The sequence below is a fragment of the Buchnera aphidicola (Cinara pseudotaxifoliae) genome (genome assembly GCF_900128595.1).
GTDB classification, from domain to species: domain Bacteria; phylum Pseudomonadota; class Gammaproteobacteria; order Enterobacterales; family Enterobacteriaceae; genus Buchnera_F; species Buchnera_F aphidicola_J.
Genome location: NZ_LT635893.1, coordinates 1 through 57,671 on the forward strand (window position 1 = coordinate 1; position 57,671 = coordinate 57,671).

Below are 57,671 nucleotides of genomic sequence, written 5' to 3' on the forward strand. Positions count from 1 at the left end.
GTATGAATATATGAATATATAAATAAATAAGTTTTTAAGAAAAAAATGCATAATAGTACGAATATGTAAACAAATAAATTTGTAGATATATAAAATATTAATTAAATATTTTAGGAAAAAGAAATGGTTTTTTATAAAAAATTTGATATTATTGTAATTGGAGCAGGGCATGCTGGTACAGAAGCTGCTTCTGCTTCGTCAAGAATGGGTCATAAAACTTTGTTGTTAACACATAAAATTAATACTATTGGAGTACTTTCATGTAATCCAGCAATTGGAGGGCTAGGAAAAAGTCAATTAGTAAAAGAAATTGATGCAATGGGTGGTTTAATGGCTAAAGCAACTGATTTTTCAGGCATTCAATTTAGAATTTTAAATTCAAGAAAAGGTTCTGCTGTACAGTCTACACGTGCGCAAACAGATAGACTTTTATATCAAAAAAAGATACAGTATTTTTTAAATAATCATGATAATCTGACAATTTTAGAAGCAGAAGTATCAGATTTAATTATTAAAAATTATCAGGTTTATGGTGTTTTAACGTGTGATGGAAATTATTTTAGTAGTTCTGCTGTTATATTAACTGCTGGAACTTTTTTAAATGGAAAAATGTATATTGGTTCTAAGACTATATCTGGAGGTAGACGAGGTGATTTAAATTCATCAATGTTAGCTGAAAACTTAAAAAAATATTTCTTTAGAACAGGACGTTTAAAGACAGGTACTCCACCTCGTTTACATGCTAAAACAATTAATTTTAATAATTTGGAAAAACAAAAAGGAGACATTCCTACTCCTGTGTTTTCTTTTACAGGATGTATTTCAGATCACCCCAAACAAGTTTCATGTTATATTACGTATACAAATATAAGTACACATAATATAATTAAAGATAACTTACTCTACAGTCCTATGTATAGTGGTTCTATTCAGGGAGTTGGTCCTCGTTATTGTCCCTCCATTGAAGATAAAATAGTTCGATTTCCTGATAAATCTCGTCATCAAATATTTTTAGAACCTGAGGGTATTAATAGCGATATAATTTATCCAAACGGAATTTCTACTAGTCTTCCTTTTTCAATACAAAAAAAAATGATTCATTCAATTTCAGGATTAGAAAAATCAGAAATTGTTCATCCTGGATACGCTGTAGAATATGATTATTTTGATCCTAGAGATTTAAAAATAACATTAGAATCTAAAATTATTAAAAATTTTTTTTTGGCTGGCCAGATTAATGGAACTACTGGTTATGAAGAAGCTGGTGCTCAAGGTTTAATTGCAGGCATTAATGCTGGACTATTAGTTCAAAATAAGGACCCTTGGTTTCCTAAGAGGAATGAAGCGTATATTGGTGTGTTAATAGACGACTTATGTAATAAAGGTACTTCCGAACCTTATCGTATGTTTACTTCACGAGCAGAGTATCGATTGTTGTTACGAGAAAGTAATGCTGATGATCGCTTAACAAAAATTGGTTATAAACTTGGTTTGGTTACTTATGAACAATGGATGCTTTTTTCTAAAAAAAGAGATAAAATTTTACAAGAATGCGAACGATTAAAAAACATTAAAATTACACCTCAGGCAATTTTTTCTTTTTTTAAAAACAAAGATTTAGATGTTACTTTAAAAAAAGATTGTTCTGCTTTTGATTTTTTACGTAGACCACAAGTTACATATGATATTTTAATGGATTATCTTGATCAAAATATATCTAATAATCATGTTGTTAAAAGCAGGACAGTTATACAAGAAATTGAAACACAGAGTAAATATTATGGATACATTAAACGTCAAAAAAGAGAAGCAAAAAGAAATATACGATATGAAAATGTAAAATTATCATCTATAAAAGATTATAAAAATATTATAGGTTTATCAAATGAAGTAGTTATGAAATTAAATGAATATCGTCCCTATTCTCTAGGACAAGCTTCGCGTATTCCCGGTGTTACTCCAGTAGCAATTTCTATATTGCTTGTTTTTTTGAAAAAATATAATTTTGGTATGTAATTTTTTTAATATGAAATTTTTGAATATGTATTTATGATATATTTTGGCAGGTTTTATTTGCTTTATTTCCTGCCGAAAATTGATGAATATATGAATTTTAAAATTTATATGTATAATGTGTATGATGTACTTTTATACATCAATATTTTTTGCATATAAAGCATTTTTTTTAATAAATTCTTTTCTAGGTTGTACTGTATCTCCCATTAAGGTACTAAATAATTGATTAGCTATTTTGGCATCTTGTATAGTTATTTGTAACATTTTTCTGGTTTTAGGGTTCATTGTAGTAGTCCATAGTTGTTCGGGATTCATTTCTCCTAATCCTTTGTATCGTTGGATATTGATGAATTTTTTTGTTTCTTTTATTAATATGTTAATTGCATCATCTAAACTTGTAAATACAAAGAATTTTTTATAAAATTTTATATGTGCACAATTTTTAATCATGTGATTAATTTTTTTTATAAATTTAACAAGCATTGTATATTCTTTTGTTAAAAAGAAATTATATTTTAAATGATATAAATGAAAAAATTTTTTATTACTAATGTTTAATATTGGTTCATATTTTTTTTGATTTTTCTTTATATAATAAGAATATATGTTTTTGTTATTAGAATATATTTTTTTTTGTAATTGTTTTATTAGTTTTTTAATCCACAGTTTTACATGTTTTTTATTATTTAAATTTTTTAACGGAATGATATAAATCATAGCTTTATATATAAATGATGGTATTTTTTCATTTATAGAAAGAAAATGTTTATTAAGTTTTTGATATTCAAGCATGATCTGGGAAAATTTTTTTTGATGGTATGTTTTTTTGTTTTTCGGTTTATATATAATATAACTATTTTTTTGTATAAATTGATATTGATAAGAATACAGTGCTTTTGAATTTTTTAAATATTTTTCTTGTTTTCCGTGTTGTACTTTGTACAGTGGTGGTTGAGCAATGTATATATGTCCTTTTTCTATTATTTCTGGCATTTGTCGAAAGAAGAATGTTAGTAGTAGTGTTCTAATATGTAATCCGTCTACATCTGCATCTGTCATGATAATAATAGAATGATATCTTAATTTTTTGAGATTATATTCTTCTTTTCCAAAACCACATCCTAAAGCAGTAATCAATGTGATTAATTCTGAAGATGTTACTATTTTTTCAAAACGAGCTTTTTCTACATTTAAAATTTTTCCTTTTAATGGTAAAATGGCCTGGTTTTTTCTATTTCTTCCTTGTTTTGCAGAACCCCCAGCAGAATCACCTTCTACTAAATATATTTCCGATAAAAAAGGATCTTTTTCTTGACAATCAGATAATTTTCCAGGCAAGTGAGATGTTTCTAATGATCCTGTGCGACGAGTTATTTCTCGAGCTTTTTTTGCTGCTTCTCTGGATCGTGCTGATTGTACAATTTTTGTAACAATAATTTTTGCATCTCTGGGATGTTCTAATAAAAAATTCATTAAGTGTTCGTTTAATAATTTTTCAACTATAGATTTTACTTCTGAAGATACTAATTTTTCTTTTGTTTGAGAGGAAAATTTTGGGTTAAACATTTTAATTGCAATTAAAGCTGTTAGTCCTTCCCTTGTATCTTCTCCAGTAACTGTGATTTTATTTTTTTTGTTTGATTTTTCTTTTTCAGAAAAACAATTTAATGTTCGTGTTAATGCAGCTCGAAATCCTGATAAATGGCTGCCTCCGTCTTGTTGTGGTACATTATTAGTAAAGCATAATATTTTTTCTTGAAATGTTGTATTCCATTGCATAGCAATATTTACTTCAATGTTTTTTCTTTGTTTTTTAAATATAAAAATTTTTTTGTGTATTGGTTTTTTTTTTCTGTTGATTTTTTTAATAAATGATTTAATTCCTCCTTTGTGAAAATATTGAAATTTTTTTTGATTCTTAACATCTTTTAGTTTTATTAATAGATTAGCATTTAAAAATGATAATTCTTGTAATCTTTTTTGTAAAATTTCATATTGAAAAGTATTGTGGTTAGTAAAGATATTTTTATTAGGCCAAAATCGGATTTTTGTTCCTTTTCTTTTTGTAGTTCCTATACATGATAATGATTTTTTTGGATTTCCATTAAAATATTTTTGATGATATTTTTTTTTATCGCGATAAATGTATAATTCTAATTTTTCAGATAAAGCGTTTACTACCGAAATACCAACACCATGCAAACCGCCAGAAACTTTATATGAGTTATCATCAAATTTTCCTCCGGCATGTAACATAGTCATAATAACTTCAGCCGCAGATATTCCTGCTTCTGGATGAATATCTACAGGTATGCCTCTTCCATCATCTCTTACGGAGACAGAATTATCGTAATGTATGATTACCTCGATTAAATTACAATGTCCTGCTAAAGCTTCATCTATCGAGTTGTCTACCACTTCAAATACCATATGATGTAATCCTGTACCATCGTCGGTATCTCCAATATACATACCCGGGCGTTTTCTAACTGCATCCAATCCTTTTAATATTTTTATATTAGATGAAGTGTATAAATTTGACATAGATCATCCTTTTTTTAGTAATAACTGATATATTGATTTATATGAAAATTTTATTTTTAATTAAAAATTATAGTTTTAAAGGCATAATTATATACTTAGTTTCTTTTTGTGTTTTTGATTGAATTTGAATACTTGAAACCGGAGTATTAAAAATAATATTGATTGTAGGAGTGTTTAATGCATTTAAAACATCCAATAAATAAAAAACGTTTATAGAAAATGAAACTTTTTTTTGTTGATAATTGATGTGAAAGGAATCATATGATTCTTCATCATCTTGATTATTTGATGTTATCTTTAACAAGTTTTTTGAAAAATTTAAAAAAACACCTTTAAAAGTAGTATTACATAAAATGGATGTTTTTAATAATGATTCTTTTAATTGCTCTGTAGGTAGTAAGATAGAGTGTGTATTTTTTTTTAGTATTACATCATGATAATTAGGAAAATTACCATTTAATAATTTTGCTATTAATAAGATTGTATTAAATTGAAATGAGATGTAATGGTAGTCTATTGTTATGGATATTAAATCAGTCGAATAGGTCAATAATCTGTTTAATTCTAATATAGCTTGTTTATTAATGATGACGGAAAAAGTAGATATGTCTGTGTTTAAGAAAATTGAATACATAGACAATCTATGTCCGTCAGTTGTAACGTTATTTAAATAAGATTTTTTATATTCAAGTAGCATGCCGTTTAAAGGGTTTCTTACATCATTATGTGCTATAGAAAAATAAATTGATGAAATGATTTTTTTTAATATTTTTTGTGAAATAAAAAATTTTTTTGTGTTTTGAATTTTTTTGAATTTTGGAAATTTTTTTTGTGACAAAGTATTTAATTTAAACAAACTATTAAATATTTTAATATGCATTTTTTTGTTAATTAATTGAAAATGTAATTCTGCGTTGCTTTTAATGTTACGGCAAATATTAAGTATTTTTTTTCCAGATATTGTAATACATCCTGATGTATAACAAGTAAAATATTTTTTATGTATATAAGTATGTAATTCGATTTCTAATGTAGAGCTAGTTAATTGTAATATATTTTCGTTAATTTTGATAACTACGTTTTCTAATATTGGAAATACGGTGTTTTTAGTGATAATTCTATTAATTATTTTAAAAGAATTTAAAAAATCATTATTTTTAATTTTGAATTCCATATTTTACGTTTTTAATTGATTAAATAAGTATAAAAAATCGCAATAAATTTTAGTTTTTTTTTTTTTGAGTAGTTAATTTTTTTGCAAGCATGTAATACAGTAGTATGATTTTTTTTACCAAATATAATTCCTATTTTAGAATAGCTACAGTGAGTTAATTTTTTTATTAAAACCATAGCGATTTGTCTTGGTTCTACAATAAATTTTAGTCTTTTAGAAGAAATCATATCTGATATTTTAATGTTAAAATAAGTAGCAACTTTTTTTTGAATTAAATGAATGTTTATATGTTTTTTTTTTTTTTTTATTAATTGATTTATTTGTTTTTTTATTAAAGTTTTTGTCATTTTTTTTTTATTAAACATTAATTGAAAATGTATTTTTTTTAAAAAAAATACTAGTATTTTCATATTAGAACATTTTTTTTCTGCAATATATTTTGCTATTTTATATGTTAATTTAATATTGTTTTTGTGAGCTTTATTTAATAAAATATGCATTTTAGTTGTTAATTCAGGTGGATTAATTGATATAATTAATCCTAATTGAAACTGAGATGGAAAATTTTGTAGTATTTTATTTGTTTGATCTATATAAAAATTTGCAGTTAATACAATTTTTTGATTTTTTTGTAAAAATTTATTTAATATCTTAAACAAGATTTTTTTTATTTTTCCTTTATAGAAAAAATACTGAATATCATCTATTAATAATATTTCTACAGAATTATAGTAATTTTTTAAATGGTTTATAGATTTGTTTTTTAATGAGTATAGTATATTACGAATAAAATTTTTTGCATGTATGTAAATTACTTTATGATTGTGATTTTCTATTAAAATTTTGTTTCCTATAGCATGAAGTAAATGTGTTTTTCCACATCCAGTATTTCCAGATAAAAACAATATATTGTAAATATTTTTTGAACTTTTAGTGAATTTGTATGCTGAATAACGAGCTAATTGATTTGATGTGCCTTCAATAAAATTATTAAATTGATATTTAAGTTTAATACCGTTTTTTAAGAGTAATTTTTTTGATATTTTTTTTTTTTTGATAGTTTTGATAATCTTTTTAATTTTTAATTGTTTAGTTATATCAATTTATTATTTTTTGATGTTAAAATTTTTATATAAATATACTTTATTTTGCTAAATAGCTATTAGTGATATATTTAGTATAATGATTTTTATATTTTCTGATATTTTATATTGTAATTAATATATATAAATGATGTTTTAAATTGTATATGCATAATTGTATTTTTTTAATTCATTTTTTAAAAAGTATCAATTTTCTGAATTTTAGTAGTAAATACTGTTTTTGTAGATATATTAAAAATGTATATAGATAGTAGATAAATTGTATTATTATTTATAATATAGTTTAATGATTTAAATATCTTAATTATATTTAAAAATAAGATGAGTGATCATGATTTTAGTTTTTTTTGATATTAATGATATGTTGATTTTTTTTAGATTGTTTATTTTTATATATTTTTATAAAAATATTATTATAATAATATTTTAATTTGTATTAAAATATTTATTAGTAAATCTAATTTAATCAAATGAAACACGTTATTATTTATCATGATATAATTATTACATAGTATACAGATATTTTATTGTTTAGCTAATACATACTTACATGTATTATTTTTATAAAAAAGGAATGTTTATATGAAACGTACGTATCAACCATCTAATATTAAACGTAATCGTACACACGGATTTCGTGCTCGTATGTCATCTAGAAGTGGTCGAGATATTCTATCACATAGACGTTCAAAATTACGTTCAGTTTTATGTGTATAAAACAAGTTTACAAAATTAGTAAATATGTCACAATTTTCTTTAAAAAAAAAATCACGTTTATTATTAAACGCTCAATTTCAATATATTTATAGTAAAAATTATAAAATTCATACAAAGAATTTTTTAATGTTTATGTACATAAATTATTTACAATTTCCTAGATTAGGGATTTCTATTCCTAAAAAAAATGTTGCGCGATCACATGATCGTAATCGAGTTAAACGTCTTATTCGAGAAAGTTTTCGATTAGTACAACATAACTTATTATTTATGGATTTTATTATAATTGCAAAAAAAAATATTCATTTATTAAATAACGAAACAATATTTTACTTTTTAAAACAGTTGTGGTCTTATAAAAATAAAGATAATATTTTGAATATAAATAGATTATAACATAAATTTATATATCATCAATTTATGATATTTTATTTTTAATTTTAAATAATGAGAAAATTTTATGATATATTTGAAACGTATTTTTTTTATAATATCTTGTGTTTTTTTCTCTTTTTTAATATGGAACTTTTGGAATACACATGCTTTTATAAATCAAAATAATTTAAAGATAAATAATCTTATGCATAAAATTTATGATATTACTAATGTTAGTAATATTTAATTTTTTAATATACTAAATTATTTAATCTTGTCGGATATTAGTTTATTTAAAATTAAAGCAGTATTGTTAGATACATTCAAATATAGCGATTTTGTAAATAAAAAATATTAATAAATATTTTTTAAAAATACAAAAATTTTTTATAAGGTTGTTGGAGAAATATTAAATAAAAATGATTTTAATATTATAAAAATATACAATTGTTGTAGTATGTAGTAAATTATTTTTTTATGTAAAACTGTTGTTTGATTTTCAAAAAATATTAAAACAGAAAATTTTTTTATGATTTTTTTCTTTCATGTAAATTAATTGTTTAGCGTGCTGTTTGTACAGCATTAGAATAGATTAAAATGTCTTAAATAATAATCTGTATTTAATATATAATTTTTTATGGAATATATTATAAGAAATTTTTAAACAAGTATTTTTTTTAAATTTTTTCATACATAAAGAATTATTATAAAGATATTTTTTTAATAATTATAGGCATTATCATGGATATCATGGTAATAATATTTAGTGTAGAAAAATACATATATCGCAATTAATACTAACTGGATAAGCATAATGCACAGAAAATTTTTAACAATTTGGATTCCTCATATTTATAATCAGTTTGTTATTTATTTTAATAAAATTAATAACAGTATTACATTAATTAGGTTATTATCAAAAATATATCATTTTCAATTTTATTATCTTTATAAAATTTTTAGTAATACATGGTTTAGCGCTAATATAAAAAATATTATGCTATTTTTTTCAAAAAATTTACAATTTATAGCAAAATATGGTAATTTAAAGATAATTTCTTATCCTATTTTTAAACTACTGATCTTTTTTTATGGTTTCTTTCATAATTGGGGTATAACTATTATTTTTGTGACTATTTTGATAAAGACGATTATGTATCCATTAATTAGATTACAATATATATCTATGTTGCACATGCAAGCCTTACAACCCGAAATACAAAAAATAAAAAATCAATTTTGTGATGATTCTCGTGTAATAAATAAAAAAATTTTATTTTTATATAAATCCAAAAAAATTAATCCTTTTTTTAGTTTTTTATCTATGATGTTGCAGGTACCTATATTTTTATCATTTTATTATATATTGATTTCTGCAACAGAATTACAGCATGCACCGTTTTTTTTATGGATTAATGATTTATCTAGTTATGATCCACATTATGTATTACCGATTTGTGTAATTTTCAGTGTTTTATTAACTCAATATCATGAATTAAGCTATGATAATATCGTGAAACAGAAAAATTTTTTATGTATTATGCCAATTTTATGTACTTTTTTTTTATTTTGGCTTCCATCTGGTTTAATTTTATACTATATAACTAATAATTTAATGACTTTTTTACAACAATGGATTATACGTAGGAATTTTTTTAAAGATAATAAATATAATTAATAATATTTATATAAATAAAAGTTAATTTCTAAATTAAAAAGAATAACTTTTTGTTTTTGTAGAGCATAAAAAAAGTATGATATTTAATGAAACTATTGTGGCCCCAGCCACTGCATTTGGTCGTTCAGGTATTGGAATTATAAGAATTTCTGGTTCTTCTGTCTTAAAAATAATAAAAAAATTTTTAAAAATTTCAATGAGAGAACGTTTTGCACATAATGTATCATTTTTAGATTTTCGTGGAAATATTATTGATTACGGTATTGCTTTGTTTTTTCCTGCTCCTAATTCATTTACTGGAGAAGATATTTTAGAATTTCAAGGTCATGGAAATCCAGTTTTATTAGATATAATTGTAAAAAATGTAGTTCGTATGAATAATGTCCGTATAGCACGTCCCGGTGAATTTTCAGAAAGAGCTTTTTTAAATAAAAAAATAGATTTAATTCAAGCAGAAGCAATTAGTGATTTAATACATGCAGAATCTAAATTATCAATACAAGCTGCTTTACGTTCTTTATCTGGTAGTTTTTCAAAAAAATTATGTTTTATTATTGATTTATTAAAAATTTTTTATTCTAAAATAGAAGCTATTATCAACTTTTCTGACGAAATTGATAGTTCTGATGAGCGTTTAGATTTTAAATCTGATTTAATCAAAATTATTATGTTGTTGAAAAATTTAATGTATACAGCGCGAAAAAGTTATTCTCTACAGAAAGATATAAAAATTGTAATTACTGGGCCTCCTAATGTAGGTAAGTCCAGTTTATTTAATTTTTTATCTGATCGAAGAGTTTCTATTGTTACAGATATTCCGGGTACTACACGTGATTTAATTTGTCAAAATATATGGTCTAATGGAGTATGTTATGAACTCATTGATACTGCTGGTTTGCGTAAAAGTCAAGATTTGATTGAAAATATAGGTATACGGTTAGCTAAAAAAAGTGTTCGTAGTTGCGATCATATTTTTTTTATTTTAGATATTACCTATAATCAAAAAGAAAACAATGAAATTATATTAAAAAGTATTAAAAATTTACGTATTAATCAAAATATTACATTTATTTTTAATAAAATAGATCTTATTAAACAAAAACCGCGATTAGAAATCATACATCAGAAGTTTCAGTGTATTTATTTATCAGTTAAAAAACGGTCAGGATTAAGTAGATTAAAAAAAATAATTAATGTAATTTTATGTTCTAAAAATAATATTGAAAATGTTTTTTTGGCACGACGTAGACATGTTTTGGGATTGGAAGAGTCTTTAAAATATTTACTAGAGGGAAAAAAAGAGTGGTATAAAAACAATAATATCGAATTTTTTTCAGATAATATACGTTTATCAATGAATTGTTTGTTAAGTATCACAGGTCAGTTTAGTAATGATGATTTATTAAATAAAATTTTTTCTGATTTTTGTATTGGAAAGTAAAATATTTGTTATAAATAAATATGTCTATATAAATATGCCCGGAGGCGGAATTGAACCACCGACACGGGGATTTTCAGTCCCCTGCTCTACCGACTGAGCTATCCGGGCATTAAAATGATTAAACATCAAAACGTTTGTTTTGTCAATATTTTTATAAAATAAAATTTTTAATCTTTTTAAGTGGTACTGTTATGATATTATGTTTTCGAGAATATATAGGTTGAATTATTAGTAGACTATTATATGAGATACGATTTGTTTTCTTAAAAATATATTAAATAATTATGTTTTTAATACCATTTATATATTAGATGTAAACTTAATATTTTTTTGATTATCTGATATTTTTTATTGAAAAAACTAAATAAAAATTAAATACACCCCTTGAAATTCAAGACATAGGTCCATATATTCTTAAAACATAAGAGTATATTAAGAAAATATTGATTGCTCATTGGTTATGTAACACGATAACAAGCATTTTACTAGAGAGGATCATATTATGAAGCTTCGTCCATTGCACGATAAAGTGATTGTTAAACGTAATGAAGCTGAATCAAAATCTGCAGGTGGTATTGTTTTAACTGGATCTGCAGCTGGAAAATCTACTCGAGGAGTAGTTTTATCAGTAGGTAAAGGTCGACTTTTAGATAATGGAATTATTAAAAAACTAGATGTAAAAGTTGGTGATGTTGTTATATTTAATGAAGGTTATGGTGCAAAAACTGAAACTATTGATAATGAAGAAATATTAATTCTAACTGAAAGTGATATTCTAGCTGTTGTAGAAGAATAATAATTTCATAATCATATTAACTGATAATTTTAAATTTTGAGGACATTTTAAATGGCAGCAAAAGATGTAAAATTTGGTAACGAAGCTCGAATTAAAATGCTTCGAGGTGTTAATGTTTTAGCTGATGCAGTAAAAGTTACGTTAGGTCCTAAAGGTAGAAATGTTGTATTAGATAAATCTTTTGGCCCACCAAGTATTACTAAAGATGGTGTATCTGTAGCACGAGAAATTGAATTAGAAGATAAATTTGAAAATATGGGTGCTCAGATGGTCAAAGAAGTTGCTTCTAAAGCAAATGATGCAGCTGGTGATGGAACTACAACTGCAACTTTATTAGCGCAATCTATAGTAAATGAAGGTTTAAAAGCGGTAGCTGCAGGAATGAATCCCATGGATTTAAAACGAGGTATTGATAAAGCAGTTATTCATGCTGTTGATGAACTAAAAAAAATATCAGTTCCTTGTGCTGACTCAAAAGCAATTACTCAAGTAGGTACTATTTCTGCTAATGCAGATGAAAAAGTTGGTAGTTTAATTGCTGAAGCTATGGAAAAAGTTGGTAATGATGGAGTAATCACTGTTGAAGAAGGTACAGGTTTACAAAATGAATTAGAAGTAGTAAAAGGAATGCAATTTGATAGAGGATATTTATCACCTTATTTTATCAATAAACCTGATACTGGATTAGTAGAGTTAGATAATCCATATATTCTAATGGCAGACAAAAAAATTTCTAATATTCGCGAATTATTACCTATTTTAGAATCAGTAGCTAAATCTAGTAAACCATTGTTAATTATTGCAGAGGATTTAGAAGGAGAAGCTTTAGCAACTTTAGTAGTAAACTCTATGAGAGGAATTGTTAAGGTTTCTGCAGTAAAAGCGCCTGGTTTTGGTGATCGCAGAAAAGCAATGTTACAAGATATTTCGATTCTTACCGGTGGTTCTGTTATATCTGAAGAATTAGCTATGGAATTAGAAAAATCTTCTTTAGAAGATTTAGGTCAAGCAAAACGTGTAGTCATTAGTAAAGATGCAACTACTATTATTGGTGGTAACGGAGATAAAAATAGCATTAAAGGTCGTATTAATCAAATTCGACAAGAAATACATGAAGCTACTTCTGATTATGATAAAGAAAAACTAAATGAACGTTTAGCAAAATTATCTGGCGGTGTAGCGGTATTAAAAGTTGGAGCTGCAACCGAAGTAGAAATGAAAGAGAAAAAAGCTCGTGTAGAAGACGCTTTACATGCAACTAGAGCAGCAGTAGAAGAAGGTGTTGTACCAGGAGGAGGAGTTGCTTTAGTAAGAGTAGCAGAAAAAATTTCTCGTATTAATGGTCAAAACGAAGATCAAAACGTAGGAATAAGAGTTGCTTTACGTGCTATGGAAGCTCCTTTACGTCAAATTGTTGCAAATTCTGGCGAAGAACCATCAGTGGTCACTAATAATGTAAAAGATGGACGCGGCAATTATGGTTACAATGCAGCTACTGACGAGTACGGAGACATGATAACCTTTGGTATTTTAGATCCTACAAAAGTTACTAGATCTGCACTACAATATGCAGCTTCAGTTGCTGGATTAATGATTACTACAGAATGTATGGTTACGGATCTTCCTAAAGATGAAAAATCTTCATCTGATTTAAGTACTCCTCCAGGTAATGGTATGGGTGGTGGTATGGGTGGTATGATGTAGATTTTTTGATTTTATAGTAATTAAAAACGTTACTACGGTAAAAATAACAATAATTTAATTATATTATTTATTATTGCACGTATACCGATAGTCTCCTTGTTCTCTTTAATATTTAATTATGAGAACAAGGGATTATATTTCTATATTTTGAGATATATGATATGACAACTTATAGCGGTACTTCTTTAAAGTCAGGATTAAAAATTTTAATAAAAAATCAACCATATGAAATTCAATATAGTGAATTTATAAAGCCAGGAAAAGGACAAGCGTTTGTTAGAATTAAGTTAAAACAACTATTAACTGGAAAAATTTTAAGCAAAACCGTTAAAGCAACAGATGTTTTTTATTCTACTGATGTTACAGAAATTTCTACATTGTATTTATATAATAATGGATTTATTTGGACATTTATGAATAAAAAAAATTTTGAACATATTCATGTTTTAAAAAAATTTTTGTGTGGATGTGAAAAATGGTTAATAAATTCTTCTGTTTGTAAAATTATGTTATGGAATAATTCTCCTATTTCCGTTCAAATTAATACATTTATAACTTTAAGAGTTCAAGATATTGATATTGCAATAAAAGGAGATACGATTAATTCCGTTAGTAAACGAGTTGTCGTAGAAACAGGTGCTTCTATTCAAGTGCCTTTGTTTATTAAAAAAGGTGATTTTATTAAAATAAATACTCGTCTTGGAAAATATATATCTCGTATAAATTATTAATTTGATAGTTGTGATTTTTTTATCGATAACTAATTTAGTTTCTCTGTATATTTTTTCTATAACTATCCCATTCAAATGTTAACCATAGACTATTTCCTAAACTCATCCTGTCAAGAACTCTATCTCCCAATAAACCATTTAATCTTTCATGATTTAAATTAGATAATATTCCGGTAGATTTTTTAGAGGATGATCTCCTATCTATAATCTGATTAATAATCATTTTTTCATATCTAGATTCTGTTTGCATTCCTATTTCATCAATTATAAGTAAATCTACTGTACTTAAGTTATATAATAATTTTTCTTCAGTCATTTCTGCAGAAGACTGATTGAAAGTACTTTTAAGGGTTGACATAAGATCTGCAACTGTAATTATTAATATATTTTTTCCTCGTAAAATTAAATGATTTCCAATAGCTGAAGCTAAATGATTTTTTCCAGTTCCTGGTCGACCTGAGAATATAAAGTTAGCAATATTGTTTTTAAAATTTTCTGCATATCTACGAGCAGCGCATAGGACTTTTTTATGTCCTTCATGATGTACTTGGTAATTTTCAAAAGAACAATTTTTATATAATTCTCGTATTCCGGATCGACCTAATGTTCTTTTTATTTTCATAGCTTTATTTTTTTGAATAATGGATTCAGAATATTTTTTTCCTTGTTCTTGATTCCAGAATAATAATTCTTTATCATTACAGAATTTTGGTTCTATGTAAGCAGGCATAATTTTTTTTAGTTTTTTTAAAAAATTATTCATGTTATGTTATTTATTTCTCCAGATTTTATTAGTAACTATATTTTTAGCAATTTTAAAAATTAGTTTTACTTGAAAAATAATTTTTTCTGTGATTTTTATGATAAAATAATTTTTAATTGACGATCGTTTTATGTAATTTTTATTAATTATATGTTATTATAAACATAAATATAAGATTTTTATAAAATAGATAGTGATATTTATGAAGTTATATATTTTATTTTTTTTAAAACATTAATTTTTATTTTTTTTATAAAATAATAAAAATGATACTATTCCTATTTTTTTTTTTTTAATTAATTTCCATGTATCAGGTATATAGATATTATTATCTATATGTTCAATATATATAAAGGAATTTTTATGAATCCAATTATATTTTTCTAGATATTGAACAGATTGGTTAAGCAACGTTTTATTATAAAAAGGTGGGTCTAAATAAATAATATCGTATGGTGTACCATTTTTTTTTAACCATTGTAGGGTATTAGTATGAAAAACTGATATATTAGTAATAGAAAAATTTTTTATAGTTTTTCTTAATTTATTAACTAAAGTATAGTTTTTTTCTAATGAAGTAACTGATTTAGCTAATCGAGAAACTGATTCTATACTTAAGTTTCCGCTTCCAGAAAAACAATCTAAACATGTGGAGTTTTTTATATATTTTTGTAACCAACTAAATACTACTTGTTTAACACGATTTCTGGTAGGCCTTATATTTATTTTGTTAACTGAATGCAATACTCTATTTTTTAAAAATCCACCAGTAATACGAATTTTTTTTTGTTTTTTTGTTTTTTTTTTCATTTTCATAACTTTATTATGGAATCTTTTAAATAAAATATAATGAATATTTGTAATAATAAAAAATGAGGGTTATATGTGTGATAAAAAAAAATTTTTTTTCTAATTTAAAATCCTTTTTTAAAAAAAAAATTCAGAATAATACTCCTAAACATAAAATAAAAACCGATTTAACAAATTCTTCTTTAAATTCATCTAATAATAAAATTAATTCTTTTTTTAATAATTATATACATAATACCAAAAAATTTTTTATTAACAAAATAAATAATATTTTTTGTACACAAAAGTTAGATGAACATATGTTTAAAAAATTAAAAAATTTATTATTATCTTCTGATTTTGGAGTAACCGCTACTGAAAAAATTTTACATACATTTAAAATATATATTAAAAAAAACAATTCAATAAGTTCTAACAAAGCTATTATATATTTCAAAAATTTATTATTAAATATGTTGATTATATCGAAAGAAAAAAGTTGTAGTATTTCTAAGGCTAAAATGCCGTTTATAATTTTAATAGTTGGAGTAAACGGTGTAGGAAAAACAACTATTGTTACAAAACTAGCATACTATTATAAAAACCTCGGTTATTCTACTATGGTAGCTGCAGGTGATACGTATAGATCTGCTGCAATTGATCAGTTAATAGATTTAGGGAGAATCAATAGTATTCCTGTTTTTTCTAAACCTCTAGATTCAGATCCTGCTTCAGTGATATTTGATGCAATTAAAGAATCCATCAAAAAAAAAAAGGATATTTTAATTATTGATACAGCGGGTCGCTTACATAATAAAAATCATTTAATTCAGGAATTACAAAAAATTAACCGAGTAATTCATAAATGTCACCCAACGGCGCCTCATGAAATATTTCTAGTTTTAGATGCTGGGATTGGTCAAAATTCTATAGAACAAGCTAGAGTTTTTTCTTCTAATCTTCCAGTCACTGGGTCTATTATTACTAAGTTAGATGGTACAGCTAAAGGAGGAATTATTTTTTCAGTTGCTAATGAATTAATTATCCCAATTCGTTTTGTTGGTACAGGAGAAAAAATAACAGATTTTTCATCTTTTGATAGCAAAAAATTTGTTGATAGTTTTTTTAATGTTAGTTAAATCTGTACTAATGGATCTATTTATCGATAGATTAACAATTTAATGAGAATGCACAGTGTGCATATTGTGCACTTTTAGGATAAAATGAAAAAAATAAAAAATCAGGTTCGTACAATTAGTTTTTTAAATATTGGTAGTTTAGATGCCTATATTCGTATGGCAAATTCTTTTTCTATATTATCTCCTGAAAAAGAAAAATTACTTGCAGAAAAATTGTTTTTTTATAGAGATATAGAGTCAGCAAAATTATTAATTTTATCAAATTTACGATTTGTAATTCATGTTGCTAAAAATTATTCTGGATATGGTTTACCGCAAGCTGATTTAATTCAAGAAGGAAATATTGGTTTAATGAAAGCAATTAGACGTTTTAATCCCAATATTAATGTTCGTTTAGTTTCTTTTGCTGTGCATTGGATAAAATCTGAAATTCATGAATATGTTTTAAAAAATTGGCGTATAGTAAAAGTTGCTACTACTAAAGCACAACGAAAATTATTTTTTAATTTAAGAAAATCTAAAAAAAGATTAGGTTGGTTTAATCTTCATGAAATAGATATTGTTGCACGTGAATTAGGTGTTAGTAGACAAGAAGTAAAAGAAATGGAAGCAAGAATGTCTGCTCAAGATATAACTTTAGACGTCACACCATCAGATTCTCAATCTGATTATCCAATGAGTAATATGCGTTCCTCCCTCCATCTAGAAGACAAAAAATCAAATTTTGCAACAAAAGTAGAGCAAGATAACTGGGCTTTACATGCTGTTAATAAATTAAGTAATGCATTGTTAGTATTAGATGAAAGGAGTCAGCAAATTATTAAAAGGCGTTGGTTAAATAAAAATAGTTCTAAGATTACTTTGCAGACTATTGCTCAAGACTACGGAATTTCAGCTGAACGAGTTCGTCAATTAGAAAAAAATGCTATGAAAAAATTAAAAATAGCGATTGAAGCATAATTATTATTTATAATATATTTTTTTAGGTTTTAGTATTTATTCTTGAATTTCTATTTATTTTTTTTAAAAATTATTTAATATATAGTATTTTTTTAATATGTGTATTTATTTTTTACAGATATTAGTAATTTTTCGTACTATAAATATTTTATTTTTCTGTAGAAAAGTATTGATTGCTTATTTTTACGATGTTAGTATATTTTTTTTCTACAAATACATTTACGATTTTATATCGTTATAGACAATAGATATTTCTTATAATATTAAATATCTTATTTTAAAATATTTTGACATATATATTATATAGAATTTTTTAATATATTGATGATTAACAACAATTTTGAAAATTTTTAAAAAATATTTATAGTATTTTTATTATGAAAATTTATTTAATGAATTAAATTTTAGAGGTTAAAATAAACGTTTTTTTAAATTAAAAATTAATATTTATGTAATTAATATGTTTATGAATACTAATTAATTTTAAATGATAGAGGTGTATGTTATATGTTTTAATATACAATAATGATATTAATTAAGAAATATTTAAAACGAATGATCTATATTAAGAATTTTTATAAAAGTTTTTTGTACACATATATAACTGACAGTTATTTATTGTAGATAACTTATAAAGTTAATTATTTTTGGTATTTTTTATTTTTGTATTAATAACAAAATAGGAAAAACATGTATGGCTATAAAAAATCATATACTAGGATTTCCTAGAATTGGTGCGCGTCGTGAATTAAAATTTGCTTTAGAAAATTATTGGTCAAAAAAAATTACTTTGCATGATTTATTAGTTGTTGGTAAAACTATTAGACATAATAACTGGAAATATCAAGTTGATTGTGGTTTAGATTATGTAACGGTAGGTGATTTTGCATGGTACGATCATGTATTAAATGTTAGTATGATGATTAATAATGTTCCTAAAAGACATCAAATAGAAGATGAATCTAAGTTAAATTTAGATACTTTGTTTAGAATTGCTAGAGGATCAATAGTAATCGATAAAAATTGCTCTGCATCTGAGATGACTAAGTGGTTTGATACAAATTATCATTATATTGTACCTGAGTTATCTTGCGATCAAAATTTTTATTTTGCTTGGAAAGCAATTCTAGAAGAAACCGATGAAGCATTATCATTAGGGTATACGGTAAAACCAGTTTTGTTAGGTCCATTGACGTATTTGTGGTTAGGTAAAGTTAAAGGAATTAGTTTTAATAAATTAGATCTTTTGGAAAAAATATTACCTATTTATAAAGAAGTATTAACAAAATTATCTCGTAGAAATATTGAGTGGATTCAAATTGACGAACCTATTTTAGTTTTAGACATTCCTACACAATGGAAAAAAGCTTTTTTGGGTGTGTATAAAGAATTGAAAAATAACAAAATAAAAATTTTGTTATCTACATATTTTGGTGACATACATAGTAATATTGACATAATTAATAAATTATCAATTGATGGGTTACATATTGATTTGGTTGCAGGAAAATATGATATATGTCAATTACATAATTATTTTAATGAAAAATTTTTATTATCATTAGGTATAGTTAACGGACGTAATATTTGGAAAACAGATTTATTAAAATGGTATACAAAATTAAAGTTATTTTCTAAAGTGAAGCGTATTTTTTGGATCAGTACATCGTGTTCACTATTACATGTTCCATTAGATATATCTTTAGAAGAAAATTTAACAGATTTTGTAAAATCTTGGTTTTCATTTGGTATGCAAAAATGTTTAGAAATATCCATTTTGTCTCGTGTATTAAATAAAAAATTAAACATAAAAGAAATACATCGTTGGATCAAACCTATTGATGCATATAAATCATCTAATATAGTTAATAATATTGTAGTGCAAAAACGTGTTTTACAAATTTCTTCTGATCATATGCAAAGAAAAAATGATTTTACTATACGTTCAGCTATTCAAAAGAAAAAATTAAACTTACCAATATTACCTACTACTACAATTGGTTCATTTCCACAAACCATAGAAATTAGACAATTACGGTTAGATTATAAAAATAAAAAAATTAGTCAATCAGATTATGAAAATAGTTTAAAAATACACATTAAAAATAATATTATTCAACAGGAAAAATTAGGATTAGATGTTCTGGTGCATGGAGAACCTGAAAGAAATGATATGGTTGAATATTTTAGTGAATATTTAGAAGGTTTTGTATTTACACAGTACGGTTGGGTGCAAAGTTATGGTTCTCGATGTGTGAAACCTCCAATTATTGTAGGAGATATTAGTCGGATTACTCCTATTACAGTTATGTGGTCAAAATTTGCTCAATCATTAACAAATAAGCCTGTTAAAGCTATGTTAACAGGACCGGTTACAATTCTGTGTTGGTCTTTTCCTCGTGAAGACATTCCTAAAGAGCGCATAGCTCAACAAATTGCTTTAGCTTTGAGAGATGAAGTATCAGATTTAGAAAATTCTGGCATTGATGTTATTCAAATTGATGAGCCTGCTTTACGAGAAGGATTACCTTTACGGAAATTTTATTGGGATAATTATTTATCATGGGCAGTTAAAGCATTTAAGCTATGTTCATCAGGTGTAAAAGATAGCACACAAATTCATACGCATATGTGTTATTGCGAATTTAATGATATTATGCCTGCAATAGTAGATTTAGATGCTGATGTGATCACTATTGAAACATCTCGTTCAGACATGGATTTGTTAGAATTTTTTAAAACGTTTAAATATCCTAATGATATTGGTCCAGGGGTATATGATATTCATTCTCCAAATATTCCTACAATTAATTGGATTGAAAAATTATTAATTAAAGCGGTAGAATATATTCCTGTACAACAATTATGGGTGAATCCAGATTGTGGTTTAAAAACTCGTAATTGGATGGAAACATTGTTAGCTTTACAAAACATGATACAAGCTACTAAAAATATTCGAAAAAAAATTTTAAAAAAATAAGTTTTAATTATATATGCATTCCACTTAATGCGATTTTATTAAATATTGATTGTGTTTAGTGGTTTGTTTATGGAAAGTGTATAACATTCTTATTAAGGTTTTTGTATTGCAAGAAAAATAATAATTAGTTGTAATATATATTTTTTTATTTTTTTAATAATCTAAATATTATTTTAGATTTTAATGTGATTTAAGATATCGAGCTGTTAATACAATCAGCTCGAATTATTTTTTATAAATTATTATTAATTTTTTCGGTAGAATTTAACAGTTCAGATAAGTTTGCTGCTGCTTCTTCAGGACTAACAGAAGTAGATTTTGTTTGTTGTTTAGACGAATTTTTAATTTTTGTTTTTAATCTTTGTTTATGATATTTATATCCTGTTCCAGCTGGAATTAATCTACCAACAATCACATTTTCTTTTAATCCGCGTAGTTTATCTTTTTTTCCAGCTACAGCAGATTCTGTTAATACACGTGTAGTTTCTTGAAATGATGCTGCAGAGATAAATGATTCAGTTGCTAATGATGCTTTAGTGATACCTAGTAAATCACGAGAAAATCTTGCTATTTTTCTTTTTTTGATTTTGAGTTTTTTGTTTTCTAGCATGACGCTTGAATATTCCGTTTGTTCACCTTGTAAAAAATCAGAATCACCAGAATTTGTTATGGTAGCTTTTCGTAACATTTGTCTAATTATAACTTCAATATGTTTATTATTTATTTTCACACCTTGTAGTCGATATACTTCTTGTACTTCATTTACTATATGGCTAGTAACAGCTTGTACACCCCTTAATCTTAAAATATCATGTGGAGATTCAGGTCCATCAGAAATAGTATCCCCTTTTTCTACTCTTTCTCCTTCAAAAACATTTAGTTGTCTCCATTTTGGTATCATTTCTTCATAAGTATTATTTCCATCTGGAGGAGTAAGAATTAATCTTCTTTTTCCTTTTGTTTCTTTTCCAAAAGAAACAATTCCGTTAATTTCAGCTAAAATAGCTAATTCTTTAGGTTTTCTAGCTTCAAATAAATCTGCTACTCGAGGTAAACCTCCTGTAATATCTTTGGTTCCTGCTGATTCCTGAGGAACTCGAGCCAATGTATCTCCTGAAGATATCTTCATTCCGTTATCTAATTGTACAATTGATTTTCCAGGTAAAAAGTATTGAGCAGGCATATCAGTACCGGGTATAAATATATCAGATCCTGTTTTATCAACAATTTTCAAAGAAGGTTTTAAATCTTTTCCTTGTATATTTCTTTCTGAAGTGTCAAGAATTACAATAGAAGATAAACCTGTTAATTCATCGGTTTGTTTGGAAACGCTTTGCCCTTCAACAACATCAATAAATTGAATATATCCGCTTACTTCAGTAATTACAGGGATAGTATGTGGATCCCATCGTGCAATTATTTCTCCAGCCTTAACTTTTTCACCTTCTCCTTTTGTTAGCAATGATCCATAAGGTATTTTATAACTTTCTTGTGTTTTTCCGGTTTTATCTATCATTTTTAACTCAACATTTCTAGAGATTATAACTATTTTTCCTTCTGAGTTAATCACAGATTTTGCTCGATTTAAATGAATTAGTCCGTTTTTACGAATTTGAATACTGGATTCAGAGGCTACTTTTGAAGCAGCTCCTCCAATGTGAAATGTACGCATAGTTAATTGTGTTCCTGGCTCACCAATAGACTGAGCTGCAATAACACCTATGGCTTCTCCTTTATGGACTAGCTTTCCTCTAGCGAGGTCGCGTCCATAGCAATACGCGCATACTCCAAAATTTGTTTCGCAATGCACTACTGATCTCACCTTAACAGCATCTATAGAATTTTTTTCTAAAATATTACACCATTCTTCGTTTAATAAAGTATTTTGCGGTATCATAATTTTTGTAGAATCTAGATAATAAATATCTTCTACAGTTATACGCCCTAAAACTCTTTCTCTAAGTGGTTCTTTTATCTCTCCTCCCTCAATTAAAGTACTCATTAAAATTCCTTTTCGGGTTTTACAGTCAGTTTTTGTAACTACTAAATCTTGTGCTACATCTACTAATCTTCTAGTTAAATAACCTGAATTAGCAGTTTTTAATGCAGTATCAGCTAACCCTTTTCTTGCTCCATGAGTAGAAATAAAATATTGTAGTACGTTTAATCCTTCTCTAAAATTTGCTGTTATTGGTGTCTCTATAATGGAACCATCAGGTTTTGCCATTAATCCACGCATGCCAGCTAATTGTCTAATTTGAGCTGCAGAACCTCTTGCTCCAGAATCAGCCATTATAAAAATATTGTTAAAGGACTTTTGTTTTATTTTTTTTTGATCTTTATTATAAATAATATCATGTGATAAATTTTTCATCATAGCATTTGCAATATTTTCATTTGCATCCGCCCATATATCTATTACTTTGTTATATCGTTCACTTGCTGTAACTAATCCGGTTTGAAACTGTTTGTGTATTTCAGATACTTCTTTTTCTGCTTCTAATAAAATATTTGTTTTTTTTGTCGGTATTATAATATCGTCAATTCCAACAGAAACACCAGATTTTGCTGCATATGAAAATCCTGTATACATGATTTGATCAGCTAAATTAACTGTTTCTTTTAATCCTAATATTCGATAACAAATATTTAAAATATTTGATATGTCTGATTTTTTTAGTGTTTTATTGATTATTTTAAATGGTAATCCTTGAGGTATAATAGTCCAAAAAATTGCTCTTCCTATGGTAGTTTTGATGATTTTTTTTTGCTCTATTAAATTGTTTTTGTCATCTTTAATATATTCAGAGATACGGATATTAACGATAGAATGTAAATCAACCGATCCTAAAGCATACATACGTTCGGCCTCTTTTGAAGAAGAGAGCAACATTTCGGATCCTTTTCCATTGATTTTTTTTCGTGTCATATAATATATACCTAAAATTACATCTTGAGATGGAACGATAATAGGTTCTCCATTAGCCGGGGAAAGTATATTTCTAGTCGACATCATTAATAATCGCGCTTCTTTTTGAGCAGATTTTGTTAATGGAATATGAATCGCCATTTGATCTCCATCAAAATCTGCGTTATATGCAGCACATACTAATGGATGTAATTGTATTGCTTTTCCTTCAATTAAAATAGGTTCAAATGCTTGTATGCCCAATCTATGTAATGTAGGCGCTCGATTTAGTAAGATCGGATGTTTACAAATAATTTCATCTAATATATCCCAAACAATTGGTTCTTCTTGCTCTACCATTTTTTTTGCAGATTTAATAGTTGTGGCGAGATTTCTTTGTTCTAATTTTCCATATATGAATGGTTTAAACAATTCTAGAGCCATTTTTTTAGGTATACCGCATTGATTTAAATGTAAATACGGACCTACGGTAATTACTGAACGACCTGAATAATCTACTCTTTTTCCTAATAAGTTCTGTCTGAATCTACCTTGTTTTCCTTTAATCATATCAGCTAAAGATTTTAAAGGTCTTTTGTTTGAACCGGTAATGGATCTACCGCGTCTTCCGTTATCTAATAGAGCATCGATTGCTTCTTGTAACATTCTTTTTTCGTTTTTTATTATTATATCTGGAGCTGACAATTCTAATAAGCGTTTTAATCTATTGTTTCGGTTAATAACTCGTCTATACAAATCATTTAAATCGGAAGTTGCAAATCTACCACCATCTAGAGGGACTAAAGGTCTGAGATCCGGAGGTAATATTGGAAGTACAGTTAAAATCATCCATTCAGGTTTATTTTTAGAAATCAATAAGGATTCAATGAGTTTGATTCTTTTTGTAACTTTTTTCCTTTTTGTGTCAGAATTAGTTTTACATAGTTCTTTTTTTAAGTTTAAACAAATATTTTTCAAGTTCATTTTTTTTAAAATTTTTTGTATAGCTTCTGCACCCATTTTGGCTTCAAAATCATTTCCAAATTCATCTATTGCTTGTATATACTGGTCTTCTGTTAGTACTTGGTATTTTTCTAAGCTAGTCATTCCAGATTTAATTACAATATATGATTCAAAGTATAATACTCGTTCTATATCTCGAAGAGGTATATCTATTAGTAAACCAATTCTAGAAGGTAATGATTTTAAAAACCATATATGTGCAATAGGAGCAGCTAATTCAATATGCCCCATCCTTTCTCGACGAACTGTGCTTTTTGTAACTTCAACGCCACACTTTTCACATACTACGCCTCTATGTTTTAAACGTTTATATTTACCACATAAACATTCATAATCTTTTATGGGTCCAAAAATACGCGAGCAAAATAATCCATCACGTTCAGGTTTAAAGGTTCGATAATTTATTGTTTCAGGTTTTTTAACTTCTCCAAAAGACCAAGATCGTATAATTTCTGGAGATGCTAATGAAATTTGAATAGAATCGAATTCTTCAATTTTATTTTTTTTTTTAAAAATTTTTAATATGTCTTTCATGAATTATTTCTTATAAAATATATAAATAGTTGTTAAAATAGGATAATAATAAAATTTATATCCATGATTGAGTATTAAAAAATAAACTTTTTATATTAATCATTATTTAAGTCAATATTAATTCCTAAAGAACGTATTTCTTTTATTAGAACATTGAATGATTCTGGCATTCCGGGTTCCATTTTGTATTTTCCGCTGACTATATTTTTATACATTTTAGTTCTTCCCGCTACATCATCGGATTTAACTGTTAACATCTCTTGCAATGTGTGTGATGCACCATATGCTTCTAGAGCCCATACTTCCATTTCTCCGAATCTTTGTCCTCCAAATTGTGCTTTTCCACCTAACGGTTGTTGTGTAATTAAACTATAAGACCCGGTTGATCTTGCATGCATTTTATCGTCGACTAAATGATTTAGCTTTAACATATACATGTATCCTACAGTTACTTTTCTTTCAAATTTTTCTCCTGTCCGTCCATCGAATAAAGTAATTTGCCCTGATGTAGAAAAATTTCCTATTTTTAATAGTTTTTTTATTTCATTTTCTTTTGCTCCATCAAATACAGGAGTAGCCATTGGCATGCCATTACTTAAATTTTGTGCTAGTTTTAATATTTCTTCATCTGAAAATTCATGTAAATTAATCTTTTGATATGCATTTTCTTCAAGATTGTATGTTTTTTGTAAAAATTGACGAATTTTTGAAATTTTTTTGTTTTTTCGTATCATATTATTAATGATATTTCCAATTCCTTTCGCGGCTAGTCCTAAATGTGTTTCAAGAATTTGACCTAAATTCATACGTGATGGAACACCCAATGGATTTAAAACTATATCTATTGGTATCCCGTCTTTATCATAAGGCATATCTTCAACAGGATTGATTTTTGAAACAACTCCTTTGTTTCCGTGTCTTCCTGCCATTTTATCCCCAGGTTGTATTTTTCTTTTGACAGCTAAATAAACTTTTACAATTTTTAAAATTCCAGGTGATAATTCATCACCTTGTTTAATTTTTTTGGTTTTTTCAAGTATTTTTTTTGTGAAATTTTTTTTTAACTTTTGATATTGATTTTTTAATATATTTATTTTTTTGTTTATTCGATCAGAGTATTGTGGATTATTTTTAAAATAATCATCTAATGATGTGATATTAAAATTATTTATAGATATATTTGAATTAATTAATATATTTTTTATTCGAGTAATGATATTTGTTTCAAAAATTTTTAATTCTTCATTAAAATCTTTTTTTGTTGTTTTTAGAAGCATGTCTTCTATTTCTAATGTTCGTAGATCTTTTTTTATTCCATCACGAGTGAAGATTTGTACATCAATAACAGTTCCGTTGGTTCCGTTAGGTACTCTCAATGATGAATCTTTTACATCTGAGGCTTTTTCACCAAAAATAGCTCTTAATAATTTTTCTTCTGGTGTTAACTGGGTTTCTCCTTTTGGAGTAACCTTTCCTACTAATACGTCTCCACTTGATACATCAGCACCTACGTAAATAATTCCTGAAGCATCTAAATTTAACAATGCATTTTCACTTACATTTGGTATGTCAGCAGTTATTTCTTCAATTCCTAGTTTAGTATCACGACATATACAAGACAATTCTTGAATATGAATAGAAGTAAAGCGATCTTCTCTTACAACTTTTTCAGAAATAAGGATAGAATCTTCAAAATTATATCCATTCCAAGGCATGAAAGCTACACGCATATTTTGTCCAAGAGCCAACTCTCCCAAATCAGTAGATGGTCCATCAGCAAGAACATCACCTTTTTTAATAGTATCATTGATATTCACGCATGGTATTTGATTAATACATGTATTTTGATTAGATCTAATATATTTGGTTAGTTTATATATATCTATTCCTGACTGATAAGCAGTAATATTCATGTGATTAACATTTACAATGATTTTTGAAGCATCTACATACTGTACAACTCCATCTCTTTTAGCAACTATGGTAACTCCTGAATCCACTGCTACTGATCTTTCCATGCCTGTACCTACTAACGGTTTTTCTGACTTCATTAGGGGAACAGCTTGTCTTTGCATATTCGCACCCATAAGTGCTCGATTAGCATCATTATGTTCTAAAAAAGGTATTAATGATGCTCCTACAGAAACTATTTGCTGAGTAGACACGTCCATGTATTGCACTTGTTTTTTATGAAATAAGCCAAATTCGCCTTTATGGCGACATGTTACAAATTTTGTACAAAACTTACCTTTTTGGTTGATTTTTGTGTTAGCTTGTGCAATAATATAATTACCTTCTTCTATTGCAGATAGATATTTTATTGTATACGTAGCAATTCCTTTTGTTATTGTTCTGTATGGTGTTTCTAAAAATCCATACTGATTTGTTCTAGCATAGATAGATAAAGAGTTAATTAATCCTATATTTGGTCCTTCTGGTGTTTCTACAGGACACACTCTACCATAATGAGTGGGATGTACGTCTCTTACTTCAAAACCAGCTCTTTCTCGAGTTAATCCTCCAACTCCTAAAGCAGAAATTCTACGTTTGTGTGTAATTTCAGCTAATGGATTGTTTTGATCCATAAATTGAGATAATTGACTAGATCCAAAAAATTCTTTAATTGCAGAAGAAATGGGTTTTGCGTTAATAATATCTTGTGGCATTAATGTTTCTAAATCACTTGATGATAACCTTTCTCGTACTGCTCGTTCAACTCGAATAAGTCCTATTCTAAATTGATTTTCTACCATTTCTCCAACAGATCGAACACGACGATTTCCTAGATGATCGATATCATCAATTTCTCCTTTTCCATTACGTATATTTATCAATTTTTTTACTACGTCTACTATATCGTTTTTATTTAACGTTCCGGACCCACTAGTTGTATTACGACACAGTGATCTATTAAACTTCATTCTACCTACTGGCGATAAATCATATTTTTCTTTAGAAAAAAACAAATTATTAAATAAATTTTCTGTGGCTTCTTTAGTTGGTGGTTCTCCGGGTCTCATCATTCTATATATTTCAACTAAAGCCGTATTTCGGTCTTTAGTAGAATCAATTTGTAGAGTATCTGAAATATATGATCCATGATCACGATCATTTGTAAATAAAACATATATTTTTTTGTAATTAAATTTTTTTATTTTTTTGAAATCTTCTTGAGTTAATTTAGTATTTGCCGCAATAAATATTGACCCTGTATTTGGATCTATATAATTTTTACTGATTATTTTTCCATAAATATATTCTTTTGGAACGTTAAGAGAAGTAATGTTATTTTTTTTGAATTCTTGGATGTGTTGGTTAGTGATGCGTGTACCTTGTTTAAAATATTTTCTTTTGTTTTTTATAACATCAAACGGTATTGTTGTTCCTAACAATCTTTTTGGAATTAAATCCATAGTGATTTTGTTTTTTTTTATACGAAAAATATCATGTTTAAAAAATTTTTTAAGAATCTTTTCAGTACTAAAATTTAAAGCATGTAGTATAACTGTAATAGGAATTTTTCTTCTACGATCTATTCGTGCAAATAGATAATCTTTAGGATCAAATTCAAAATCTAACCAAGATCCTCTGTATGGTATAATTCTTGCATTATACAATATTTTTCCTGATGAATGGGATTTTCCTTTATCGCTATCAAAAAAAACACCTGGACTTCTGTGTAATTGAGAGACTACTACTCTTTCAGTTCCATTAACAATAAATGTTCCGTTTTTTGTCATTAACGGTAATTCCCCCATATATACTTCTTGTTCTTTAATATATTTAACTATGGTGTTTTTTGATTCTTTTTCGTAAACAATTAATCTTAATTTAACTCTTAAAGGAACCGAATATGTTGTTCCTCTGGTTTGTGACTCCTGCACATCAAATATCTTCTTACCTAATGAATAAGAAACATATTGTAATTCAGCGCATCCATTATAACTTCGAATAGGGAAAATAGATTGAAAAGCAGACTCTAATCCTTGATGTTCTTGTGATTTAGATTGAATAAATTTTTTAAATGAATCAATTTGAATAGATAAAAGATATGGGATTTCTAAGATTTTTTTTTGTTTACCAAAATTTTTTCGTATCCGCTTTTTTTCAGTATGAGAGTAAACCATTATATTCCTAATATATATGTTGTTGTAAAAATAAAAATCTTTATTATATTCAATGTATTTAAAAATAAATGTTAATAAAAATTAAAAATTAATTTTTAATATTTAAAATATTTAGTACAAAATGAATAATTTGTAAGTAGATTATATGTTTTTAGGATAACGAACTGGTGACTTAATAATCACCAGTCACTGGTATAGTACGTATATTTGAATAAATTTAAATACTAATTTTTTTTTATTTAATTTCTGCTGTAGCGCCAGCTTCTACTAGCATATTATATAATTTTTCCGCGCTTTCTTTAGTTATGTTTTCTTTAATAATCGTAGGAGCGGATTCTACTAGATCTTTAGATTCTTTTAATCCTAATCCAGTCGTGCTGCGGATTATTTTTATAATTGATACTTTATTAGAGCCTATTGTATTTAATTTAACATTAAAAGAAACTTTTTCTTCTTTAGTTGACTCAATAGAATGATTGGTAGTGTTTAATGGAATATTAGATGATACGTTAAATTTTTTTTCTATCATAGAAATTAATTCCATAATTTCTTGTACTGGCATTTCAGAAATTGTATGTAAAATTTCTTCTTTATTAATTGACATCAGCATTATCCCTAAAATAGTCACAAATATGTGAAAAACATATTAATTTTTGTTTTTATTTGCGTGTAATTTGATTCAGTAATCGTAGAAATTTTCCTAACGATATCTCTTGTAATAATAATATAAATTTTATAATAGCTTCTGTGTGTGTTGGAAGTAAAGCTAAATCATTTATTTCTTTTATATTAAGTATTTTATTTTCACAAATTGCATTTTTTATTTTGAATTGAGGGTTTTTTTTGCTAAAATTTATAAATAATCGACTAGCGCTGCCCGGATTTTTTAAAGAAAATGCTATTAAAGTTGGTCCATTTAATGTGTCAATGAGTTTAGAAAAATTTGTTTTTATTAAAGATTTTTGAAGAAGTGTATTTTTTATTACATATATTTTTACATGTAAAAGGATTGACTTTTTTCGCAGTTTGTTGATTTTATTGACTTGTACATTTGAAGGATCGGCTATTATTACAGATAATGATTTTTTTGCAATATTATTAATTTTTTTAATTATATCTTTTTTTTTTTTTCTATGTAATGCCATTTTTTTATCCTATTTGTAGTTATTTTTATAAATAATTATAAATAATTTATGTTATAAATGTAAGAATAGGAAGATTTTATTGTTTATGTGTAATAATCACATATTATAGTTGGTTTTAAATGATTTTTTATACTAATATATTAATAATTAATACATAAAATATTATATTTTATAGATTTAAATAATCAATAAAAATACCAGGACTCATGGTAGTAGAGATACTAATTTTTTTATAAAAAATTCCTTTTAATTGACGGGGTTTAGCTTGTTTAATGTTATTATGTAGTGTTAAAAAATTTTCGTATAAGTGAATTTCAGAAAAATTTATTTTTCCAAAATTACTGTGAATAATACCATTCTTATCATTTCTATAATTTATTTTACCTTGGCGTGCTTCTTGTATTGCCTGTTGTATATTTTCTGTTACTGTTCCAAATTTTGGATTAGGCATAATACCTCTAGGTCCTAATATAGGTCCTAATTTTCCTACTATTTCCATAGTTTCTGGTGATGCAATAATCAAATCAAATTTAATAGTTTGTTTTTTTATAATACTTGCTAGATCTTCCATTCCAACAAAATCAGCTCCAGATTCTTTTGCTACGGTTACATTTTTTCCTGTAGTAAACACTCCGATTTTTATTTTTTTTCCGGTTCCATGGGGAAGTAATATAGATCCACGAATATTTTGTTCAGATTTTTTAGGATTAATATTTAGATGAAATGCAGCATCAATACTTTCTATAAAATTAGCGGATTTCATTTTTTTTAATATTTTTATTGCAGATTGAATAGTATAAATTGTTTTTTGGTTTCTTAAATTTTGATTAAATTTTTTTTTTTTTGATAGTTTTATCATAATTATTCCTGTATTACAGTAATTCCCATTGATATAGCTGTTCCTTCAATAGTTTTTGCTATTTTATCAATATTTGATCCAGTCATATCTATCATTTTTTGTTTTGCAATTTCATATATTTGTTTTTTTGTAATTTTTCCTACAACTTCATGTTTGGGTTTTTTTGATCCACTTTTAATAGCTAAACATTTTTTTAATAAAACAGAAGTAGGTGGTGTTTTAGTAATAAAAGTAAATGTTTTATCAGAATACACGGTAATAACAACAGGAGTAGGAATTCCTTTTTCTAGTTGAGCTGTTTGTAAATTAAAATTTTTACAAAATTCCATTATATTAACTCCTTTTTGTCCTAATGCAGGACCTACTGGAGGACTAGGATTTGCCATTCCGGATAATACTTGTAACTTTATATAAGATGTAATTTTTTTGTTCATTTCAGTACTCTTGATTAGATATATTTATTTTTTATAAATAGTTCTATAGGCTTTTTTTAATTTTAATTTAATATTTTTCAACTTGTCGAAAGTCTAGCTCTACAGGAGTAGAACGTCCAAATATTGATACGGATACTTTTAATCGATGTTTTTCATAATCTACAGTTTCAACGGTTCCATTGAAATCTGAAAAAGGTCCATCATTAACACGAATATTTTCTCCTGGTTCAAATGTTTTTTTTGGTCTAGGTTTATCACCTATTTTTTTTAATTTTTTAAATATAATTTGGACTTCACGATCGCTCATTGGAGTTGGTTTTTCAGACGTACTACCTACAAAACCTAATACTTTAGGTAAACTTTTAATTAAATGCCAACTATAATTGTTCATAATCATTTCAATTAAAATATATCCAGGAAAAAATTTATAATCACTTTTTTTTCTTTTTCCTTTTTTTATTTCAATAACTTCTTCGGAAGGAACTATGATTTTTCCAAATATATTTTTCATTTTTTTTATTTTTTCGTTGTTCAGTATTGATTGTACTACTCTATTTTCAAATCCTGAAAAAGCTTGTAAAACATACCATTTTTTTTTATCTACACACAATTTTTATAACCTCGAGGTTAGTATCCAAGATATAGCATGGAGTATGATTCCGTCTAATATCCATACAAATACAGATGTTAAAGTTATTAGTAATAATACTATTCCTGTTGTTTGACATGTTTCTTTATAAGAAGGCCATATAATTTTCGATAATTCTATATTTACATCTTTAGTAAAAATGATTATTTTTTTTCCAACGAGTGTATTTAAAAATATACTGAATAATAGTATGTGGTATAAAACAAAAAATATGATTTTTATATTTTTAGAGTATTGATAAATGAAAAAAATATAGTTTAATATCATACAAATAATAATTGTTGTTATACACAACCACTTAATTTTTTCTGTATATTTAGCGTATATGTCATATAATTTATGAATATGCATAATTACGGTGCTCATTTTAGTTTTTTTATGAAAATATTATTTTAAATATAGTTATTTATGTTATTGTTAACGATTGTATATTTAATAAAAACTGAATTTATTTAATAAAATGAATATTATATTTATCATATAAACGTATTAGATACTTAAAATAAATAAAGAATTAAAAAAGTAGTTTTATGTTTGATTGTTTTAAAAATTTTATAAAGATTATAATAAATATTATTTTGCTGATACCTAGATTTGAACTAGGGACCTCATCCATACCAAGGATGTGCTCTATCCGACTAAGCTATATCAGCATATTTTTTATTTATTTTATAGAATTTATCTATTTTATAACAGGTGTTTTTTATGTAGCGGTCAGCGGGAATTGAACCCGCATCATCAGCTTGGAAGGCTGAGGTAATATCCTTTATACGATGCCCGCTTGTGTGGTGGGGGTAGGATTCGAACCTACGAAGTCAATGACGTCAGATTTACAGTCTGCTCCTTTTAACCACTCAGGAACCCCACCTAATGTTATGCCGGCTACCGGAATTGAACTGGTGACCTACTGATTACAAGTCAGTTGCTCTACCTGCTGAGCTAAGCCGGCTTAAAAATTAATTAATTATTTAAAATAATAATTATTATTTTAAATAAATAAATGTAACTAAATATTAATTTTAGTTTATATTAATAAAAATAACAAGTTTTATTAGAAATAAATTTGTATTTAATTATTTTTTTTAAAAAAAAATATTTTTAATTATATCATATTTTTTATAAAAACATAATTATTAAAAATTATGATGATATCTATAATTTTAAAAAGTTTTTAAATTAGTTTCTATGATCATTAAATTCTATATTTAAAAAATTTGTATGTTTAAAGAAAATATATATATTAAATTAAAAAATTTTTGTTATATTATATATATAAATATATTTCAAGTATTTAAATAGTTTAATAAATGTTATAATTATTAATAAAAATAGTTTGATTCATGCTAATTATATTGTTAATAATGTAGATATTTTTAAAAATTAAATAATTAAATTAGTTGTATTATGTGTATGTATTAAAATATTTATCAACAGATCTAATTATTTAGATGGAATAATATTTATATATTATATATATAAATTATTGGGTGTAACATTGTTTGTATATACTTTTTAAAATATCACTTTAATTGATTTATTTTTAATTAAATTAAAGCTACAGTTGTTTTTTTACACTATTGATAATAATTATTATAGTTATTTTAGCAAATTTCTTGTGTGTATTTTCATATCACATATTTATGTAAGTATTATTTTAAATTATAATAGTACGTTATTATTTATAATAATATTAATTTTAAATAATTATAATTAGGATATATATGATATATATAATTAATGATAATAGTAAGCAAAATAATTATGAATCATATCATTTAAAAGATAAAATTAGAATTTCTTTTGAGGTATTTCCACCACAAGATAGTAAATCAGAAGAACAATTGTTACGATCAGTATGTTTATTAAATCAATTTAATCCGGATTTTTTTTCAGTTACAAATAGTATATATGCAAAAAATCGTGATAAAACATTTTTTATTGTACAAAAAATTCGTTCTTTGACTAAAGTAAATGTATTTGCTCATTTTACAACTATTGGTTTAAATAAGTTAGAAATACAGAATATTGCTCTTAAGTATTGGAGTTATGGAATTAAACACATCATAGCTCTTCGTGGTGATTTACCGGATCAATATTCTCAAAAAATAATATATGCTAATGATTTAATTAAATTATTACAATCAATTAATAATTTTGAAATATTAGTGGCAGCATATCCTGAATTACATCCTGAATCTTGTAATATACAAGAAGATTTAATTAATTTAAAAAATAAAGCAGATTTAGGTGTCAAAAAAGCTATCACACAATTTTTTTTTAGTATAGAAAAGTTTTTAAGATTTCGTGATAATTGTATTGATATTGGTTTACCAATTACTATAATTCCAGGAATATTACCGATTTTAAACGTTAATCAATTAAAAAAATTTTCTCGTTTAACTAACGTCTACATACCTAAATGGATTTTTAGTGCTTTTGATGAATATAAGGATGATTTAAGTCAGTGCATAGATTTGAGTGTTAGAATCGCTGTTAATTTGATAGTTGGTTTATATAATGAAGGAGTTACAAATTTTCATTTATATACATTAAATCAATCTACTTTGAGTGTTAAAATTTGTCATAAACTAGGTTTAATATAGTAGATAACTAATTTAATAACATTTATTCAGATATATTTTTATATATTTTATAGTAAAAATTTTTAGTAATATTAACTAAATCATATTTATTATTCAGATATTAGATATAATTGTATATATAATATGTTGTAATTTAGATACAAATAAATTTTTGTGTTTAATAATATCTATATTAATGTAAGATATTTTTAATAGATTTTATAAAACTTAATATTAAATATTAAACATAAGGTTTTAATAATGGAAGGTCCTTTAGTAATCAAAGTAGGTGGTATTCTATTACATAGCAATCATGCTATAACACGTTTATTTAAAGAATTAAACATATACAGTACATCAACTAATTCTAAAATTATATTAGTTAATGGAAGTAGTGGTACGTATGGTAATTTTGGTTTTTTTGATTCTGATTTATGTACTCATAATAATGATTTTTGCTTGATTAAAAAATTAAATACTAAAAATTTTTTGTATTCTATAATACCAAATATCGTTAATATACGTTTGTTAGCTTGGTCTAAACAACATAGCGTTGTAGGACAAAGTGTATCACTACCAGATTTTTTTAGTTTTTTACGAACTTTAAGTAATGAGTACTTAGTTATTAAAAAATTTTTAAATCAAAATAAAATAAAAATATTTAAATACATAAAAGTTGTTTCTTTTTTTTTAGATCATTGTATTATTCCTTTTGTTTGTTCTTCAGGATTAGATCTGAAGGGTAATTTTTTTAACATTAATTCTGATGTAGTTGCTATGATATTAACAATCATATTTAATGGTCGTTTAATTATGTTGACTGACGTACATGCTGTTTTAAATGGTAAAGGACAACGAATTCCTACTATTCTTTGTAAAGAAATACATGGTTTGTGTCATGCAGGGGTGGTTACGGACGGTATGGTTATTAAATTACAATCTGCTATGATAGTATCTAAGTATTTAAAAAAATCAGTTGAGATAGCTAGTTGGCATAATTCCAATGATCTACTACATTTACTTGAAGGACGATCAATTGGGACTAGAATTATAGAATAAAACAAAATAGGTTGATAAAAAATTATATGAAGAAAGATAATATTCAAAAAACAGTGGTTTTAGCTTATTCCGGAGGACTAGACACTTCTGCTATCATACCATGGATAAAAGATCATTATAAATTTAATGTAATTGCTTTTGTTGCAGATATCGGTCAATCTCGTTACGATTTATGTAATATTAAAGAAAAAGCTATTAGTTCTGGAGCATCTGATTGTTATATTGCTAATTTAAAAGATGAATTTGTCGAAAAATATGTATTTCCTATGTTAAAAATGGGTTCTATTTATGAAGGACAATATTTTTTAGGTACTGCTATTGCAAGACCTTTGATTGCTAAAGCTCAGGTAGATTTTGCTAATAAAATTAATGCAATTGGATTAAGTCATGGAGCTACTGGAAAAGGAAATGATCAAGTTCGTTTTGAATTTACGTATTCTGCACTTAATCCCGAATTAATGGTCATAGCTCCGTGGAGAGAATGGGAATTTAAATCTAGAGAAGATATTTTACAATATCTGCTTAAAAAACAAATTAGTACTACTGTAACTAAAGAAAAAATTTATAGTCGTGATGAAAACATATTCCATGTATCGACTGAAGGTGGAATTCTAGAAAATCCTTGGAATGCCCCTGACGATACTTGTTGGGCATGGACAAAGAATCCAACGGAAGCTCCTAATAAGCCGGAAAAAGTACATCTATTAGTAGAAAAAGGTTGCGTTAAACAAGTTAACCATAAAGCTTTAACTGCATATAAATGTTTAAAAAAACTTAATGATTTAGGGAGCAAGCATTCCATTGGAAGGGTTGATATGATAGAAAATCGTCTTATTGGGATCAAATCTAGGGGTTGTTATGAAACACCTGGTGGTACAATTATATATTATGTTTTAAGAAGTTTGGAACAATTAATACTAGATCGAGATAGTATGTATTGGAAGAATAAAATATCGTTGGATATGTCTTTAATAATATATGATGGAAAATGGTTTACTTCGGTTCGAGAATCTCTTCAACAGTCTTCTGAAGTTTTATCAAATAAGATTTCAGGAGAAGTAATAATAGAGTTGTATAAAGGATCTGTAACTGTTTTACAAAGAAAATCACAAAATACATTATATTCTAAGAAATATGCTACTTTCAGTCAAGATGATGTCTATAGTCAAGCAGATGCACAGGGTTTTATTCGTTTATTTTCATTGTCATCACGTATTCGAGCTTTAAATAATAAAAAATAGCATAATGTATGAATATTATATTTTTAATGAGGTAAATATATGTCTTTGTGGGGTGGAAGATTTACTGAAGAATCTAATGTAAAATTTAAAAAATTTAATAATTCCCTAAATATTGATTATCGCTTAATACAAGATGATATAAAATCTTCTATAGCGTGGTCAAAAATATTGTTGGATGTAAAAATATTAACTCGTCAAGAACAACAATTAATAGAAAAAACACTGTATTGGATTTCAAAAAAGTATATTAATAATGTTAAAAAGATCGTAGCATCAGAATCAGAAGATATACATAGTTGGATAGAAACATTATTAATTAATAAAATTGGTATAATTGGAAAAAAATTATATACAGGCAGAAGTCGAAATGACCAAATAGCTACAAATTTAAAATTGTGGTGTAAAAGAAAGTCAAAAATTATTTTAAAAAAAATTGTTAAGTTACAGAGTGTTTTTTTAAATCAAGCATATTTACATCAAAATACTATTATTCCTGGTTATACACATTTACAAAGAGCTCAACCGATTACATTTTCATATTGGTGCTTAGCATATATTGAAATGTTAGAAAGAGATCGATTACGAGTTTTAAATGTTATTGAAAATCTGAACTATTCTCCTCTAGGATGCGGAGCTATTGCTGGAACTTCTTGGGATATTAACAGAAATAAATTAGCTTTACTGATGGGTTTTTCTAGTAGTACAAAAAATGCTTTGGATAGTGTATCTGATCGAGATTTTATTATAGACGTTTTATCTGCAGCGTCAATTAGTATGATGCATTTGTCTCGTTTTTCAGAAGATTTGATATTTTATAATTCCGGTGAAGCTAATTTTATTGAACTATCTGATTCTATAACTTCAGGGTCTTCTTTAATGCCACAAAAAAAGAATCCAGATGTTTTAGAGTTAATAAGAGGTAAATGTAGCGGTGTGTACGGTTCTTTACTCTCAATTTTAGTATTATTAAAAGGATTACCGTTATCCTATAACAAAGATTTTCAAGAAGATAAAAAATATTTATTTCAAGGAATAGATAGTTGGATAGCATGTTTAGATATGAGTTGTGTTGTATTAAATAACTTAAAAATAAATAAAATACGTTCTAAACAGTTAGCTCGGGAAGGATATAGTAACGCTACTGAATTAGCTGATTACCTTGTAAATAAAGGGATCTCGTTTAGAGATGCTCACCACATAGTTGGAAATATTGTTGTAGAAGCTATTCGTCAAAATAAATATTTAGAAGAATTGGATTTGTTAGTATTTAAAAAATATTGTGTAATTGTAGAAAAAGATGTATATAAATATTTAACTTTAGAATCATGTTTAAAAAGAAAAAATGCAATTGGTGGAGTATCTCCAGAACAGATCAAAAATTCATTAGATGCAGTAAAAACTCGATTACTTCATCTTTCATGATATAACATATTTAATATAATACTTTTTATGATAAAAATATTTTATTAACATCATGCGATATTTTAAACATCGCATGATGTTGATAAAAATTATTTTAAATATATAAAAATTTTATGAATATAAATTTAATTTATTTTAATAATAAATTTTATAAAAATACATTATATAAGATGTAATATGTAAATTTTTTTTATATTATAGTACATAATAACAGAGAAGGATTTTTTTTAGTTCTATGTGGTTAGTGTTTAGGTATATGTGTTATATAAATAAAAAATATTATTTTAAAATTATCGTAAATAATTAAATATTAAGTGTTTATAGGTATTTAAAGCATAACTGTTAATTAAAAATATATTTTATACAAAATATGATGATAATCATTTTTTTTGAGTATTATTAAATGTTATATAATTTTTGTAAATAATATTTTTAATTTATTAAATAAAATTATTCAATGTATTTGAATATTATTAGAAGGTTTTAGTGTGAATATTTTATAATTAATAATTATAATTAAATATTATTTTTTGTGATTTTTTTTTACATATATCTATAAAAATAGTTATGAATTGCATACAACGTTTTATTGTATATATTGTTTATGTATTTTTTGTCAGCTCATCTATCACTTTGATGAATATGATGTTTTAGAACTGAGTATTTTTTGTAGCACGAGAAAACTGAATTTATATAGTGATTTTAAAAATAAAATATTGTTTTGATTGTTATATATATGTGTTATATATTTTAATGTAATTAAATTTTAATTTCTTTTGTTGATGGTTTTTTGTATATATATGAAGTATTAAGAATTGTCTAAAAAACTTTTTAATATTTCTGATCGACTAGGATGGCGTAGTTTTCTGAGTGCTTTTGCTTCAATTTGACGAATTCTTTCACGTGTTACATCGAATTGTTTTCCAACTTCTTCTAATGTATGATCAGTATTCATATCAATTCCAAATCTCATTCTTAACACTTTTGCTTCTCTTTCTGTTAATCCAGATAAAACATCGCTAGTAATTGTTTTTAAACTTTCTGATGTAGCTGATTCTAGGGGTAATTTTTGGTTGGTATCTTCAATAAAGTCACCTAAATGTGTATCATCATCTTCTCCTATGGGTGTTTCCATAGAAATAGGTTCTTTTGCAATTTTTAACACTTTTCTTATTTTTTCTTCTGGAAGTAACATTTTTTCTGACAATTCTTCTGGTGTGGGTTCTCGACCAGTTTCTTGTAATATTTGTCTGGAAATTCTATTTAATTTGTTAATTGTTTCGATCATATGTACAGGAATACGAATTGTTCTCGCTTGATCTGCTATAGATCTAGTAATGGCTTGTCGTATCCACCATGTTGCATAAGTAGAGAATTTATAGCCTCGACGATATTCAAATTTATCAACTGCTTTCATTAATCCAATGTTACCTTCTTGAATAAGATCTAAAAATTGTAATCCTCTATTAGTATATTTTTTTGCAATAGAAATTACTAATCTTAAATTTGCTTCTACCATTTCTTTTTTTGCTCTTTTAGCTTGTTCTTCTCCAAGCAAAATTCTTTTATTTATATTTTTTACTTGTTTGATGGTTAATCCTGTTTTTTTTTCTAGTTTTAGTAGTTTTTTTATACTGTCATATATCTCTTTTTGCACCACATGTAGTTTGCAAGACCATGGTGTTTTTTTTTTTATGGCTGTATTGTACCATGAGTAACTAGTTTCTTGCCCTTTAAAAAGTTTTATAAAATTTTTTTTAGGCATATTACATTTTTTTATACATAATTTCATGACTTTTCTTTCTTGTATCTGAACTTTTTCAATCATCTTTCTCATTCTTTTTACTAAATAGTTAAATTGTTTTGGAACTAATCTGAATTGTTTAAATATTTCGGATAATTCATAAATTGCGGCGATAGAATCTTTGTGGTTTCTGTTTTTTTTTTTTATAGTTTGATTAACAGTATAATATTGTTTTTTTAATTGTAAGAATTTTTTTTGTGCTAATTTAGGATCAATATGGTTATATTCATCAGCCGGTTCTTCTACTAATGTAGTTTGTTTTTTTTTATCAATCTTATTGTGAGGCATATCAGTTACTGTGATGTTTATATTATTGGATATTTTTTTTTTTATACTTAAATCTATAAAACCGGTAATTAATTCGGATAATTTAATGTCTCCTGACTCCACGCGAGTGTATTGTTTTAGTAAATATAAAATTGCTTCAGGATATTCAGATATGGAAGATTGTACTTGATGGATTCCCTCTTCAATTCTTTTAGCTATATCTATTTCCCCTTTTCTAGTCAAGAGTTCTACGGAACCCATTTCTCGCATATACATTCTTACGGGATCAGTTGTTCTTCCAATTTCTGTTTCAACGTTCGACAATACTTGAGCAGTAGCTTCTGCTGTTTCTTCATCGGTATCAGTTGGTGTTGCATTAATAATAATTTCTTCTATTTCTCGCGCTTCTTCTACTACATGAATTCCTAGATCTTTTATCATTTGGATAATATTTTTTATTTGTTCAGAATCAGTGATTTCGTTTGGAAGATGATCGTGTACTTCTGAATATGTTAAATATCCTTGCTCTTTTCCATGAGAAACTAACATTTTTAACTGTGATTTTGGTTTTTTCTTCATAGGATGATATCCATTTATATTGCTTGATTTGTTTAAAAAATAAATAATATATATTTTTTAATGTATAAAATTGTTTTTTATTTTATAATATTTAATATATTTTATTGTATATCAATAAACTATGATTTGTCTTTAATGCAAACTATCTAATAGTTTTAAATATTAGTTGGATTTTTCTTTATTGGATGAGTATTTACTATATTTAATTTTCATTATTTTTTTATTAATATGCCATAACTTATTTTTTTCTATAAGATTTAAACCGTATTGTCTTTCTAAAGTAATTAATTGATTATATTGGTATTCTAAATGTTGTATTTTTAAATTATGCACTAATTCTTGCACCAGAGATTGTAATTTATTTTTTTTAACTATATGATCCCATGTACTTAAATGTTTAAAAATTTTTTCTAATGGTGTATGTCTATAAAATTCTAGCAAATGTCCTGTTGTAAGTATTTTTTTTTTACAAATTAATTGTATTAATTTGATTAAAATTTTTTTTCCAATTATATTAAATTTTTTGATTTTTTCTGTTTTTTGGATGGTTAGAGCTAATTCTGGATGTTGAAGAATCAAACTAATCAATAATCTCATAGTAGTAATTTTGAATGGTTTATATATTTTTTGGTTTTTTTTTTGATATGATATAGTAATCAGTTTTTTTAATTGATGAGAATCTAGTATTCCAATTTTGTTTCCTAATAATTTTCTTAAAAAGATTTTTATTGTTTGACTAGGTATTTTTTTAATTAAAGGAATAGTGATCTGACTTAGTTTTATACAATCATTAATGCAACTTAAATTCATGTTACTAGAAACATTTTTGAATAAATATGAATATAATGTTTCTGAGTTTTTAATTCTATTTTCGAATTTTTTTTTACCGTCTTTTACAATAAGACTACTAGGATCTTCATTTTTTGGCAATAACATAAAATTTATTGTATAGTTATCATATAAAAAATTTAACGATAAATTTAATGCAATCCAACTAGCTTTTTCACCAGCATAATCACCATCAAAACAAAAGATAATATGTTTACTGATTTTAAATAATAGTTGTAGTTGATATTTTGTAACTGTTGTTCCTAATAGTGCAATTGAATAATTAATGTTAAATTGCGCTAGAGAAATGACATCTAAATATCCTTCTACAACTAATATTTTTTTGGGTTTAGGATTGTAACGATTCAGCTCATATATTCCATAGAGATTTTTTTTCTTTTGAAATGTCATTGTTTCTGGTGAATTTAAGTATTTTGGATAATTATACTCATTTAATACTCTAGCCCCGAATCCTTGAATATGACCGTGTTTATTTTTTATTGGAAAAATAATTCTTTCTTTAAATCGATCACATAGGTTTTTTTTTTTATCTTGAATAGTTATACCACAATCCATTATAATAGATTTATAGATGTGTTTTTTTTGTATGTAGCGTGTAATTTGATTACTATATGAAGTAGCAAAACCTAAAGAAAATTTTTTTATTGTTGAAGCATTAATTCCTCTTTTTATTAAATATTGATATGCTATATTTGGTAACTTGAATAAATTTTTTATATAAATTTTAGATACCTTATACAAGATGTAATGTATCCTACGCTTATAAGAATGTGTTTGTAGTGATTCACATTGATTTTGAAGATATGAAATATTAATACCATTTAAAGTAGTTAGTTCGATAATACTATTCAGAAAATTTAATTTCTCATATTTCATTAAAAAATCTATTACATTTCCATGTATTCCGCATCCAAAACAATAAAAAAACTGTTTTTGTGGACTGACAACAAAAGATGGTGTTTTTTCATTGTGAAAAGGACATAATGATTTATAATTGTTCCCAGATTTTTTTAAAGTAATATATTTATTAATTAATTCTATTATATCTGTACGTTCTATTAACTCGTGGATAAATTTTTGAGGAATTTTTCTGTATTTTTTTTTAATCATTGTATATTTATTAAATTTTTTGACCGTTATTGTTTACAATAGACGGTCTGAATATTTTTAGAATATAAAAAGTAATAATTTAGTACATCCTAATGCGTTTAGCATTTTCACGAACTAGTTTTTTAGCTAATCTTTTTATTGCTGATGATTTTGCTCGTTTTCTTTTTGTTGTAGGTTTTTCATAAAACTCCCTACGGCGTATTTCAGCTAATATACCTGCTTTTTCACAGGATCTTTTAAATCTTCTTAAAGCTACATCAAAAGGTTCGTTTTCTCTTATTGTAATAATTGGCATGATTTTTTCCATAATATTTATTTAATTAATTTATTATAAATATGATAGTAATGGTGTTTTATGGATATAGTTTTATATAAATTATTATCTTTGTATTATAGTATAATATATAGACAATAGTATTTATATGTATGATATAAAATTATATCACAATACGTATGATACACGATTAGACAAATAATATATATTTAATAAATTTTATTAGAATTAATTACATTAAAGGATGAATTATGAGGATATTGGGAATTGAAACATCTTGTGACGATACTTCTGTAGCTATTTATGATAAAAAATCAGGTTTAATATTTCATTCTATTTTACATCAAAATAATGTACATAAAGAATTTCACGGAATTGTCCCTGAGCTAGCTGCACGAGCTCATTTAGATAATTTGTTTTTTTTAATTAGACAAGTTTGTACAAAATATTTATTTGATGATAATTTTAATGTAAAAAAAAATGCTTTTTGTTCTATTGCATATACAATTGGACCAGGTTTAGCTGGTTCTCTTTTAGTAGGGGCAACGATTGCACGTACTTTATCGCTAGCTTTAAATATTCCGTGTATTGCTGTTAATCATTTAGAAGGACATTTATTTTCAGCGATGTTAACAAGTAAAAATTGTTCGTTTCCTTTCTTAGCTTTACTAGTATCCGGAGCAAATACACAAATAATTAAAGTTGATAATTTAGGTCAATACACTGTACTAGGAGAAACATTAGATGATGCAGTAGGTCATGTTTTTGATTATATAGCAAAATTATTAGGATTAGGATATGAAGGAGGAAAAAAAATGTCTTATTTAGTAAAACGCGGTCAAACTGGAAAATATTTTTTTCCTCGACCAATGACCAAGCAATCTAATTTAAATTTTAGTTTTTCTGGACTAAAAACACATGTTAAAAACGTTATTTTAAAGTGTTCTAATTTATCACACGAAAAATATAATATAGCTATGGCTTTTGAAGAAGCTATAGTAGATACTTTAATAATAAAATGTACACTTGCTATTCAAGAACATAATGTAAAAAATTTTTTAGTATGTGGTGGTTTCAGTATTAATCATTTATTAAGAAAAAAATTAAAAATTTTATTACAAAATAATAATATGAGGTGTTTTTTTTCTAAAAAAATTTTTTGTACTGATAATGCTGCTATGATCGCATATGTAGGTTTTTTAAGATACAAATTAAACTTATTTTCTTATGATCAATCTATAAAAGTATATCCTACGTTATTAATCAATGATAGTTTTAATTGATTTTTTTTTTGTAATTGATTTTTAAAATAATTAATGTGAATCATATAGGGTGATTATTTTTTTTATTTTATAAAATATATTTTTAAATAAAAATATATTAATTATTTTATAAATTCACAAATTTTTATAATTTTATTATCAATATATTTTTGTATTTTTTTTACATTATTTCATAGGTGATATTTTGAAAATTTATTTAGTTGGTGGAGCTATTCGAGACCGTTTATTAGGTTTTCCTGTACATGATCGTGATTGGGTAGTGGTAGGAAGTACACCTCAAAAAATGTTAAAAAAAAATTATTTACAAGTAGGAAAGGATTTTCCGGTTTTTATACACCCCAAAACACGTGAAGAATATGCTTTAGCGAGAACAGAAAAAAAAAATGGTGTTGGATATTCTGGATTTTTGTTTGATTTTTCTTCAAAAATTACTTTACGAGAAGATTTGATTAGACGTGATTTAACTATAAATGCAATTGCTCAAGATAAATACGGAAATATTATTGATTTATTTAATGGTCAGAAAGATATTAAAAAAAGAATTTTGCGTCATGTCTCTTCTTCTTTTATTGAAGATCCTGTACGAGTATTACGTGTAGCTAGATTTGCTGCAACATTATCACATTTAGGTTTTTATATTGCAAAAGAAACTTTAACATTAATGAAGTTGATTTGTAAAAGAAAAGAATTATTATATTTAACTCCGGAAAGAATTTGGAAAGAAACGTATAAAGGGTTGTGTGTACGTAATCCTCATGTTTATTTCAAAATTTTGTATCACTGTAACGCATTGTTATATTTGTTTCCAGAAATTAATTTTTTTTATAGAAAAACTAATTTTTTAAACTTTCATGTTAACTATATGAATATTTTACAATTAAGTTTAATGGAGTTATCTAGAATTTCTAAATTTACTATGGATGTTGATATTAGGTTTTCTTATTTTTTACAGTTCATAAGTTATGTTTATTCTATTTCAGATAAAAATATTGAGTATTGTTTTTTTTACAAAAAACCTATTTTTTTAATAAAAAGTTTGTGTACACGATTAAAAATTCCTAAAGAAACACAAAAAATTTTAATTATTGTGTGTGGTTTTCATAATTTTTTACAAAATATTATAAATCAAAATTCTAAATTAATTGTTGATTTTTTTGATATTATTGATGTGTGGAGAAAACCAGATAGATTAAAAAAATTGATATATTTAGAATTTTATGGCACTACTAAATATAATTATAAAAATAGTTCTTTAGTTTTAGGAAAATTATTAATATCTATGTTTTCAGCAATTAAAGATATCTCTGTTCATACAGATATAGATATAAAATTGTTTCAAGGAATTGCTATCAAACATGAATTGTATCGTTTAAGAGTAAATCGTCTAAATCAATGGAGAAAAAAAATAACAAAAAATTTTTAAAGTATTTTTTTATGATTTTTTATTTTATATAAAAATAAATACTAGATTTATAGTGTTTAAAATTATATTTTATATTTTTATAGTTTTTATACACAATTCATGTATTATTCATTAAAATAAAATATATGTTTTATATATTTTTATTGTAAATAAGTTATGTATATAAAAAATTTTTATATATAAGCTAGGATTGTTAATCCTGCTTGTGTTTTATATAATTTTTTTTTTGGATCACTGATTTCTTTTTTACATGTAATTTTAATGGTTGTGAGAATATGTATAGGCTCATTGTTTGAATTAGCGTTATGTATCACAAATAAAATTTTTCCTGTACAAGTGCTTACAAATTCCTTATTCATCGAGACAACGGTATATTTTTGATGTTTTTTTTTAAATAGTTTATTTTTTATTAAAATTTTTGCACCATATTCAGATTGAATTAAAAATTCTATTTTTTTAGAAGAATAGTTTTTTATTTTTCCATTGCATGGAGATACAATTATTTTTTTATTAGAATGAATTATTATTTTTTTTTGACTTATAACTGTGTTTTTTATGTTATAAATATTTTGAACGATTCCAGTTATTGGTGATAAAATACATTGTTTTTTTATATTCATAAATAATATTATGTTAATTTTTATCGTTATTTTAATATATAATTGTTGTTATGATGTTTAGTTTTTTTACTGAATTTTTTATTATAGTTATTGCATTATATTAAATATAATTAACTTTTTTTGTATTGATTCACACTTCTATATTTATATAAATATTTGTTTTATACATAATATATATACAGAGAATAACAATTTTTTATAATAATTACTAATATAATTATATATAATTTATAATTAATTCTTAGAGTATTTTTATTTAAAATAATAAAAACTATAATCAGTATTCTTAATATCGAGAATATTTTTTAAATTATATTTATATATACAAAAAATTAAACTATAGAAATATTTTTATAATTATATTTTTTTTAAAAAAATAAATTTATTTTTATATATTTTGAAAAGTAAGTATTTATATATTATGATTTATTGTAATTTTATAGTTATTTATATAGGTGTATATGATGAAATCAATATATGATAAAATTGTAAATTTACGATTACAGTTAAAATACCATAACTACAGGTACTATACTTTAGATGCTTCAGTAATATCAGACGATATGTATGATAAGTTGCGTGATCAATTAATTAAATTAGAAAAAAAGTATGGAAAAAATAATTTATTAAAAACAGATAATCCTATTTTAAAACAAATAGGAAGCAAAAAATTACATATTTTTTCTGAATGTGTACATCAAACTCCTATGTTATCATTAAAAAGTACTAATAATGTATCTGACATTATACGTTTTGATGAAAAAATAAAAAAACGTTTTAATACTGTTAATACTATTAAATATTATTGTGATTTTAAAATAGATGGTTTGGCTGTTACTTTACTATATAAAAATGGTATTTTAGTTTCTGCAGCTACACGAGGAGATGGTTGGATTGGAGAAAATATTAAAAATAATATTTGTACTATTACTTCAATACCAAAAAAAATAGTAGGTAATAATATTCCTAAAATTATAGAAATACGCGGAGAAGTATTTATTAAAAAATCTGATTTTTTAATCTTAAATCAATGTTCTGTATTGAATAAAAAAAAAATATTTTCTAATCCGCGCAATGCTGCTGCTGGTTCATTGCGTCAATTAGATCCCCGTATAACTAAAAAAAGAAATTTGATGTTTTTTGTATATGGATATGGTGTTTTTATATCAAATAAAAAAATTTATAGTCATTATGATCGATTAATGCAAATTCAAAAATGGGGGTTTCCTATACATGAAAATTGTTTATTATGTAATAAAGTTGTAGATGTTATTGATTTTTATAATAAAGCATGTGTTAATCGATCAAAATTAGATTTTGAAATAGATGGTATTGTTATAAAAGTAGATTCTATTTTTTTGCAAAGAAAATTAGGTTGTACAGAAAAATATCCTAGGTGGGCTGTTGCTTTGAAATTTTTTTCTCAGGATGTAGAAACAAAAATTATAGATGTTACATTTCAAATTGGCAGAACAGGAACAATTACTCCAGTAGCTCACTTTATACCAGTAAATATCTCTGGGGTTACAGTGTGTAAAGCATCTGTATATAATTTTAGAATACTTAAAAAGTTAAACGTTTTTATTAATGATTATGTCACAGTCTATCGTGCTGGAGATGTTATTCCTAAAATTAGGGCTGTTTTAATAAACAAAAGAGATAAATATGTTAGAAAAATTATTTTTCCAAAATATTGTATGTCATGCGGTTCAAAATTGTTGCACTCTTTTAATCTCACTACATACTACTGTCCTTCTAATTTTTTGTGTCCAGCACAAAATTTACAACGATTAATACATTTTTCTTCAAAATCTGGAATATATATTAAAGGTTTAGGTCGAAAAAATATTATTAAATTAATAAATATAGGGTATTTACATACTCCAGTAGATTTTTTTACTTTAACTTATGATAAATTGCAAGTAGTACCAGGTATAGGAAAAAAGTTATCTAATAAAATTATTAGTAATATTAATAATTCTAAAAATGTTCGGTTAGAAAAATTTATTTATTCTCTAGGAATTCTAGATGTTGGTATTTCTATTGCAAAAATTTTATCTAAATATTATAAATCAGCTATTAAATTTATTAATACTAACTTTCAAACAGTATCAAATATTAAAGGTATTGGTGTAAATATATCTAAATCAATTATTACATTTTTAAAAAATAAAAATAACTTATGTATTATATTAAAATTAATAGATCAATTAAATATCTTTTTTTCTTCTCAGTGATGTGTAAATATTTTTTATTGTTATTTATATCCATAATATGGGTCGTGCAGGATTTGAACCTGCGACCAATTGATTAAAAGTCAACTGCTCTACCAACTGAGCTAACGACCCTAGTTTTTTATTTTATGGGTGATGACGGTTTCGAACCGCCGACCTTCTCCGTGTAAAGGAGAAGCTCTACCAACTGAGCTAATCACCCTTATGTATAACTATATTGTAGAACAGATATGTTATGAGTCAATATATATTTTATATATATTTGTTTATTTGATTAAAAAATATACAATTTTATAAAAACATATTATGTTTTATGAATATTTTTGACCACATTGATTAATAATTTGAGTATTTTATGAAAATTAAAACTAGATTTTCTCCTAGCCCTACAGGATTGTTACACATAGGTGGTGTACGAACAGCTTTATATGCATGGCTTTTTGCTCGTCAACATAATGGTTCGTTTGTGTTAAGAATTGAGGACACAGATATAAAAAGAGTGAATGATAATTTTGTATCGGATATTTTAAATAGTTTAAAGTATTTAGGATTACTGTGGGATGAAGGACCTATTTATCAAAGCCATCGATTAAAAATATATCAAGATATAATATTATTTATGTTAAAAAAAGGTCTTGCATATAAATGTTATTGTTCACAAAAACGATTAGATACATTAAGAAAAATTCAAATTTTAAATAAACAAAAACCGAAATATGATCAAAAATGTTTAAATAATAATCATATTTTTAAAAAATCTAATATTCCTTTTGTAGTGCGTTTTAGAAATCCTACTGAAGGTATAGTAAGGTTTACTGATATGATTAGAGGTGATATATGTATATCTAATTGTGAATTAGACGATTTAATTATTCAGCGATCAAATGGCATGCCGACATATAATTTTTGTGTTGTAATTGATGATTGGAAAATGAATATCACTCATGTAATTCGAGGTGAAGACCATATTAATAATACTCCTAGACAAATTAATCTGTTGAATGCATTAAACGCTCCTATTCCAATATATGCGCATGCATCAATGATTTTAGATTCCAATGGAACAAAATTATCTAAAAGAAATACTCCGATAAGTATAGCTAGTTATATTAATGAAGGATTTATTCCTGAAGCAATTTTAAATTATGTATTGCGTTTAGGTTGGTCTTATCAAAATCAAGAAATTTTTTCTATTACAGATATGAAACATTATTTCAATTTAAAAAACGTGAGTCAGTCGCCAAGTATTGTCAATGATAAAAAATTATTATGGTTGAATCATTATTATTTAAGTAGTTTACCGATTGAAACTATATATGCATATCTATCTGTTTATATGAAAAATAAAAAAATTTTTTTAGATAAAAAAATTGATATTCGTGGTTTATTAAAAGAATTTTTAAAACATCATAATACTTTAAAAGAATTTATATCATCATATGTTTATTTTTATAAAGATGTTAATTTATTAAAAATTGATGATATTAATTTATATTGTAGTGAGATTAATATAAAAATATTACAATTTTTATATAAAAATTTTTTTTTATTAACCGATTGGAATAAATCAAGTATTTTGTTTTTAATTCAAAAATCTGTATTAAAATTTAATGTATGTTTTAAGGATGTAGCAACATTAATTAGAATTGGTATTTCTGGACGAGTTCATACACCTAATGTTTCTTCTATAGTTTTTTATTTAGGAAAAAATACATTTTTGTTACGAATATATAATTTAATTAAATATATACAATTTAATATATATAATTGAATATATATCAAGGTAATAAGTTAATTATAGTTTTTAATATTTTGAATATAATAAATTTTATTACATAGAGTGAAACAGATACTTATTATTTAGTCGTGTATTACATAATAGTTACTATATATTGTCTATATTATTTTTTACTAAACGTATAATACATATATATGATGACATGTAATTTGATTACATGTCATTAATTAAATTAATAAAGAAAGTTTTTTATGTTTATAATAAAAATAATCTTATTATTTATATTTAAATTTGCATATTCATTATTTCTTCATATAAACTGATTAATTTATTTTGTATATTTAAGAATACATTGATTTTATATTTTTGATCAATTTTTGTTGTGTTGATTTTTTTAGAATTAAGATTTTTTGTTTGGTTTTTTGTTTTTTTTATATCTAATGATTTAGGTAGTACGTTTTTCCATACTTTTGAAAAATTTTTGTTTTTTATTTTTTTTGGATGTGATACAAAAGATGTTGTTTTGATTGATTGCGGTTGTACTGAATTTATTTTCATAATATTTTTCCTATTTTGTATACTATGTTTATAATATAATTTTTATATTATCATATAAATATAGTATATTATTACATATTTAAAAATTTTTTAAGTTATTATGTATGTTTATTGGTATGATACTTCATTCATACATTTTCATATTTATATAACAATTATTTTTTAGGAAAAAAGTATGGATTTTATAAATATGTTGTTTTTAAGAATGCAAAAAAAATGGAATTTTTTTTTAGTTTTTGTTTCACATAAATTAAAGTGGATTGTTTTTAGTTTTTTGACAGTAATCTTGATTTTTTGTGTAGTTTTTTTTTGGATGAATCAAGTTAATTATGTAGTATTATATCATCATTTATCTGATACAGACGGAGGATGGGTGATATCAAAATTACAAGATATGAATGTTCCGTATCGATTGCATCATTCTTCTAGACAATTACTAGTTCCTGAAGATAAAATTGATGAATTGCGGTTTTCTTTAATGAAAAACAAGGATGTGATAAAAAAAAATGATGGTTTTGAATTATTAGATCAGGAAAAATTTGGTGTTAGTCAATTTCATGAGCATGTTAATTATCATAGAGGATTAGAGGGAGAATTATCACGAACATTAGAGTGTATATTTCCAATTCAATATGCTCGAGTGCACTTGGTATGCAAAAAAGACACTGATTTTTTTAAAGATGATCAAGTACCATCAGCATCAGTAGTTATTGCTGTTTTCCCAGATACAAAATTAAATCAAGAACAAATAGATGCTATTACTTTACTAATATCGGGAAGTGTACCGAATTTATCTGCTGATAATATTGTTGTAGTTAATCAATTTGGAAATATATTAAATAAATATACTTTAAATTATTCTAGATTTTTTAATGATAATAAATATAAAAAAATTAATATTTTGGAACAAAGTTATTGCGATAGTATTAATCGTTTATTAAAGCCTATGTACGGATCAAAAAATTTTGTTGTGCATGTACGTGCTAAAATAAAAAAAAATAATGATATTATACATAATGTTAAAGCAGATAACATTGAAATTAATGGTTTATCTAAAAAATTATCAAATAAAATTTCAGATGTTTGTTTAAATAATAAAAAAAATATGATTTCAGAAAGTATGGTAAAAAAAATTTTTTTAATGAAAAAATTAAGTAATTTTTTTACAAAAAAAAATTTAATTAACAATTTTGGTTGTTTTTATTCAACTTTTAAAAAAAATTTTATTAACACGGATAATTATATATCGTGTAGTAACACGGATGCTACTCATTCTATTAATAAAGGATTTATAAAATCTAATATAATAAATGATTATAACGATGATTATTTTCTTGATTTGAAAAGATCAGAGGTTCAACATTTAGATGTTACAGTGTTGATAAATTATAAAAAAAGTGATGCAGGAAAATATGTTTCTTGTTCTACTCAAGAACTACAAGATTTAGAAAAATTAATTAAATTAGTAATAGATTTTTCTGATCATCGAGGTGATTGTATTAATATAATTAATTATAGATTTATTTCTTCACATACTAACTCGAATCATAATAGTTTTGTTATATATAATTATTTAAATGTAAATTATCTGTTTTTTTTATGTATTGGTGTTTTTTTTGTTTTTTTAATGGTTTTTATATATTTTAAAAACATTATTATAGATAACAAGAAAAAAAATTCCTTAGCTACGGTTAGTAGTACTAACAAAAATTTTAAAAATTCCCAGCATGTCGATACTGATAAATTAAATTGTAAAAAAAATAATTATATCAATAAAGATCGTCTTTTCATTAAGCGTGATATTTTAGATAAACACCCCAAAATTATCGAGCAAGTGATACGTTATTGGATAAATAAAAAATGATACGTTTAAGCGGTATACAGAAAAGTGCTTTATTATTAATATCTATGGACATAAAAACGTCAGCAAAGGTTTTAAAAGGTTTTACTGATTCAGAAATTAGTAGTTTTATTGATGCAATCCTAACTCTAGATGCTAGTGTTTTAAGATATACTGATATAGTAATTTGTGAATTTTATAAATTATTAAAAAAAAAAAAAATTGTTAATTTTAATATTAAAAACCATATATTAAAAATTATAGAAAATACAGTAGGTTTGGATGTATCTCGTAAGCTTTTTAAAAAAAGTTTAATAAAAAATGACTTTGTTCATAATGTCGCTATATTGGAAACATTAGGAGCTAAAAACATTTTTTTATTAATTAAAAATGAGAATTTAAATATTATAACAGCATTGTTAATATATATGAATAAAACATTAACAACTGATGTATTATCCTATTTTAGTACACAAAACAGATTAAATATTTTGAAGTGTATGGTTAGTTTTACTGGTTTGAAGTCTTCTGGTTTTTTGGAATTAAATAAAATTATTCGTGTTTTTTTATATACACAAAAATCATCTGTAGTAGAAAAAGAAAGAATTAATAAAATAGTATATATTATATCTTATTTTGTACAGGATAATATTATTCAGTTTATTAATAAAATTAATACTCCATATAAAAATATTTTAAATAAATCAATAAGTAAATATTTTAATTTTAAAGATATAGTAAATATTGAAGATAGTAGTGTAAAATTTATTATCAATAATACCGACATAGATGATCTATGTATTTTTTTATGCCACACAGACGAATCTGTTCAAAGAAAATTTATTTCTAATTTTTCACATAAGAAATATCAATATTTTAAAAAAACAGTATTATCAAGTCAATCAATTGATTATAATACTATTTATTTTAAAAAAAAATTATTACTTAAAAATATTAAAAGATTCATACGAGATGATAAGATCATTATAAAATTAGAGCAGGAATAGTATATGAAAGTTGTTACTAATGATAAGTTATGGAAAAAATGGCGTCTTAAAAAATCTAGAAAAATATTTTATTTAACGTGTGCTTCAAATATTAAAAAAAATAAAAATTTAGAATTGTCTGATTCTGTTAAAAATAAAAATGATTCTTTATATTCTAGTATATACCAGAAAGGTTATCAACAAGGTTTATTAGATGGATATAAAAAAGGGTATTTTATTGGATGGATGCAAGGATTTGGTTATTCTTATGATGTTTTTTTAAAAAATACTACATACTGTATTCAGGTGCAGTTTTCAGTTCTTTTAAGGCAGTTTAAAACTGCTATTAAAAAATTTAATTGTAATTTTTCGAAACGTTTAATTAACGTCGTGTTACATATTTCAAAAATTTTTTTGGATGACGTATTATCAGTTAATCAGCAATATCTTATCAAAAGGATCAATAAACTAATTAAACAATCAAGATATATATTTCAGAAATTACAATTACATGTTCATCCTGATCATTATCATACTATAACAAATAAATTTGGAGTTTTAATGAATAAATATAACTGGACTGTAATTAGTGATAAAAAAATAGATATTTACAGTTATCGTATTATTACTGCTAAAGAAGAAGTAGATGCTTCTCTTTCATCTTTTTGGCATCGAATTAATGATGTAGCTAATTCATTGGATTAAAGATAAAAATGGTGTATTAAATATGTGGTTTGATCGAATTAATAAGTTTGAAAAAAAAATATCGCTGATTACTCGTGATTTTTTATATGGTCGAGTATTAAGTGTTAATAATCTCATTATTGAAGCAACAGGAGTATATCTCCCAGTAGGGGATTTTTGTTTTGTAGAACGTATATATCGCGAACGACTATCTACAGCAGTATGCAAAATTGTAGGTTTTAAAAAAAAAATTGTTTTTTTAATACCCGTTAATAGTTTAGATGGTATTTTTCCTGGATCTAGAGTTTTTTCGGGATATAATATTAATCATAATATTTCTGAATATGTTAAATTTCCATTTGGAAAACATTTACTCGGTCGAACACTAGACAGTTTTGGTCGTCCTTTAGATAATCTAGGGGTAATCAAATCAAAAAAAAAATCTTTTAATTTTTTTAAATCATTTACTAATCCTTTACAAAGAGCTCCTATCACTAAAATTTTAGATACTGGAGTAAGGGCTATTAATAGCTTATTAACGGTTGGAAGAGGTCAAAGAATGGGTATATTTTCTCAACCGGGTTTAGGAAAAAGTATGTTGCTTGGTATGATATCTAGACATACTGATGCAGATGTAATTATAGTTTCTATGGTAGGAGAAAGAGGTAGAGAAGTTAAAGAATTTATTGATAATATTTTAGGTACTGATAGTCTAAAAAAATCTGTTTTAATTATTTCTCCAGCGGATGTTTCTCCTTTACTTAAAATTCAATCAGTTCAATATGCAACATCAATTGCGGAATATTTTTGTAAAAAAGATAATCATGTATTATTGATAGTTGATTCGTTAACACGGTATGCTATGGCGTATCGAGAAATATCAAATGCGATGTATGAAGTTCCTGTTTTAAAAGGATATCCTGCTTCTATTTTTTCTAATATTCCCTACTTAATTGAGCGCACAGGTAATGTAAATAGCACTGGCCTAGGATCTATTACCTCTTTTTACACAGTGTTGACTGAAGGAGATGAATACAATGATCCTATTTTAGATATAGCAAAATCTGTACTAGACGGACATGTTATATTATCACAGATTTTGTCAGAAACAGGACATTACCCAGCAATTGATATTGAAAAGTCTATTAGTAGATCCATGCATTCAATTGTAAATAAAGATCATTATAACAAATCTATATATTTAAAAAAGTTAATTTCATGTCATCGTCGTCATAAGGATTTAATTAACTTAGGTGTTTATTCTTCTGGTAATAATAAACTATTAGATGAAGCAATAAGTGTTTGGCCGATTTTAGAAAAATTTTTACAACAGAGATTTTTAGAGCGTTGTACTTATACTCAATCAATTATTGAATTATCAGAATTATTAAAAAATTTTAATGTATAATACGGTGATGCATATGGTATATAATATTTCTCATATATATACGTTTAAAAAAAAATAGAAATTGATATTAAAAAAAATATTTATTACATAAAATATTATGAAAACAAACAAGCACAAATACAAAAACATTTGTTACAATTACAAAAATATTATAATCAATATAATTTATTTTTATATAAAAAATTTTTTCTTGGGGGTTTACAATATATAATTCAGTTATACATACAATTTTTATTGATGTTACAGAAATTTATTTTACAGCAACATGTTTGTTTGAATTATTTTAAAAAAAAAGTTAAAAATAGATTATTAATACATCATAAATTATATTTAAAATTAGAAACTTGGAAAAAATTAGAATTACGTGTTAAAAATAGTATTTTACACAAAAAAAAATTAATAAATCAGCGTGAAGATAGTTTATTATGTTTAAATATTTATAATTTTTTACAACAAAAATGAATAAAATTGTTAATTTTTAGTTCTTTCAAATATGAATTATGATATTATATATCAAATAATTTTTACTAGAAATAATTAATATAGTTATGTTTTATATTATAAATAAATAAGTCATACATTATGTCTAAACAATCTGATTTCGTGTATAAAAAATCTGCAATAAAAATATTACATCATAAGAATTTCATTAATTTTGTTTTAGCAAAACAAAAATTATTTTTTAAAAAATTGTTTTGTGATTTTTGTTTTTTATTTCAAAAACAATTTAATAAAATTTTTTATTGTAATATAGATATAGATTTTTGCACTGGTAGTGTAGAATACAATTCTATATATTTAAATCAAAAGTATTTAAAATTTATTGGTAAAAGCTTTTTTTTAGATAATTATTCTAATGAATGTTTGGTATTAATTTCACGATTTTTTGCTTCTATGTTTATAGGAAACATGTTTGGAAATTGTAAAGTGCACGTAGATGTACAGAATAGGAATTTAAAATTAACTAAAAATGAAATGTATGTTTTAGATGGTTTACTGGAAAAAATTTTTTTTATTTTCAATGAAACCTTTTTAAAGAAAATTTCTTCTTCTGTGATTAATACGGGTCAATATATTCAATTAGATTCTTTATTGTCAAACAACTTTATATATACATCTTA

At 24.8% G+C, this 57,671-nt stretch carries 43 protein-coding genes and 7 tRNA genes (1 of these 50 running past the window's edge); 25 read left to right on the forward strand and 25 right to left on the reverse strand.

Annotated elements, in window-relative coordinates; genetic code table 11:
• Positions 1–123 precede the first annotated feature (123 nt).
• Complete coding sequence (gene mnmG / locus BUCIPSTX3056_RS00005) at positions 124–2,016, forward strand: tRNA uridine-5-carboxymethylaminomethyl(34) synthesis enzyme MnmG (protein WP_075474444.1); 1,893 nt, start codon at positions 124–126, stop codon at positions 2,014–2,016.
• A 132-nt stretch (positions 2,017–2,148) separates the two neighbouring features.
• Here the strand turns inward: mnmG and gyrB are convergent, their stop codons facing one another.
• The 3 genes from gyrB to BUCIPSTX3056_RS00020 all read right to left on the reverse strand — a co-directional run bounded on the left by gyrB (position 2,149) and on the right by BUCIPSTX3056_RS00020 (position 6,837).
• Positions 2,149–4,560, reverse strand: a complete 2,412-nt coding sequence (gene gyrB, locus BUCIPSTX3056_RS00010) for a DNA topoisomerase (ATP-hydrolyzing) subunit B (RefSeq protein WP_075474445.1) — start codon at positions 4,558–4,560, stop codon at positions 2,149–2,151.
• 67 nt (positions 4,561–4,627) lie between these two features.
• The gene (gene dnaN / locus BUCIPSTX3056_RS00015) at positions 4,628–5,734 is read right to left on the reverse strand and encodes a DNA polymerase III subunit beta (protein ID WP_075474446.1); all 1,107 of its coding nucleotides are present in this window, start codon (positions 5,732–5,734) and stop codon (positions 4,628–4,630) included.
• A gap of 11 nt (positions 5,735–5,745) precedes the next feature.
• Complete coding sequence (locus BUCIPSTX3056_RS00020) at positions 5,746–6,837, reverse strand: DnaA ATPase domain-containing protein (protein WP_331712098.1); 1,092 nt, start codon at positions 6,835–6,837, stop codon at positions 5,746–5,748.
• A 582-nt stretch (positions 6,838–7,419) separates the two neighbouring features.
• On the opposite strand from BUCIPSTX3056_RS00020, the gene rpmH reads away from it, so the two are divergent.
• From rpmH to mnmE, 4 genes are all read left to right on the forward strand, one after another.
• Positions 7,420–7,554: a 50S ribosomal protein L34 gene (rpmH, locus tag BUCIPSTX3056_RS00025; RefSeq protein WP_075474448.1), complete on the forward strand. Its 135-nt coding sequence runs from the start codon at positions 7,420–7,422 to the stop codon at positions 7,552–7,554.
• A 24-nt stretch (positions 7,555–7,578) separates the two neighbouring features.
• On the forward strand, positions 7,579–7,950 hold the full coding sequence (gene rnpA, locus BUCIPSTX3056_RS00030) for a ribonuclease P protein component (protein ID WP_075474449.1): 372 nt from the start codon (positions 7,579–7,581) through the stop codon (positions 7,948–7,950).
• Positions 7,951–8,743: 793 nt separating this feature from the next.
• On the forward strand, positions 8,744–9,607 hold the full coding sequence (gene yidC, locus BUCIPSTX3056_RS00035; RefSeq protein ID WP_075474450.1) for a membrane protein insertase YidC: 864 nt from the start codon (positions 8,744–8,746) through the stop codon (positions 9,605–9,607).
• Positions 9,608–9,683: 76 nt separating this feature from the next.
• Positions 9,684–11,048, forward strand: coding sequence for a tRNA uridine-5-carboxymethylaminomethyl(34) synthesis GTPase MnmE (mnmE, locus tag BUCIPSTX3056_RS00040; RefSeq protein ID WP_075474451.1), 1,365 nt, complete (start codon positions 9,684–9,686; stop codon positions 11,046–11,048).
• Positions 11,049–11,083: 35 nt separating this feature from the next.
• Here mnmE and BUCIPSTX3056_RS00045 read toward each other — a convergent pair.
• Positions 11,084–11,156: transfer RNA gene (locus BUCIPSTX3056_RS00045), tRNA-Phe, on the reverse strand.
• A gap of 394 nt (positions 11,157–11,550) precedes the next feature.
• On the opposite strand from BUCIPSTX3056_RS00045, the gene BUCIPSTX3056_RS00050 reads away from it, so the two are divergent.
• The 3 genes from BUCIPSTX3056_RS00050 (at position 11,551) to efp (ending at position 14,279) form a co-directional block, all read left to right on the forward strand.
• On the forward strand, positions 11,551–11,844 hold the full coding sequence (locus tag BUCIPSTX3056_RS00050; RefSeq protein WP_075474452.1) for a co-chaperone GroES: 294 nt from the start codon (positions 11,551–11,553) through the stop codon (positions 11,842–11,844).
• A gap of 51 nt (positions 11,845–11,895) precedes the next feature.
• Positions 11,896–13,548, forward strand: a complete 1,653-nt coding sequence (gene groL / locus BUCIPSTX3056_RS00055) for a chaperonin GroEL (protein ID WP_075474453.1) — start codon at positions 11,896–11,898, stop codon at positions 13,546–13,548.
• A 161-nt stretch (positions 13,549–13,709) separates the two neighbouring features.
• Positions 13,710–14,279, forward strand: coding sequence for an elongation factor P (efp, locus tag BUCIPSTX3056_RS00060; RefSeq protein WP_075474454.1), 570 nt, complete (start codon positions 13,710–13,712; stop codon positions 14,277–14,279).
• A 34-nt stretch (positions 14,280–14,313) separates the two neighbouring features.
• On the opposite strand, the gene dnaC is transcribed toward efp, so the two are convergent.
• Both dnaC and rsmD read right to left on the reverse strand, forming a co-directional pair.
• A complete protein-coding gene (gene dnaC / locus BUCIPSTX3056_RS00065) occupies positions 14,314–15,042 on the reverse strand; it encodes a DNA replication protein DnaC (RefSeq protein ID WP_075474455.1) in 729 nt (242 codons plus the stop codon).
• Positions 15,043–15,276: 234 nt separating this feature from the next.
• Positions 15,277–15,852 (reverse strand): 16S rRNA (guanine(966)-N(2))-methyltransferase RsmD, encoded by a 576-nt coding sequence (rsmD, locus tag BUCIPSTX3056_RS00070; protein WP_075474456.1) that lies wholly within the window; start codon positions 15,850–15,852, stop codon positions 15,277–15,279.
• Positions 15,853–15,929: 77 nt separating this feature from the next.
• On the opposite strand from rsmD, the gene ftsY reads away from it, so the two are divergent.
• The 3 genes from ftsY to metE all read left to right on the forward strand — a co-directional run bounded on the left by ftsY (position 15,930) and on the right by metE (position 20,910).
• Positions 15,930–16,970: a signal recognition particle-docking protein FtsY gene (gene ftsY / locus BUCIPSTX3056_RS00075; RefSeq protein WP_231938277.1), complete on the forward strand. Its 1,041-nt coding sequence runs from the start codon at positions 15,930–15,932 to the stop codon at positions 16,968–16,970.
• 93 nt (positions 16,971–17,063) lie between these two features.
• Complete coding sequence (gene rpoH, locus BUCIPSTX3056_RS00080; protein WP_172598452.1) at positions 17,064–17,930, forward strand: RNA polymerase sigma factor RpoH; 867 nt, start codon at positions 17,064–17,066, stop codon at positions 17,928–17,930.
• Positions 17,931–18,624: 694 nt separating this feature from the next.
• A complete protein-coding gene (gene metE / locus BUCIPSTX3056_RS00085; protein ID WP_075474459.1) occupies positions 18,625–20,910 on the forward strand; it encodes a 5-methyltetrahydropteroyltriglutamate--homocysteine S-methyltransferase in 2,286 nt (761 codons plus the stop codon).
• A gap of 232 nt (positions 20,911–21,142) precedes the next feature.
• Here the strand turns inward: metE and rpoC are convergent, their stop codons facing one another.
• The 12 genes from rpoC to BUCIPSTX3056_RS00145 form a co-directional block, all read right to left on the reverse strand.
• Complete coding sequence (gene rpoC / locus BUCIPSTX3056_RS00090) at positions 21,143–25,375, reverse strand: DNA-directed RNA polymerase subunit beta' (protein ID WP_075474460.1); 4,233 nt, start codon at positions 25,373–25,375, stop codon at positions 21,143–21,145.
• 95 nt (positions 25,376–25,470) lie between these two features.
• Positions 25,471–29,502 carry a DNA-directed RNA polymerase subunit beta gene (gene rpoB / locus BUCIPSTX3056_RS00095; RefSeq protein WP_075474461.1) on the reverse strand — a complete coding sequence of 1,344 codons (4,032 nt, stop codon included), beginning with the start codon at positions 29,500–29,502 and terminating at the stop codon, positions 25,471–25,473.
• 235 nt (positions 29,503–29,737) lie between these two features.
• Entirely contained in the window at positions 29,738–30,106 is a 369-nt protein-coding gene (rplL, locus tag BUCIPSTX3056_RS00100; protein ID WP_075474462.1) for a 50S ribosomal protein L7/L12, read from the reverse strand.
• Positions 30,107–30,161: 55 nt separating this feature from the next.
• A complete protein-coding gene (gene rplJ, locus BUCIPSTX3056_RS00105; RefSeq protein ID WP_075474463.1) occupies positions 30,162–30,647 on the reverse strand; it encodes a 50S ribosomal protein L10 in 486 nt (161 codons plus the stop codon).
• Positions 30,648–30,816: 169 nt separating this feature from the next.
• Positions 30,817–31,506, reverse strand: a complete 690-nt coding sequence (rplA, locus tag BUCIPSTX3056_RS00110; RefSeq protein ID WP_075474464.1) for a 50S ribosomal protein L1 — start codon at positions 31,504–31,506, stop codon at positions 30,817–30,819.
• A gap of 2 nt (positions 31,507–31,508) precedes the next feature.
• A complete protein-coding gene (gene rplK, locus BUCIPSTX3056_RS00115; protein WP_075474465.1) occupies positions 31,509–31,940 on the reverse strand; it encodes a 50S ribosomal protein L11 in 432 nt (143 codons plus the stop codon).
• 67 nt (positions 31,941–32,007) lie between these two features.
• Positions 32,008–32,550: a transcription termination/antitermination protein NusG gene (nusG, locus tag BUCIPSTX3056_RS00120; RefSeq protein ID WP_075474466.1), complete on the reverse strand. Its 543-nt coding sequence runs from the start codon at positions 32,548–32,550 to the stop codon at positions 32,008–32,010.
• A gap of 3 nt (positions 32,551–32,553) precedes the next feature.
• Complete coding sequence (secE, locus tag BUCIPSTX3056_RS00125; RefSeq protein ID WP_075474467.1) at positions 32,554–32,940, reverse strand: preprotein translocase subunit SecE; 387 nt, start codon at positions 32,938–32,940, stop codon at positions 32,554–32,556.
• A 228-nt stretch (positions 32,941–33,168) separates the two neighbouring features.
• Positions 33,169–33,242, reverse strand: a tRNA-Thr gene (locus tag BUCIPSTX3056_RS00130).
• Between the two features lie 55 nt (positions 33,243–33,297).
• A tRNA-Gly gene (locus BUCIPSTX3056_RS00135) sits at positions 33,298–33,371 on the reverse strand.
• 4 nt (positions 33,372–33,375) lie between these two features.
• A tRNA-Tyr gene (locus tag BUCIPSTX3056_RS00140) sits at positions 33,376–33,457 on the reverse strand.
• A gap of 8 nt (positions 33,458–33,465) precedes the next feature.
• Positions 33,466–33,538: transfer RNA gene (locus BUCIPSTX3056_RS00145), tRNA-Thr, on the reverse strand.
• A 772-nt stretch (positions 33,539–34,310) separates the two neighbouring features.
• Here BUCIPSTX3056_RS00145 and BUCIPSTX3056_RS00150 point away from each other — a divergent pair.
• The 4 genes from BUCIPSTX3056_RS00150 (at position 34,311) to argH (ending at position 38,893) form a co-directional block, all read left to right on the forward strand.
• On the forward strand, positions 34,311–35,192 hold the full coding sequence (locus tag BUCIPSTX3056_RS00150; RefSeq protein WP_075474468.1) for a methylenetetrahydrofolate reductase: 882 nt from the start codon (positions 34,311–34,313) through the stop codon (positions 35,190–35,192).
• A 240-nt stretch (positions 35,193–35,432) separates the two neighbouring features.
• Positions 35,433–36,230, forward strand: coding sequence for a hypothetical protein (locus BUCIPSTX3056_RS00155; protein ID WP_075474469.1), 798 nt, complete (start codon positions 35,433–35,435; stop codon positions 36,228–36,230).
• A gap of 26 nt (positions 36,231–36,256) precedes the next feature.
• Entirely contained in the window at positions 36,257–37,471 is a 1,215-nt protein-coding gene (locus BUCIPSTX3056_RS00160) for an argininosuccinate synthase (protein ID WP_075474470.1), read from the forward strand.
• Between the two features lie 39 nt (positions 37,472–37,510).
• Positions 37,511–38,893: an argininosuccinate lyase gene (argH, locus tag BUCIPSTX3056_RS00165; RefSeq protein WP_075474471.1), complete on the forward strand. Its 1,383-nt coding sequence runs from the start codon at positions 37,511–37,513 to the stop codon at positions 38,891–38,893.
• 808 nt (positions 38,894–39,701) lie between these two features.
• On the opposite strand, the gene rpoD is transcribed toward argH, so the two are convergent.
• From rpoD to rpsU, 3 genes are all read right to left on the reverse strand, one after another.
• Positions 39,702–41,543 (reverse strand): RNA polymerase sigma factor RpoD, encoded by a 1,842-nt coding sequence (gene rpoD, locus BUCIPSTX3056_RS00170; RefSeq protein WP_075474472.1) that lies wholly within the window; start codon positions 41,541–41,543, stop codon positions 39,702–39,704.
• 162 nt (positions 41,544–41,705) lie between these two features.
• Complete coding sequence (gene dnaG, locus BUCIPSTX3056_RS00175) at positions 41,706–43,502, reverse strand: DNA primase (protein ID WP_075474473.1); 1,797 nt, start codon at positions 43,500–43,502, stop codon at positions 41,706–41,708.
• A 79-nt stretch (positions 43,503–43,581) separates the two neighbouring features.
• The gene (gene rpsU, locus BUCIPSTX3056_RS00180) at positions 43,582–43,797 is read right to left on the reverse strand and encodes a 30S ribosomal protein S21 (protein WP_075474474.1); all 216 of its coding nucleotides are present in this window, start codon (positions 43,795–43,797) and stop codon (positions 43,582–43,584) included.
• A gap of 230 nt (positions 43,798–44,027) precedes the next feature.
• Between rpsU and tsaD the strand changes: the two genes are divergently transcribed.
• Both tsaD and BUCIPSTX3056_RS00190 read left to right on the forward strand, forming a co-directional pair.
• Positions 44,028–45,059 carry a tRNA (adenosine(37)-N6)-threonylcarbamoyltransferase complex transferase subunit TsaD gene (tsaD, locus tag BUCIPSTX3056_RS00185; RefSeq protein WP_075474475.1) on the forward strand — a complete coding sequence of 344 codons (1,032 nt, stop codon included), beginning with the start codon at positions 44,028–44,030 and terminating at the stop codon, positions 45,057–45,059.
• A gap of 184 nt (positions 45,060–45,243) precedes the next feature.
• Positions 45,244–46,482, forward strand: coding sequence for a CCA-adding protein (locus BUCIPSTX3056_RS00190; RefSeq protein ID WP_075474476.1), 1,239 nt, complete (start codon positions 45,244–45,246; stop codon positions 46,480–46,482).
• Between the two features lie 173 nt (positions 46,483–46,655).
• Here the strand turns inward: BUCIPSTX3056_RS00190 and BUCIPSTX3056_RS00195 are convergent, their stop codons facing one another.
• A complete protein-coding gene (locus BUCIPSTX3056_RS00195; protein WP_075474477.1) occupies positions 46,656–47,102 on the reverse strand; it encodes a PTS glucose transporter subunit IIA in 447 nt (148 codons plus the stop codon).
• A 464-nt stretch (positions 47,103–47,566) separates the two neighbouring features.
• Here BUCIPSTX3056_RS00195 and ligA point away from each other — a divergent pair, with 464 nt between their 5' ends.
• Positions 47,567–49,339, forward strand: a complete 1,773-nt coding sequence (gene ligA, locus BUCIPSTX3056_RS00200) for an NAD-dependent DNA ligase LigA (RefSeq protein ID WP_075474478.1) — start codon at positions 47,567–47,569, stop codon at positions 49,337–49,339.
• A gap of 38 nt (positions 49,340–49,377) precedes the next feature.
• Here the strand turns inward: ligA and BUCIPSTX3056_RS00205 are convergent.
• Together BUCIPSTX3056_RS00205 and BUCIPSTX3056_RS00210 are read right to left on the reverse strand one after the other, a co-directional pair.
• Positions 49,378–49,450, reverse strand: a tRNA-Lys gene (locus tag BUCIPSTX3056_RS00205).
• A gap of 15 nt (positions 49,451–49,465) precedes the next feature.
• Positions 49,466–49,538, reverse strand: a tRNA-Val gene (locus tag BUCIPSTX3056_RS00210).
• 153 nt (positions 49,539–49,691) lie between these two features.
• Between BUCIPSTX3056_RS00210 and gltX the strand changes: the two genes are divergently transcribed.
• Positions 49,692–51,107 (forward strand): glutamate--tRNA ligase, encoded by a 1,416-nt coding sequence (gltX, locus tag BUCIPSTX3056_RS00215; RefSeq protein ID WP_075474479.1) that lies wholly within the window; start codon positions 49,692–49,694, stop codon positions 51,105–51,107.
• A gap of 252 nt (positions 51,108–51,359) precedes the next feature.
• On the opposite strand, the gene BUCIPSTX3056_RS00220 is transcribed toward gltX, so the two are convergent.
• A complete protein-coding gene (locus tag BUCIPSTX3056_RS00220) occupies positions 51,360–51,632 on the reverse strand; it encodes a hypothetical protein (protein WP_075474480.1) in 273 nt (90 codons plus the stop codon).
• Between the two features lie 175 nt (positions 51,633–51,807).
• Between BUCIPSTX3056_RS00220 and fliF the strand changes: the two genes are divergently transcribed.
• From fliF to BUCIPSTX3056_RS00250, 6 genes are all read left to right on the forward strand, one after another.
• Positions 51,808–53,496, forward strand: coding sequence for a flagellar basal-body MS-ring/collar protein FliF (fliF, locus tag BUCIPSTX3056_RS00225; RefSeq protein ID WP_075474481.1), 1,689 nt, complete (start codon positions 51,808–51,810; stop codon positions 53,494–53,496).
• Positions 53,493–54,479 carry a FliG C-terminal domain-containing protein gene (locus tag BUCIPSTX3056_RS00230; RefSeq protein ID WP_075474482.1) on the forward strand — a complete coding sequence of 329 codons (987 nt, stop codon included), beginning with the start codon at positions 53,493–53,495 and terminating at the stop codon, positions 54,477–54,479. The genes fliF and BUCIPSTX3056_RS00230 overlap by 4 nt, the downstream gene beginning before the upstream one ends.
• Positions 54,480–54,482: 3 nt before the next feature.
• Positions 54,483–55,163 (forward strand): FliH/SctL family protein, encoded by a 681-nt coding sequence (locus BUCIPSTX3056_RS00235; protein ID WP_075474483.1) that lies wholly within the window; start codon positions 54,483–54,485, stop codon positions 55,161–55,163.
• Between the two features lie 22 nt (positions 55,164–55,185).
• Positions 55,186–56,550, forward strand: coding sequence for a FliI/YscN family ATPase (locus tag BUCIPSTX3056_RS00240; RefSeq protein WP_075474484.1), 1,365 nt, complete (start codon positions 55,186–55,188; stop codon positions 56,548–56,550).
• 237 nt (positions 56,551–56,787) lie between these two features.
• A complete protein-coding gene (locus BUCIPSTX3056_RS00245) occupies positions 56,788–57,012 on the forward strand; it encodes a hypothetical protein (protein ID WP_154021611.1) in 225 nt (74 codons plus the stop codon).
• Between the two features lie 120 nt (positions 57,013–57,132).
• Positions 57,133–57,671, forward strand: the 5' portion of a protein-coding gene (locus BUCIPSTX3056_RS00250; protein WP_075474486.1) for a hypothetical protein. 94 nt of this gene lie beyond the right edge of the window; the window shows 539 of its 633 coding nt (coding positions 1–539); the start codon lies at positions 57,133–57,135; its stop codon lies off the right edge, out of view.

Excerpts from the sequence above, each read along its gene's own strand:
- mnmG (WP_075474444.1), top strand. The coding sequence starts at position 124 with ATGGTTTTTTATAAAAAATTTGATATTATTGTAATTGGAGCAGGGCAT.
- gyrB (WP_075474445.1), bottom strand. The coding sequence starts at position 4,560 with ATGTCAAATTTATACACTTCATCTAATATAAAAATATTAAAAGGATTG.
- dnaN (WP_075474446.1), bottom strand. The coding sequence starts at position 5,734 with ATGGAATTCAAAATTAAAAATAATGATTTTTTAAATTCTTTTAAAATA.
- rpmH (WP_075474448.1), top strand. The coding sequence starts at position 7,420 with ATGAAACGTACGTATCAACCATCTAATATTAAACGTAATCGTACACAC.
- rnpA (WP_075474449.1), top strand. The coding sequence starts at position 7,579 with ATGTCACAATTTTCTTTAAAAAAAAAATCACGTTTATTATTAAACGCT.
- yidC (WP_075474450.1), top strand. The coding sequence starts at position 8,744 with ATGCACAGAAAATTTTTAACAATTTGGATTCCTCATATTTATAATCAG.
- mnmE (WP_075474451.1), top strand. The coding sequence starts at position 9,684 with ATGATATTTAATGAAACTATTGTGGCCCCAGCCACTGCATTTGGTCGT.
- BUCIPSTX3056_RS00050 (WP_075474452.1), top strand. The coding sequence starts at position 11,551 with ATGAAGCTTCGTCCATTGCACGATAAAGTGATTGTTAAACGTAATGAA.
- groL (WP_075474453.1), top strand. The coding sequence starts at position 11,896 with ATGGCAGCAAAAGATGTAAAATTTGGTAACGAAGCTCGAATTAAAATG.
- efp (WP_075474454.1), top strand. The coding sequence starts at position 13,710 with ATGACAACTTATAGCGGTACTTCTTTAAAGTCAGGATTAAAAATTTTA.
- dnaC (WP_075474455.1), bottom strand. The coding sequence starts at position 15,042 with ATGAATAATTTTTTAAAAAAACTAAAAAAAATTATGCCTGCTTACATA.
- rsmD (WP_075474456.1), bottom strand. The coding sequence starts at position 15,852 with ATGAAAAAAAAAACAAAAAAACAAAAAAAAATTCGTATTACTGGTGGA.
- metE (WP_075474459.1), top strand. The coding sequence starts at position 18,625 with ATGGCTATAAAAAATCATATACTAGGATTTCCTAGAATTGGTGCGCGT.
- rpoC (WP_075474460.1), bottom strand. The coding sequence starts at position 25,375 with ATGAAAGACATATTAAAAATTTTTAAAAAAAAAAATAAAATTGAAGAA.
- rpoB (WP_075474461.1), bottom strand. The coding sequence starts at position 29,502 with ATGGTTTACTCTCATACTGAAAAAAAGCGGATACGAAAAAATTTTGGT.
- rplL (WP_075474462.1), bottom strand. The coding sequence starts at position 30,106 with ATGTCAATTAATAAAGAAGAAATTTTACATACAATTTCTGAAATGCCA.
- rplJ (WP_075474463.1), bottom strand. The coding sequence starts at position 30,647 with ATGGCATTACATAGAAAAAAAAAAAAAGATATAATTAAAAAAATTAAT.
- rplA (WP_075474464.1), bottom strand. The coding sequence starts at position 31,506 with ATGATAAAACTATCAAAAAAAAAAAAATTTAATCAAAATTTAAGAAAC.
- rplK (WP_075474465.1), bottom strand. The coding sequence starts at position 31,940 with ATGAACAAAAAAATTACATCTTATATAAAGTTACAAGTATTATCCGGA.
- secE (WP_075474467.1), bottom strand. The coding sequence starts at position 32,940 with ATGCATATTCATAAATTATATGACATATACGCTAAATATACAGAAAAA.
- BUCIPSTX3056_RS00150 (WP_075474468.1), top strand. The coding sequence starts at position 34,311 with ATGATATATATAATTAATGATAATAGTAAGCAAAATAATTATGAATCA.
- BUCIPSTX3056_RS00155 (WP_075474469.1), top strand. The coding sequence starts at position 35,433 with ATGGAAGGTCCTTTAGTAATCAAAGTAGGTGGTATTCTATTACATAGC.
- BUCIPSTX3056_RS00160 (WP_075474470.1), top strand. The coding sequence starts at position 36,257 with ATGAAGAAAGATAATATTCAAAAAACAGTGGTTTTAGCTTATTCCGGA.
- argH (WP_075474471.1), top strand. The coding sequence starts at position 37,511 with ATGTCTTTGTGGGGTGGAAGATTTACTGAAGAATCTAATGTAAAATTT.
- rpoD (WP_075474472.1), bottom strand. The coding sequence starts at position 41,543 with ATGAAGAAAAAACCAAAATCACAGTTAAAAATGTTAGTTTCTCATGGA.
- dnaG (WP_075474473.1), bottom strand. The coding sequence starts at position 43,502 with ATGATTAAAAAAAAATACAGAAAAATTCCTCAAAAATTTATCCACGAG.
- rpsU (WP_075474474.1), bottom strand. The coding sequence starts at position 43,797 with ATGCCAATTATTACAATAAGAGAAAACGAACCTTTTGATGTAGCTTTA.
- tsaD (WP_075474475.1), top strand. The coding sequence starts at position 44,028 with ATGAGGATATTGGGAATTGAAACATCTTGTGACGATACTTCTGTAGCT.
- BUCIPSTX3056_RS00195 (WP_075474477.1), bottom strand. The coding sequence starts at position 47,102 with ATGAATATAAAAAAACAATGTATTTTATCACCAATAACTGGAATCGTT.
- ligA (WP_075474478.1), top strand. The coding sequence starts at position 47,567 with ATGAAATCAATATATGATAAAATTGTAAATTTACGATTACAGTTAAAA.
- gltX (WP_075474479.1), top strand. The coding sequence starts at position 49,692 with ATGAAAATTAAAACTAGATTTTCTCCTAGCCCTACAGGATTGTTACAC.
- BUCIPSTX3056_RS00220 (WP_075474480.1), bottom strand. The coding sequence starts at position 51,632 with ATGAAAATAAATTCAGTACAACCGCAATCAATCAAAACAACATCTTTT.
- fliF (WP_075474481.1), top strand. The coding sequence starts at position 51,808 with ATGGATTTTATAAATATGTTGTTTTTAAGAATGCAAAAAAAATGGAAT.
- BUCIPSTX3056_RS00230 (WP_075474482.1), top strand. The coding sequence starts at position 53,493 with ATGATACGTTTAAGCGGTATACAGAAAAGTGCTTTATTATTAATATCT.
- BUCIPSTX3056_RS00235 (WP_075474483.1), top strand. The coding sequence starts at position 54,483 with ATGAAAGTTGTTACTAATGATAAGTTATGGAAAAAATGGCGTCTTAAA.
- BUCIPSTX3056_RS00240 (WP_075474484.1), top strand. The coding sequence starts at position 55,186 with ATGTGGTTTGATCGAATTAATAAGTTTGAAAAAAAAATATCGCTGATT.
- BUCIPSTX3056_RS00245 (WP_154021611.1), top strand. The coding sequence starts at position 56,788 with ATGTTACAGAAATTTATTTTACAGCAACATGTTTGTTTGAATTATTTT.